The 55415-nt window shown below is 60.7% G+C and carries 59 protein-coding genes, 2 tRNA genes and 5 pseudogenes (1 of these 66 running past the window's edge); 40 read left to right on the top strand and 26 right to left on the bottom strand.

Translation table 11 applies throughout. The features are described from left to right. The 7 genes in view from C7K55_RS07420 to C7K55_RS07390 are tightly spaced (at most 10 nt apart) and all read right to left on the bottom strand, a layout consistent with a single transcriptional unit that may run on beyond the window. Window positions 1–1354: the 5' portion of an MGH1-like glycoside hydrolase domain-containing protein gene (locus tag C7K55_RS07420; RefSeq protein ID WP_117434962.1), read on the bottom strand. 1343 nt of this gene lie to the left of the window's left edge; 1354 of the gene's 2697 nt are visible here — the first part of the coding sequence; it begins with the start codon at window positions 1352–1354; its stop codon lies beyond the left edge, outside the window. Further along, on the bottom strand, window positions 1351–2868 hold the full coding sequence (locus C7K55_RS07415; protein ID WP_106502784.1) for a GMC oxidoreductase: 1518 nt from the start codon (window positions 2866–2868) through the stop codon (window positions 1351–1353). Before C7K55_RS07415 ends, C7K55_RS07420 begins: the two co-directional genes overlap by 4 nt. 10 nt (window positions 2869–2878) lie before the next feature. Continuing rightward, window positions 2879–3457, bottom strand: coding sequence for a cytochrome c oxidase subunit 3 (locus tag C7K55_RS07410; RefSeq protein ID WP_106502783.1), 579 nt, complete (start codon window positions 3455–3457; stop codon window positions 2879–2881). Beyond that, complete coding sequence (locus tag C7K55_RS07405; RefSeq protein ID WP_106502782.1) at window positions 3454–5130, bottom strand: cytochrome c oxidase subunit I; 1677 nt, start codon at window positions 5128–5130, stop codon at window positions 3454–3456. Before C7K55_RS07405 ends, C7K55_RS07410 begins: the two co-directional genes overlap by 4 nt. Before the next feature lie 5 nt (window positions 5131–5135). Continuing rightward, on the bottom strand, window positions 5136–6083 hold the full coding sequence (locus tag C7K55_RS07400; RefSeq protein ID WP_106502781.1) for a cytochrome c oxidase subunit II: 948 nt from the start codon (window positions 6081–6083) through the stop codon (window positions 5136–5138). Next, a complete protein-coding gene (locus tag C7K55_RS07395) occupies window positions 6080–6700 on the bottom strand; it encodes a DUF2231 domain-containing protein (protein WP_106502780.1) in 621 nt (206 codons plus the stop codon). Before C7K55_RS07395 ends, C7K55_RS07400 begins: the two co-directional genes overlap by 4 nt. After that, window positions 6700–7197: a DUF2231 domain-containing protein gene (locus C7K55_RS07390; protein ID WP_106502779.1), complete on the bottom strand. Its 498-nt coding sequence runs from the start codon at window positions 7195–7197 to the stop codon at window positions 6700–6702. The genes C7K55_RS07395 and C7K55_RS07390 overlap by 1 nt, the downstream gene beginning before the upstream one ends. Window positions 7198–7346: 149 nt before the next feature. Between C7K55_RS07390 and C7K55_RS07385 the strand changes: the two genes are divergently transcribed. Beyond that, window positions 7347–7871 carry an HdeD family acid-resistance protein gene (locus tag C7K55_RS07385; RefSeq protein ID WP_106502778.1) on the top strand — a complete coding sequence of 175 codons (525 nt, stop codon included), beginning with the start codon at window positions 7347–7349 and terminating at the stop codon, window positions 7869–7871. Here C7K55_RS07385 and ggt read toward each other — a convergent pair. From ggt to C7K55_RS07370, 3 genes are read right to left on the bottom strand one after another with little or no spacing between them, the layout of a single operon-like run. Continuing rightward, window positions 7840–9630: a gamma-glutamyltransferase gene (ggt, locus tag C7K55_RS07380; RefSeq protein WP_106502777.1), complete on the bottom strand. Its 1791-nt coding sequence runs from the start codon at window positions 9628–9630 to the stop codon at window positions 7840–7842. The genes C7K55_RS07385 and ggt overlap by 32 nt on opposite strands. Next, window positions 9627–13430: a hydantoinase B/oxoprolinase family protein gene (locus C7K55_RS07375; RefSeq protein ID WP_106502776.1), complete on the bottom strand. Its 3804-nt coding sequence runs from the start codon at window positions 13428–13430 to the stop codon at window positions 9627–9629. The genes ggt and C7K55_RS07375 overlap by 4 nt, the downstream gene beginning before the upstream one ends. Before the next feature lie 4 nt (window positions 13431–13434). Continuing rightward, window positions 13435–13926, bottom strand: coding sequence for a YajQ family cyclic di-GMP-binding protein (locus C7K55_RS07370; protein ID WP_106502775.1), 492 nt, complete (start codon window positions 13924–13926; stop codon window positions 13435–13437). Between the two features lie 85 nt (window positions 13927–14011). Here C7K55_RS07370 and C7K55_RS07365 point away from each other — a divergent pair, with 85 nt between their 5' ends. After that, entirely contained in the window at window positions 14012–14431 is a 420-nt protein-coding gene (locus C7K55_RS07365) for an MAPEG family protein (RefSeq protein ID WP_106502889.1), read from the top strand. 10 nt (window positions 14432–14441) lie between these two features. Here the strand turns inward: C7K55_RS07365 and C7K55_RS07360 are convergent, their stop codons facing one another. From C7K55_RS07360 to ebsA, 3 genes are read right to left on the bottom strand one after another with little or no spacing between them, the layout of a single operon-like run. Next, window positions 14442–14954 carry an LOG family protein gene (locus C7K55_RS07360; RefSeq protein ID WP_106502888.1) on the bottom strand — a complete coding sequence of 171 codons (513 nt, stop codon included), beginning with the start codon at window positions 14952–14954 and terminating at the stop codon, window positions 14442–14444. 36 nt (window positions 14955–14990) lie between these two features. Continuing rightward, window positions 14991–16088, bottom strand: a complete 1098-nt coding sequence (locus C7K55_RS07355; RefSeq protein ID WP_106502774.1) for a phosphotransacetylase family protein — start codon at window positions 16086–16088, stop codon at window positions 14991–14993. A gap of 36 nt (window positions 16089–16124) precedes the next feature. After that, window positions 16125–16514: a type IV pilus biogenesis protein EbsA gene (gene ebsA, locus C7K55_RS07350; RefSeq protein WP_241518240.1), complete on the bottom strand. Its 390-nt coding sequence runs from the start codon at window positions 16512–16514 to the stop codon at window positions 16125–16127. A 67-nt stretch (window positions 16515–16581) separates the two neighbouring features. Between ebsA and C7K55_RS07345 the strand changes: the two genes are divergently transcribed. Further along, the gene (locus tag C7K55_RS07345; RefSeq protein ID WP_106502773.1) at window positions 16582–17322 is read left to right on the top strand and encodes an NAD-dependent epimerase/dehydratase family protein; all 741 of its coding nucleotides are present in this window, start codon (window positions 16582–16584) and stop codon (window positions 17320–17322) included. On the opposite strand, the gene map is transcribed toward C7K55_RS07345, so the two are convergent. Further along, entirely contained in the window at window positions 17319–18176 is an 858-nt protein-coding gene (map, locus tag C7K55_RS07340) for a type I methionyl aminopeptidase (protein WP_106502772.1), read from the bottom strand. The two genes, C7K55_RS07345 and map, sit on opposite strands and share 4 nt — an antisense overlap. Window positions 18177–18325: 149 nt before the next feature. Between map and rplS the strand changes: the two genes are divergently transcribed. The 5 genes from rplS (at window position 18326) to gltX (ending at window position 20907) form a co-directional block, all read left to right on the top strand. Continuing rightward, window positions 18326–18808, top strand: coding sequence for a 50S ribosomal protein L19 (gene rplS / locus C7K55_RS07335; RefSeq protein ID WP_106502771.1), 483 nt, complete (start codon window positions 18326–18328; stop codon window positions 18806–18808). Window positions 18809–18900: 92 nt separating this feature from the next. Continuing rightward, window positions 18901–18973, top strand: a tRNA-Trp gene (locus C7K55_RS07330). Window positions 18974–19008: 35 nt separating this feature from the next. Further along, window positions 19009–19197, top strand: a complete 189-nt coding sequence (locus tag C7K55_RS07325; protein ID WP_006043540.1) for an SH3 domain-containing protein — start codon at window positions 19009–19011, stop codon at window positions 19195–19197. 128 nt (window positions 19198–19325) lie between these two features. Then, window positions 19326–19399, top strand: a tRNA-Asp gene (locus tag C7K55_RS07320). Window positions 19400–19473: 74 nt separating this feature from the next. After that, window positions 19474–20907, top strand: a complete 1434-nt coding sequence (gene gltX, locus C7K55_RS07315; protein ID WP_106502770.1) for a glutamate--tRNA ligase — start codon at window positions 19474–19476, stop codon at window positions 20905–20907. Here gltX and C7K55_RS07310 read toward each other — a convergent pair. From C7K55_RS07310 to C7K55_RS07300, 3 genes are read right to left on the bottom strand one after another with little or no spacing between them, the layout of a single operon-like run. After that, on the bottom strand, window positions 20839–22089 hold the full coding sequence (locus C7K55_RS07310; RefSeq protein ID WP_106502769.1) for a cation:proton antiporter domain-containing protein: 1251 nt from the start codon (window positions 22087–22089) through the stop codon (window positions 20839–20841). The genes gltX and C7K55_RS07310 overlap by 69 nt on opposite strands. Then, window positions 22086–22328 carry a hypothetical protein gene (locus tag C7K55_RS07305; RefSeq protein ID WP_106502768.1) on the bottom strand — a complete coding sequence of 81 codons (243 nt, stop codon included), beginning with the start codon at window positions 22326–22328 and terminating at the stop codon, window positions 22086–22088. Before C7K55_RS07305 ends, C7K55_RS07310 begins: the two co-directional genes overlap by 4 nt. Further along, complete coding sequence (locus tag C7K55_RS07300; RefSeq protein ID WP_106502767.1) at window positions 22286–22885, bottom strand: DUF1643 domain-containing protein; 600 nt, start codon at window positions 22883–22885, stop codon at window positions 22286–22288. The genes C7K55_RS07305 and C7K55_RS07300 overlap by 43 nt, the downstream gene beginning before the upstream one ends. Before the next feature lie 17 nt (window positions 22886–22902). Between C7K55_RS07300 and C7K55_RS07295 the strand changes: the two genes are divergently transcribed. The 8 genes from C7K55_RS07295 (at window position 22903) to C7K55_RS07260 (ending at window position 28834) form a co-directional block, all read left to right on the top strand. After that, on the top strand, window positions 22903–23241 hold the full coding sequence (locus C7K55_RS07295; RefSeq protein ID WP_106502766.1) for a nucleotidyltransferase domain-containing protein: 339 nt from the start codon (window positions 22903–22905) through the stop codon (window positions 23239–23241). Next, on the top strand, window positions 23238–23630 hold the full coding sequence (locus C7K55_RS07290; RefSeq protein ID WP_106502765.1) for a HEPN domain-containing protein: 393 nt from the start codon (window positions 23238–23240) through the stop codon (window positions 23628–23630). The genes C7K55_RS07295 and C7K55_RS07290 overlap by 4 nt, the downstream gene beginning before the upstream one ends. 41 nt (window positions 23631–23671) lie before the next feature. Next, on the top strand, window positions 23672–26746 hold the full coding sequence (polA, locus tag C7K55_RS07285) for a DNA polymerase I (RefSeq protein WP_106502764.1): 3075 nt from the start codon (window positions 23672–23674) through the stop codon (window positions 26744–26746). 65 nt (window positions 26747–26811) lie between these two features. Next, on the top strand, window positions 26812–27225 hold the full coding sequence (locus tag C7K55_RS07280) for a nucleotidyltransferase substrate binding protein (protein WP_106502763.1): 414 nt from the start codon (window positions 26812–26814) through the stop codon (window positions 27223–27225). Then, the gene (locus C7K55_RS07275) at window positions 27222–27554 is read left to right on the top strand and encodes a nucleotidyltransferase domain-containing protein (RefSeq protein ID WP_106502762.1); all 333 of its coding nucleotides are present in this window, start codon (window positions 27222–27224) and stop codon (window positions 27552–27554) included. The genes C7K55_RS07280 and C7K55_RS07275 overlap by 4 nt, the downstream gene beginning before the upstream one ends. 11 nt (window positions 27555–27565) lie before the next feature. Then, window positions 27566–28021: a nucleotidyltransferase domain-containing protein gene (locus C7K55_RS07270; RefSeq protein ID WP_161956146.1), complete on the top strand. Its 456-nt coding sequence runs from the start codon at window positions 27566–27568 to the stop codon at window positions 28019–28021. 21 nt (window positions 28022–28042) lie between these two features. Next, entirely contained in the window at window positions 28043–28408 is a 366-nt protein-coding gene (locus tag C7K55_RS07265; protein ID WP_106502761.1) for a HEPN domain-containing protein, read from the top strand. A 114-nt stretch (window positions 28409–28522) separates the two neighbouring features. Then, the gene (locus C7K55_RS07260; RefSeq protein WP_106502760.1) at window positions 28523–28834 is read left to right on the top strand and encodes a PIN domain-containing protein; all 312 of its coding nucleotides are present in this window, start codon (window positions 28523–28525) and stop codon (window positions 28832–28834) included. A 31-nt stretch (window positions 28835–28865) separates the two neighbouring features. On the opposite strand, the gene C7K55_RS14235 is transcribed toward C7K55_RS07260, so the two are convergent. From C7K55_RS14235 to C7K55_RS07235, 4 genes are all read right to left on the bottom strand, one after another. Next, entirely contained in the window at window positions 28866–28997 is a 132-nt protein-coding gene (locus C7K55_RS14235) for a HepT-like ribonuclease domain-containing protein (protein WP_396094830.1), read from the bottom strand. Between the two features lie 191 nt (window positions 28998–29188). Continuing rightward, on the bottom strand, window positions 29189–29476 hold the full coding sequence (locus C7K55_RS07245) for a nucleotidyltransferase family protein (protein WP_106502757.1): 288 nt from the start codon (window positions 29474–29476) through the stop codon (window positions 29189–29191). 204 nt (window positions 29477–29680) lie between these two features. After that, complete coding sequence (locus C7K55_RS07240; protein ID WP_106502756.1) at window positions 29681–30067, bottom strand: PIN domain-containing protein; 387 nt, start codon at window positions 30065–30067, stop codon at window positions 29681–29683. Continuing rightward, window positions 30067–30300 carry an AbrB/MazE/SpoVT family DNA-binding domain-containing protein gene (locus tag C7K55_RS07235; protein ID WP_106502755.1) on the bottom strand — a complete coding sequence of 78 codons (234 nt, stop codon included), beginning with the start codon at window positions 30298–30300 and terminating at the stop codon, window positions 30067–30069. The genes C7K55_RS07240 and C7K55_RS07235 overlap by 1 nt, the downstream gene beginning before the upstream one ends. 408 nt (window positions 30301–30708) lie before the next feature. Here C7K55_RS07235 and C7K55_RS13585 point away from each other — a divergent pair, with 408 nt between their 5' ends. The 5 genes from C7K55_RS13585 (at window position 30709) to C7K55_RS07205 (ending at window position 33781) form a co-directional block, all read left to right on the top strand. After that, window positions 30709–31485, top strand: coding sequence for a hypothetical protein (locus tag C7K55_RS13585; RefSeq protein ID WP_206603494.1), 777 nt, complete (start codon window positions 30709–30711; stop codon window positions 31483–31485). Continuing rightward, window positions 31473–31760, top strand: a complete 288-nt coding sequence (locus C7K55_RS07225) for a type II toxin-antitoxin system RelE/ParE family toxin (RefSeq protein WP_241518239.1) — start codon at window positions 31473–31475, stop codon at window positions 31758–31760. The genes C7K55_RS13585 and C7K55_RS07225 overlap by 13 nt, the downstream gene beginning before the upstream one ends. 23 nt (window positions 31761–31783) lie before the next feature. Continuing rightward, window positions 31784–32071 (top strand): HigA family addiction module antitoxin, encoded by a 288-nt coding sequence (locus C7K55_RS07220; protein ID WP_106502753.1) that lies wholly within the window; start codon window positions 31784–31786, stop codon window positions 32069–32071. A gap of 536 nt (window positions 32072–32607) precedes the next feature. Beyond that, a complete protein-coding gene (locus C7K55_RS07210; protein WP_106502752.1) occupies window positions 32608–33009 on the top strand; it encodes a hypothetical protein in 402 nt (133 codons plus the stop codon). A 394-nt stretch (window positions 33010–33403) separates the two neighbouring features. Then, window positions 33404–33781 (top strand): PIN domain-containing protein, encoded by a 378-nt coding sequence (locus C7K55_RS07205; RefSeq protein ID WP_338152867.1) that lies wholly within the window; start codon window positions 33404–33406, stop codon window positions 33779–33781. A gap of 143 nt (window positions 33782–33924) precedes the next feature. On the opposite strand, the gene C7K55_RS13875 is transcribed toward C7K55_RS07205, so the two are convergent. Further along, window positions 33925–34068, bottom strand: coding sequence for a helix-turn-helix transcriptional regulator (locus C7K55_RS13875; RefSeq protein ID WP_206603493.1), 144 nt, complete (start codon window positions 34066–34068; stop codon window positions 33925–33927). A 588-nt stretch (window positions 34069–34656) separates the two neighbouring features. Here C7K55_RS13875 and C7K55_RS07190 point away from each other — a divergent pair. The 6 genes and pseudogenes from C7K55_RS07190 to C7K55_RS07170 form a co-directional block, all read left to right on the top strand. Then, window positions 34657–35317: pseudogene (locus C7K55_RS07190) on the top strand (sugar nucleotidyltransferase); the annotation flags it as partial. Further along, window positions 35208–35486, top strand: coding sequence for a dTDP-4-dehydrorhamnose 3,5-epimerase family protein (locus tag C7K55_RS14050; RefSeq protein WP_254969643.1), 279 nt, complete (start codon window positions 35208–35210; stop codon window positions 35484–35486). The pseudogene C7K55_RS07190 and the gene C7K55_RS14050, both read left to right, overlap by 110 nt. A 757-nt stretch (window positions 35487–36243) precedes the next feature. Then, on the top strand, window positions 36244–39570 hold the full coding sequence (locus C7K55_RS07185; RefSeq protein WP_161956144.1) for a glycosyltransferase: 3327 nt from the start codon (window positions 36244–36246) through the stop codon (window positions 39568–39570). A 27-nt stretch (window positions 39571–39597) separates the two neighbouring features. Further along, a complete protein-coding gene (locus tag C7K55_RS07180) occupies window positions 39598–40836 on the top strand; it encodes a class I SAM-dependent methyltransferase (protein ID WP_106502749.1) in 1239 nt (412 codons plus the stop codon). A gap of 9 nt (window positions 40837–40845) precedes the next feature. Next, on the top strand, window positions 40846–41880 hold the full coding sequence (gene gmd, locus C7K55_RS07175) for a GDP-mannose 4,6-dehydratase (RefSeq protein WP_106502748.1): 1035 nt from the start codon (window positions 40846–40848) through the stop codon (window positions 41878–41880). Window positions 41881–41900: 20 nt separating this feature from the next. After that, entirely contained in the window at window positions 41901–42794 is an 894-nt protein-coding gene (locus tag C7K55_RS07170; RefSeq protein ID WP_206603492.1) for a GDP-mannose 4,6-dehydratase, read from the top strand. Window positions 42795–42963: 169 nt separating this feature from the next. Here C7K55_RS07170 and C7K55_RS07165 read toward each other — a convergent pair. Then, window positions 42964–43161 (bottom strand): annotated as a pseudogene (locus C7K55_RS07165) (transposase); the annotation flags it as partial. 103 nt (window positions 43162–43264) lie between these two features. Here C7K55_RS07165 and C7K55_RS07160 point away from each other — a divergent pair. The 12 genes and pseudogenes from C7K55_RS07160 to C7K55_RS14145 form a co-directional block, all read left to right on the top strand. Further along, window positions 43265–43375, top strand: a pseudogene (locus tag C7K55_RS07160) (IS481 family transposase); the annotation flags it as partial. Between the two features lie 404 nt (window positions 43376–43779). Next, the gene (locus tag C7K55_RS07155; RefSeq protein ID WP_161956143.1) at window positions 43780–45657 is read left to right on the top strand and encodes a class I SAM-dependent methyltransferase; all 1878 of its coding nucleotides are present in this window, start codon (window positions 43780–43782) and stop codon (window positions 45655–45657) included. 457 nt (window positions 45658–46114) lie between these two features. Next, window positions 46115–47644: pseudogene (locus C7K55_RS07150) on the top strand (IS5 family transposase). Between the two features lie 279 nt (window positions 47645–47923). Continuing rightward, window positions 47924–48904: an FkbM family methyltransferase gene (locus C7K55_RS07145; protein WP_106502746.1), complete on the top strand. Its 981-nt coding sequence runs from the start codon at window positions 47924–47926 to the stop codon at window positions 48902–48904. Between the two features lie 20 nt (window positions 48905–48924). After that, window positions 48925–51126 carry a glycosyltransferase gene (locus tag C7K55_RS07140; RefSeq protein WP_106502745.1) on the top strand — a complete coding sequence of 734 codons (2202 nt, stop codon included), beginning with the start codon at window positions 48925–48927 and terminating at the stop codon, window positions 51124–51126. A gap of 128 nt (window positions 51127–51254) precedes the next feature. Continuing rightward, on the top strand, window positions 51255–51842 hold the full coding sequence (locus C7K55_RS07135; RefSeq protein ID WP_106502744.1) for a DUF2887 domain-containing protein: 588 nt from the start codon (window positions 51255–51257) through the stop codon (window positions 51840–51842). Window positions 51843–51872: 30 nt separating this feature from the next. Beyond that, entirely contained in the window at window positions 51873–52142 is a 270-nt protein-coding gene (locus tag C7K55_RS07130) for a DUF4351 domain-containing protein (protein WP_206603491.1), read from the top strand. Window positions 52143–52198: 56 nt separating this feature from the next. Continuing rightward, window positions 52199–52459: a glycosyltransferase gene (locus C7K55_RS07125; RefSeq protein WP_127432003.1), complete on the top strand. Its 261-nt coding sequence runs from the start codon at window positions 52199–52201 to the stop codon at window positions 52457–52459. A 46-nt stretch (window positions 52460–52505) separates the two neighbouring features. Continuing rightward, window positions 52506–52721 (top strand): hypothetical protein, encoded by a 216-nt coding sequence (locus C7K55_RS07120; protein WP_106502742.1) that lies wholly within the window; start codon window positions 52506–52508, stop codon window positions 52719–52721. Between the two features lie 149 nt (window positions 52722–52870). Then, entirely contained in the window at window positions 52871–53026 is a 156-nt protein-coding gene (locus C7K55_RS13580; RefSeq protein WP_161956142.1) for a hypothetical protein, read from the top strand. Window positions 53027–53086: 60 nt separating this feature from the next. Next, window positions 53087–53446: pseudogene (locus C7K55_RS14045) on the top strand (DUF2887 domain-containing protein); the annotation flags it as partial. Window positions 53447–53497: 51 nt separating this feature from the next. Next, a complete protein-coding gene (locus tag C7K55_RS14145; protein WP_254969650.1) occupies window positions 53498–53791 on the top strand; it encodes a DUF4351 domain-containing protein in 294 nt (97 codons plus the stop codon). A gap of 217 nt (window positions 53792–54008) precedes the next feature. On the opposite strand, the gene C7K55_RS07110 is transcribed toward C7K55_RS14145, so the two are convergent. Next, window positions 54009–54470, bottom strand: a complete 462-nt coding sequence (locus C7K55_RS07110) for a type II toxin-antitoxin system VapC family toxin (protein WP_338152866.1) — start codon at window positions 54468–54470, stop codon at window positions 54009–54011. Next, window positions 54436–54690 (bottom strand): type II toxin-antitoxin system Phd/YefM family antitoxin, encoded by a 255-nt coding sequence (locus C7K55_RS07105; RefSeq protein WP_106502740.1) that lies wholly within the window; start codon window positions 54688–54690, stop codon window positions 54436–54438. The genes C7K55_RS07110 and C7K55_RS07105 overlap by 35 nt, the downstream gene beginning before the upstream one ends. A 194-nt stretch (window positions 54691–54884) precedes the next feature. On the opposite strand from C7K55_RS07105, the gene C7K55_RS13160 reads away from it, so the two are divergent. After that, complete coding sequence (locus C7K55_RS13160) at window positions 54885–55010, top strand: hypothetical protein (RefSeq protein WP_396094829.1); 126 nt, start codon at window positions 54885–54887, stop codon at window positions 55008–55010. Window positions 55011–55055: 45 nt separating this feature from the next. On the opposite strand, the gene C7K55_RS13575 is transcribed toward C7K55_RS13160, so the two are convergent. Next, the coding region (locus C7K55_RS13575; RefSeq protein ID WP_206603487.1) for a hypothetical protein at window positions 55056–55415 on the bottom strand (360 nt) is incomplete at its 5' end.

Raw genomic sequence — 55415 nt, 5'->3', positions numbered from 1 at the left:
CGAAGGCCACCGCGTGGAACATCAGATCCCACTGGCAGAAGTAGGGGTACTCCCAGGCATCCGGCATCGAGATCACATGGTGGGCATGGAGCCGGCTCCACAGAGCCGTATCGGTGTCCCAGCGGTTGGCCGGCGGGGTCGGTTGGGTTGGGTCCCCCTCCAGCCAGCGCAGCACACTCCAGCCGTAGTACTTCTTGCACCACAGCAGCCCCGCCAGGGCTGAGGTATGGATCAAGCGGTCCTCGGCGTTGAGGCCCGGCATGGTGTGCTCAAAGAACTGGACACACTCCGCCTCCCGCGCCTGGAATAGCGCATCAAAGGTGGGACCGAAGGGAGATTCAGCATCGGCATGGGCGTCAGGCGCGCGCCCATCCAACCGTTGCCTCAGGCGCAATTCGACAACCCACTCCTCCGCTGGCGCCAGGGTGCGCTGCAACCGGCGGGCCGCCTTGGTGCCGCACTGGGCTGGATTGATCGCCGCCGCCTCAGCGCCGATCACATAGCGGTGAAAGCCATCCTTCTGATACGGGGTGGGATTGGGCTCGCCATAGAGATGCTGATGGTTGGTCTCGTTGTCGGTGAACAACCAGCTGCCCCCATCCCGGCAGAGCAGCTCGTAAACCCCTAGGTGGGGCAGATCACCGGTAACCACAACATCACCATCCAGGGCCATCGGCTGGCGCTGCTCATCGGGATAGCCCCAACCCCAGGTGTTGCGCATCCACAGGGTGGGCAACAGGGTGAGAGGGGCCGGATCGGGCCCGCGGTTGGTAACCCGGATGCGGATCAGCAGATCGGTAGCTGAGGCCTTGGCGTATTCAATGACAACGTCGAAGTAGCGACTGGCATCAAAGATGCCCGTATCCACCAGCTCGTATTCGGGCTCGCTGCGGCTGCGGCGACCGTTTTCATCCACCAGCTGCTGGTAGGGGAATTCGGCCTGGGGATACTTGTAGAGCCCCCGCATGAAGCTGTGGGTGGGGGTGTTGGCGAGGTGGAAGTAGTAATCCTTGAGATCTTCACCGTGGTTGCCCTCGGGGTTGCCCAGGCCGAATGGCCGCTCCTTGAGGATCGGATCGACGCCATTCCACATCGCCAGGGAGAAGCAGAGCCGGCACTCTTCGTCGCAGATTCCCAATAAACCGTCTTCGCCCCAGCGATACACCCGCGAGCGGGCCTGGTCGTGGGGGAAGGAGCGCCAGGCATCGCCATCGGCGGAGTAGTCCTCCCGCACCGTGCCCCACTGGCGATCGGGCAGATAACTGCCCCACAAGGTCCAGGGCTGGAGTTCCTGGTCGCGCTCCAGGATGCGAGCGGCTTCGGGATTAGTGGGCACAGGGGGCGTTGACGTCATCGGAGGGATGCCTTGAGGCCAGCGGCGATGCGCAGGGCATTGGCGATCACGGTGAGACCGAAGCCCATGGCCGGACAGGCCGGGAAAACACTGGCATCGGCGATGGTGAGGTTGGCCACCTCGTGGCTGCGGCCCTGCAGATCAACCACCGACGTGGCCGGGTTATCGCCCATGCGACAGGTGCCGCAGCTGTAGCCCATGGCCGATAGGGGCGCCTCACCGCGGGGATGGGTGGGGGCCTCCTTCACCACATGGCAATCCGGATCGGCCTCCACCGCCTTGAGGGTGTCGATCCAGCGGTACACGAGGCGGTCATGGGCCTCGCGGTTGTTGGCCTGATAGGTGATCTGAATACGATCCCCCCGCAAACTGACGCGGTTGTGGGGATCGGGCAGCACCGGACTCATGGCCCACCAGCAGATCGAGCGGGAGGCGAGCTGCTCAAGGCCGAAGTTGGGCAGCAGCTTGGTCACCAGGGACAGCACCGGCGGCGATTCAGCAAACAGGGCATCCTGCAAAACACCGCCACCGTTCTGAATCGAGCCCAGCGGGAAGGAGACGTTCTTGTCGCCCCAGAGGTAGTCGTTGATGCCGTAACTGCGCCCATAGCGACCGCTGTTGGCTTCAGTGGCGAGCTGCAGGATGGAGGTGAGCTGCAGCTTCATGAGGTTGCGGCCCACCTGGTCGGAGCCGTTTGCTAAGCCACGCGGATGGCGGTCGGTAGCTGAACGCAGCAGGATCGCGGAGCTGTTGATGGCGCCTGCAGCTAGCACCACCTGATGACCAAAAAACAGCCAGCTCTGACCATCCAGCCGCGCTTCAACACCCCGAACCTCAGTTCCGCTGGGGTTGACGTGCAGACGTTGCACCTCAGCTCCGGTGCGCACCATCACCGTGGCGGAAGCCCGGGCCGGATCCACCCCAAACAACTCCGCGTCACCACTGGGATCGGCGCTGGACTGGGACCAGCTCAGCGGCAGGGAATAGGGATTCAGCCCCTGGCGAACCAAAGCCAGCCGCAACTCCTCAAAGAACGGCTCCACGGGCTTGGGGGCCATGCTGTAGTTCGCGGCCGCTCGGGGTTCGGTGGGATCCACACCCCGCTGACCATGCACCCGATATAGGGCCTCAGCTTGGTCGTACCAGGGTTCGAAATCTGCGTAGCTAAGACCCCAGGCTGGAGCCTGCCCGCCCTGGAAATGCAGGCCGGCAAACTCCTGCTCCCTCAGCCGCTCGAGCACCCCACCCCAGATCTTGGTGTTGCCGCCTAGGGCGTAGATCGTCTGAGGCGAAAAGGGATCCCCGTCGGTGCCAAACCATTGCTCCTTGGGGTGGTAGCGATCCTTGCGGAACAAATCCACATCGGCGACGTTCTGATCAGCGAGGGGCATCTGCTGGCCCCGCTCCAGCAACAGCACTGCCAATCCTGACGAGGCAAGCGAATTGGCAAGGGTGCCACCGGCAGCTCCACTGCCAATGACAATTACGTCGTAATGGTTGTCGTCGATGATCATGGATGGTTCCTCAGCTGCGCTGCCAGACGTAAAGGAGAACGAAGAGGATGATCCAAATCACATCCACAAAGTGCCAGAACAGGGATGTGGCCTGAACACCCTGCTCTCCACCCGCATAGTTCTGGGGGATGAAAGATTTCACCAGCATCAATCCCATCAAAAACACCCCCGTGGCCACATGCAAGCCGTGGAAGCCTGTAAGCAGATAAAAGGTGCCGCCGAATACACCACTGGTGAAGCCAAACTGCAGACCACTCCACTCAACGGCTTGGCCGTAGAGGAAATAGGCACCAAGGGCCATTGTGAGAAGCCAAAAAGCCCGAAAGCCCATCAGATTCCCCTTGCTCATGCAGCGCTCTGCCAGCCAGATCGTGCCCGAGCTAGAAATCAATACCACCGTGTTGAGCAGGGGCGTACGCCACTCGAGGCCTTCCACACCGGGGGGTAGCCAATTGAGCGCAGCGGTTTTCAGCAGGGCAAAACCACTAAAGAATGCCAAAAAGATGACACTCTCAGAACAGAGAAAGATGATGAAGCCCGTGAGATTGTGCTTCGGGTGCTCAGTGTTCAAATGAGGTGTAGCAGTCATGCGCTGGCCTCCTGAAGGGTGAGCTGCTTTTCAATCTCTGCCTGGTGCTCAACCAGTGGCGCTCCAGTGCCGTAACCATAGGGGCGTGAAATCACGGTCGGCACGTGCTCACCAAAGTTGTCTTCAGGTGGCGGTGATGGCAGCAGCCACTCAAGACCAATGGCATTCCAGGGGTTATGGGGGGCTTTCGGGCCCCGCACCCAGGCACTCACCATATTGAGGAGAAAGGGAATAATCGACACTCCCAGCAAGAAGGCGCCGAGGCTGGCAAGCACGTTCCAGAAAGCGAATTCCGGGTCGTAGCTCGAAACCCGCCGGGGCATACCCATCAAACCGAGGGGGTGCATGGGCAGAAAATTGAGGTTGGCACCGATGAAGGTGAGCAGGAAATGGAGCTTGCCAAGGCCCTCGTAAGGCATGCGCCCAATAAATTTGGGAAACCAGTGATAGATAGCGGCAAAGATTCCCATCACCGCTGCTCCATAGATCACGTAGTGGAAATGACCCACCACGAAATAGGTGTTTGATACGTGAATATCGACCGGCACCGTGGCAAGCATGATGCCGGTGATGCCAGCAAATACAAAGTTGAACAGGCCACCCAGGCAAAAAAGCATCGGTGTGGTGAGTCGAAGTTTGCCGCGCCAAATAGTTCCCAGCCAGGCAAACACCTTCACCCCCGTGGGAACGGCAATCAGCATGGTGGAAAACATAAAGAAGTTGCGCATCCACTGCGCCACCCCACTGGGGAACATGTGGTGCACCCACACAACTAAACCCAGTGCCACGATGATGAAGGAGGCTAGGCAGACGTAGACGTAGCCAAACAGTGGCTTGCGTGAGTAAACCGGGAACAGCTCCGAGAAGATACCAAATACTGGCAGAATGATTACGTACACTGCCGGGTGGGAATAAAACCAGAAAAAGTGCTGATAAAGCACTGGGTCGCCACCTCCCTCTGGCTGATAAAAGCTGGTGCCAAAGCTGAGGTCCATCAGCAACATCACCGCCCCACCGGTAAGGGCCGGCAGCCCGATCAACTGCAGGCTTTGGGCGGCAAGAGCCGTCCAGCAATACACGGGCATCATGAAGAAACCCATGCCAGGAGACCGCATCCGCAGAATCGTGGTCACGAAATTGATCGCCCCCATGATCGAGGAAACCCCCGAAAGGGCCACGGCTGTGATCCACAGGCCTTGGCCATTAATAAAGTGGCCCAGCGGGTTCTGGGTGCTAACCGGTGGATAGGACCACCAGCCGGAATAGGCCGGCCCACCAGGAACGAAAAAGCTGCCGATCAACAGAGCACCAAAAATGGGCACCAGCCAGAAGGCCACCGCATTTAGCCGCGGAAAGGCCATATCTGGAGCGCCGATCATTGTGGGGATCAGCAGGTTGTTGAGGCCATTCAGCACCGGAAAGATGAACAGGAACAGCATGATGGTTCCGTGCATCGTGTAGATGCCGTTGTACACCGTGCGATCCACCAGATCAGCAGGTGGTGTTATCAGCTCTCCCCGGATGATCATGGCCAGCAGGCCACCGATTAGAAAGAAGAAAAAGGCCGTGACTATATATTGAATGCCAATAACCTTGGCATCGGTGTTGAAGCCGAAGTAGCGGCTCCAGGAGGTGTTTTCGGGAGGACTGGGCGGGAAGGTAGCGGAGGTCATCGGGCTCAGGCGTCGTGCGGCAGGGAGTTGGATCCGGGAACGTTCACCTGGGGCGGTGGAGCTGGAGGCACGGTGGCCCAGCCTGGATTTTTCAGCTGTTTGCGCTCGCCATACTCGATTACTGCATCACTTAAACCGCTCTGCAGCGGCTGTCTAGCGGCGTTCTCCAGCCAAGCCTGGTAGACCTCGGAGCTCTCGACCACCACATCGGCCTGGTTGGCGGCAAACCAGGTGCCACTGAACTGGGAATCTCGGAGGCGATAGCGCCCCTCACGGGTGGGAGTGAGGTTGAAGTTGATCGCCCGACCCGGGATCACGTCCTGCTTGAGGCGGAAGGCCGGGATGTAAAAGCCATGCAACACGTCATCGGAAACAAGACGGAAGGTGACGGGCTGATCAACCGGCAAATGCAGCTCGGTGGTGGAAACATTGGCGCTTGGATAGCGAAACTCCCACGACCACTGGCGAGCAATTACCTCCACCTGCTCGGCCGGCAAGCGATCGACGGCGTAGCCCCCCTGGTCTTCCACCGGATTAGCCAAATGGATGTGCTCCATCGGTCCAAGAACTCCGAGTTTGGTGTTGACGCGCATGGCGTAAACCGCGATGGCCATCACCAGCAGTAAGGGAATGACCGTCCAGATCACCTCAAGCCGGGTATTTCCCTCAATCGGCTCCGCATCGCTCTCGTCGTACTTGTCGGCGCGGTGCTTAAGCAGCACCCAAGCCATCACCGAGACCACCGCCCCAAACACGAAAGTACCGATGCCCGTTTCAAAGCTGAACAGCCCATCGACCAGTGGTGCCGCGGTAGATGCCTGCACCGGCAACCAACGATATGCCTGCTGGGCCATCCACCAGCTCAAGGCCACCAGCAAACCGATCCACCCAAGCAGGGCCACCAGGCCCAGGCCGCTGATCGGCAGCCGGGAGCGGTCAGAGGAATTACTCACGGCAGGGCCTCCTTGAGATCAGCGCCAGCGGCAAGAAGTTGGTCGGCAGTGATGTGAACACCAAATTCAGCCGCAAGCTCAGCGCCGAGGGTGCCGTGCAGCCCGATCACAAGAAATAAGCCCAGGCCCACCAGCAAATAGAGCCACTGCACCTGACGCCCCATGTCACGACGCCAGACAAAGCGCTGATAGCCCCGCCACACAGTCATGGCGACGATCACCAGCAGGATCACAACCCCACCGACGCCATGCACAAGCATCGTCTCCATGCTCTGTAGACCGATGCTGCTTGTAACTCCAGGCAGGGGCACCGCCAGCAGCATCTCGTAGAAGCCAGCGGCCACAGTGAAGAAGGTAACGATGGCGCAGGCCAGCAGGTTGTACCAACCCACATCGTGGAAGCCCCCGCGGGTTACGGGCAGGGCGAGAAAGCGAAACACCCGCTTTTCTACCGGGTAGAGGGCGCCGGCAATATCGAAGGCGATGGCAATCACGAACAGACCGATCGTGAAATGCACCAGGTTGGGGTGAATTGGCAGGGCATAGGGCAGCCCATTGGGGCCAAGATCAGCTGCCAACTGCTCAATCGGTGAGCCCGCCGGAATGAAGGCAGCCATCACACCAGCCCTGAGCGCATGGCTTGCACCACCGGCACCGTGTGCAGGCCGTACACCCAGATCAACTGATTACCAAGGGTGACCTGCAATACGATCAGGGCACTGAGCAGCCCACCAGCGCCAAGAAATGCCAAGGGCAACTGGTGGGGGTCTTTACTGCGAATTACATAACGCCAGCCCGACATCAGCGACAACACCCCAGCCAAAGACCAGCCGATCGTGCTGTGCAGATTGAGGATGTCGCGGGAGGCGCCATAGGGATTGGCCAGCCCCGCCTCAATCTGGCCAAACATGATCGCCACAAAGATGGCGGCCGTGGCAAATAGGAGATTCCAAAAACTAACCTCAAATAGAGCTGGCCGGCGGGTTACAACTCCGATCAGATCAAATACAAAGGTAATCAGCCCCATAGCGATCACAAAGTGCACAACGATCGGATGGATGGTGTCCATCCAAGGGAGGTTGTGGTCGTTGAGCGGCGGTAGCAGCTCAAGCATGGCGCCTATACCAAACACGATTGATAACCACGCTGGAGCGAGCCATCTGGCAACGCCGAAAGCTGTGATGCTTTGCTACATAGCCGTGAGCATTTCCTGACAGCGGGTCCTTATGGCGCGGCGATTAAAGTTGAAAGCTAATTGCTTTTATGCCGGTGACAGTTCCTGCTTCTCCCGCCCTGCGCTGGGTCACCGCAGCCCTGCTGTTTGCTGCGGCCGGGCTGTCGGTGGTGCTGCCATTTGTCTCAGCCACCTTGCTCACTATCGCCGTTGGTGCCGTATCAGTGATTGCCGGGGTGTCCCAAATTCTGCGTCTCACTGGCGAAGCCGATATCAAAGGAAAAATCTTCCGCCTGTTCTCCGGCCTGCTTTATTTGGGCGGTGGCATTTGGGTGCTGGCATTCCCAGTTGCCAGTGAGGTGAGCTTGACGCTGTTTGTCGGTTTCCTGCTTGCTTTCGAGGGCGTGATGGAGCTAGCCGCCGCGGCCACTGGCCAGGGAGCGGCTCGTGGCTTGGTGCTGATTGACGGGATCGTCACCGCCGTACTCGGCGGCATGCTCATCGCCGAATGGCCCTCCGACAGCATCTGGGCGATCGGCATGTTGTTTGGCATTGGCATGGCGTTTTCCGCCATCAACCTGCTCACGGCCCCACCAAGCCAGCCGGCCAGTTGAGCGGCAGCTCGCCAATGGCCGCCGCATCGAGGCGGCGGGGATCAGCCACCCCCAAGCTGCCTCCATCAGGCAGCACCTCAACGCTGTTTGCCGATCCCATGGCGGCCGTAACGACTACACGGTGGCCTTTTGCTTCCAGCAATCCCACCGTGTCAGGGCTCAGTCCCTGTTCCACGCTGATCTGATCGGGCCATAGCTGGGAGTGAATGCGGGGGCTGGCCACGGCTGAGGCCAGGTTCAGGCCATGCACCATGCGGTTGAGCAGCACCTGCAGCACGGTGGTGATGATGCGACTGCCGCCAGGGCTGCCGGTAGCCAGCCAGGGCCGGCCATCGGGGCGAAATATCAAGGTGGGCGTCATCGAGCTAAGTGGTCGCTTGCCCGGGGCGATGGCGTTAGCGCTGCCCTGCACCAGCCCGTAGGCATTGGCCACGCCGGGCTGGGCAGTGAAGTCGTCCATCTCGTTGTTGAGCAGGAAACCGGCGCCGGGAACGCTGATGCCACTGCCATAGGCGAAGTTGAGGGTGGTGGTGAGGGCCACCATCCCCCCTTGGCGATCGGCCACTGAAAGATGGGTTGTGTTGGTACCACCTGCCTGGAGGCCCTGGGCCGCTAGCTCGCTGGCGGGGCGATGGCGCTGAAGCTGGATCTGGGCCCGCAACCGCTCCGCATGGGCCGCACTCAGCAAGCGCTCCAACGGCATCACCACCTGATCGGGGTCTCCTAGCCAATGGTTGCGATCTCGATAGGCAAGGTTCATCGCCTCCACCATCCGGTGCAGGCTGGCGGCGCTGTTGAGACCCAGCTCAGCGAGGGGCACGGGCTCGAGCACCTGGAGCAGTTGCAGCAAAGTGACGCCACCACCACTGGGGGGCGGCATGGTGAGCACCGGATGGTTTCGGAATCTTGCCTGCAGGGGGCGCACCAGCTGGGCCCGGTAGCCCTTGAGGTCGGCATGGCTAATCAGGCCGCCCCGTTGGCGCATCAAGGTCACCAATGCGTCAGCGATCGGGCCCTCGTAAAAGCCTGGTTCGCCCTGGGCGGCGATGCGCCGCAGGCTGGCGGCAAGCAGGGGCTGGCGCCACAGCTCTGCCGGCCGCAGAGGGCGCTTGAGAAACAGCTGGCTGGAAGTGGTATCTGACTGCAGCAGGGGTGTGGCCTGGCGCAGGGAATCGGCCAGTTCCTTGCCCACCGGAAAACCGCGACTAGCCAGGCGGATCGCCGGTGCAAGCACCGCGGCCCGCGAGAGCCGGCCATAACAGCGCTGGCTCAGCAGTAAGCCAGCGGGGCTGCCAGGCACGGCCACACTCAACAGGCTGCGGGTGGCTCGCTCACGATCCACCTCGCCTTCGGGGCCGAGGAACATCCCAGCGGTGGCTGCCAGGGGCGCCGTCTCGCGAAAGTTGACGGCCACTGCCGTGCCACGGCCAAGGCGCAGCTCCGGGGCGGTAGGGCAGCCCCGGCCCGCAGCCGGTGATGGTCCGGGCAGCCACAGCACCAAAAAACCACCGCCGCCGAGGTTGCCCGCCTGGGGCAAGGTGACCGCCAAGGCAAAGGCCGTGGCCACCGCCGCATCCACCGCATTGCCGCCGCTGGCCAGGATTTCAGCGCCCGCCAGCGATGCCCAGCGCTCCTGGCTTGCCACCATGCCGGCGGCAGACCACTGGGGGTGGAAGCGCTGGCTGCGCTCCTGCAGCACCTCTGCCTGGGCTGGTGCGGCCAGCAGCGTCGCCAGCCCAGCTAGCAGCCGTCGCTTCATGGCCTGCTGGGAGCGCCGTAGCCCCCACCGCCTGGTGTCTCAATGCGCAGGGCTTCACCCGGCTGGAGCTCCAGCTCGCAGCAGCCGTCGAGCTGCCGGCTCGTGCCATCAACCCCGATCCAGGTGTTGCGGCCGCAGGCGCCCGGCAGCCCGCCGGCCAACCCCGCGGGGGCCACCCGCCGCGCACCGGAGATCAGCTCAACGGTCATCGGGGCCAAGAAGCGCACCTGCCGCACCGCCCCATCGCCTCCCCGAAACCGCCCATCCCCGCCCGATCCGACCCGGATCCCAAAGCGCTCCAGCCGCACCGGAAAGCGCGTTTCCAAAATTTCCGGGTCGGTGATACGGGAGTTGGTCATGTGGCTCTGCACAGCGGCGGCCCCGTCAAAGCCCGCACCACCGGGGCGGATGCCAGCACCGCTGCCCCCACCGATCGTTTCGTAGTACTGGCATTGGCCATTACCAAAGCTGAGGTTATTCATCGTGCCCTGGGCGGCGGCTTGCACCCCCAGCGCCGCAAACAGAGCGTTGGCTGCCGCTTGGGAGATTTCCACATTGCCGGCAACCACCGCCGCCGGCGGATTGGGATGCAGCAGGGAGCCGGGCGGCACGATCAGCTCGATCGGCTCGAAACAGCCGGCATTGAGGGGGATCTGTTCGCCCACCAGGCAGCGAAACACGTAGAGCACCACAGCCTTGGTTACGGCTAGAGGGGCGTTGAGATTGCCGCTGTGCTGGGGCGAAGTGCCGCTGAAATCAACCTGAACCCGGCGAGCCTCAGCGTCGATGCGAACAGCTACCTGGATGAAGGCGCCGTGGTCGAGCTCCACCCGGGCAGACCCGTCGCTGAGGTGCGCAATCGCCCGAGCCACCGCCTCGGCACCGTGGACTTGCCCATGGGCCATGTAGGCCCGCACCTCGTCGAGGCCGTGGCGCTCAATCAAGCGCCCCAGCTCCTGAACACCCAGCCGATTAGCCGCCGCCTGGGCCTGCAGATCGGCAAGCAACTGGTCGGGGTTGCGTACTGGATGGCTACCTGCAGCTAGTCGCTGCCGCCACAGCGACTCATCAAAGTTGCCACTACTCAAAAACGGCACGTTGTCGAGTAGCAGGCCCTCATCGTCGATGCTGCGACTGAAGGCCGGCATCGAGCCCGGGGTGATGCCGCCCACATCGGCGTGGTGGCCGCGGCAGGCCACATAAAACAAAGGGGCCCCAGCCTGGGAGTCGCCCAAACCAGAGGCAAAAACCGGCGTAATGGCAGTGATGTCTGGTAGGTGGGTGCCGCCGTTGTAAGGATTATTTGACAAAACCACATCGCCAGAAGCCAATGGGGAACGCTCGCCCCGGGCGATGGCGGCAAGCAGGCTGATCACGCTGTCGCCCATCGAACCGAGGTGCACTGGGATATGGGGGGCATTGGCTACAAGCTGACCCGCAGCATCGAAGAGGGCGCAAGAGAAATCGAGCCGCTCACGGATGTTCACCGAGCGGGCGCTCTGCTGCAGCCGCCCCCCCATCTGCTCGGCGATGGCTGCAAAGCGGTGGTTGTAGAGCTCTAGCAGGGTGGGATCGGGCCCCTGCTCCCCATGTTCAACACAGTTATCACCAGTCTGGCCAATTGCCGCGCCGTCCCGCTCCAACAGCAGGGCTCCATCAGCTAGCACCAGGGCTTGCCAGCCAGGCTCCAGCACGGTGGTGGTGGTCGCATCGACTACCAGGGCTGGCCCCGCGAGCCTCTGCTGGTGCTGCAGCTGGGAGCGCTGCCAAAGCGGCACCGGCCGCCAGCCGGCCGCCTCGCCCAGCCACAGGGGAGTGGTTGGGGCAAACGGGGCTACAGCCACTGCCTTTCCTCGAACCACTGCCTGTCCTCCAGCCACTGCCTGTCCTGGAAGCACTGCCTGTTCTGGAACCACCGCCGGGGGAGCCAGCTCAACCAGCAGGCGCTCCACGATCCAGTCTTCGCCCACCGGGCCATAACCGAAGCGCTGCAGATGGGCGGCGCTAAAGGCTCGCTTCAGGTCTTCAACCCCTTGCTCGTCTGGCAACCACGCCACCTCCAGACCCCGCTCGCTGCCGGCGGCCCGCAGCTCCAGCTGCACCCCAATCCGGCCAGTGGCCCCCTCGGCCAAATCCCCCAGCCGGCGCAGGTCGGCGAACCCCTGCTGCTCCAGCTCGGCGCAGCGCTGACGCAGCAGGGGCAGGCTGTCGGGGCGCAGCGGCAACCGCGGCGAGCACTCCAGCAGCAACCTCTGCTCGGCCATGCCGAGGCCATAGGCGGAAAGCACCCCCGCCAAGGGGTGGAGCAACACCCGCGTCACAGCCAGCACCTCGGCCAGGCGGCAGGCATGCTGACCGCCAGCGCCGCCGTAGCTCACCAACAGGGCCTCGCGCAGGTCGTGGCCGCGTTGGATCGAGATGCGGCGCAGGGCTTCCGCCATCGTTTCAATGGCGATCTGCAGGGCACCTGCCGCCAGCCGCTCCGGACTGATCCCAGGTGCAACCGCGGCCATCTCAAGCGCCAGCTCCGCAAACCCTCGCCGCACCGCTTCCCCATCAGCGGGTTGGTCGCCCTTGGGGCCAAACACCGCTGGCAGGGCGGCAAGCGGCAGACGGCCTAGCAGCACGTTGGCATCGGTGATGGTGAGCGGTCCGCCGCGGCGGTAAGCCGCTGGACCGGGATCAGCTCCTGCAGAAACAGGCCCAACCTGCAGCCGCCTGCCGTCAAAGCGCAGCACCGAGCCGCCGCCAGCAGCCACGGTGTGAATCGGCAACATCGGAGCTTGCAATTCCAGCCCAGCGATCTCGGTGGCAGGGCTGCGCTCCCAGGCCAGATCACCGCCAGCGCCTGAGAGGCAGCGGTCATCGAAATGGAACACATCGGTGGAGGTGCCACCCATGTCGAAACCAACGATCGGCTGAGGGGGCAGCCCAGCGGCAGCAAGGGCCCTCCTGCCCACTGCCACGGCGCCCACCATGCCTCCGGCCGGCCCCGAGAGGATCGTGTCTTTGGCCAGCAGCAGTTCAGGCGCTGCCAGAGCCCCACTGGATCGCATCACCCGCAGCCGGGTTGCTGGCCCCAAGGCCCGCTGCACCTGGCGCAGGTAGCGGCCCAGCACCGGCGCCACCGCCGCCTCCACCAGGGCGGTCTGGCCGCGGGGCACGAGCCTTGGCTGGCCACTGAGCCGATGGGAGAGCACCACGGCCTCGAAGCCCAGGGGTGCGAGCCACTGCTCCAGCTGCAGCTCCTGGCTGGGATTGCGGGTGCTGTGCAGCAGGGCAACCGCGCAACTGTTGTAGCCGTCGGCCTGGGCTTGCAGCAGCAGCTGCTGCAAATCCTCTCCCCATCGCAGCGCCTCAAGCTCGAATCCCTCCGCATCCAGGCGCCCCTCCACCTCCAAAACCCTCACCCGCAGGGGGTTGGGCCGCTGAATGGCTAGGGCAAAGAGGTCGGGGCGGTGCAGGTCGCCGATGCTGAGCAAGTCGGCAAAGCCGCGGTTGATCAGCAGCACCACCCCGGCGCCGCGCTGCTCCAGCAAGGCGTTGGTGGCCACGGTGGTGCCGAGCCTCACCTCCCGCACCAATCCCAGCGGCAGGGGGCTGCCGGCCATAACGCCGGGCTCCTGGCTCAGCAGCGCAGCTATGGCACGCACGGCCGGGTCCCCCGGGCACTCCGGCTGCACCGACAGCACCTTGCGCACCAGCAGCTCGCCGGCGGGGCTGCAGCCCACCACGTCTGTGAAGGTGCCACCCCGATCAACCCAGAACCGCCAACCAGGGGCGGAACAAGCCGGCTGCACCGGCTCAGCGGTAGTTCTCAAACTGCAAAGGCACTTCCACGTCCTGGGCCTTGAGCAGGTTGATCGCCTGCTGCAGGTCGTCCTTGTTTTTGCCGGTGATCCGCAGGCTTTCGCCCTGGATCGAAACGGTCACCTTCTTGAGCTCGTCGCGCACGGTTTTGCTCAGCTGCTTGGCCAGCTCAGAGCTCAAACCTTTGCGCAGTTTCACCACCTGCTTGACCCGGTTGCCCCCCACGGGCTCGGGGCTCTGGAAGTCAAAAATCTTCAGCGAGAGGTTGCGCTTGGTTGCCTTCTGGCGCAGCACGTCCTCCACGGCCTGAAGGGTCATGTCGCTGGCGGTGGTGATGGTGAGGCTCGCCTCCTCCACCTCGATTTCGGTATTGGAATCCTTGAGGTCGTAGCGGGTGCCCACGTCGCGGCGCACCTGATCGATTGTGTTGACGAGCTCCTGGCGATCGAAATCGCTCACCACATCGAAGGAATAGGTGTCGGCCATGGGGCGCAGTTTGGAGGTCGGATGCGTTCACGGATCGTAGGGGCGGCCTGTCAGCCTGACCAAGCACTGATTGCGCCTGCAGTTCATGACCTCCACCCTCGCCCCTTTCGCCTGGTCGTTGCTGCTGGCAGCTGGCGTGGTGGTGTTCAGCATTGTGCCCCTGGGCGCCGCCCGCTCCCAGGCCAATTTCCAGATGGCCGACCTGGGCGCCCCGCGGGCGATGTTTGAGCGGCTGCCGGCCTGGGGCAAGCGGGCCGCCTGGGCCCACCAAAACTGCTTTGAAGCCTTCACCCTGCACGCGCCCGCTGCCCTGCTGTGCCTGGTGGCGGGTGTCACCAGCCCGGTAGCGATCGCCGCGGCCTGGATCCATCCCCTGCTGCGCCTGGCCTACATCGGCATGTACGTAGGCAACGTGCCACCGCTGCGAGGCCTCTGCTGGGCAGGCGCCCTCACCTGCAGCGGCTTGCTCTACGTAGAAGGCCTAAAAGCGCTGCTGGGCTCCTAAGCAAACAGATTTAGTCGAAGAACATCACGCTCACCACCTTGCCCATGTCCTCCGCGACCCGGCAGCTGGCTAGCAAGGTTTCACTGTCGTGGAAGGCGTAACAAATCAGCTGATCGCAACGACTGATGATGTCTTGGTTGCAGAGGCTGCTTGCCATCGTCAGGGGCAGCTCATCGTGCTCTGGCTTCTCCACCAGATGCAGCACTCGCTCCAATTGATCTCGAGACTCTCCGGGTTGGCGATCAAGGCTCTGGGGCAAAAGCACGGTGAGCCTGGCCGGATCAATCTCCAGCACGCTGCGGATCACCGCCGCATTAACGCCCTGGGATCCAGAGGTAATCAGATTGTGACCCTCCTGGGCCAGGGAGCGGGCCACTAATTCGACCAGATGGATCGAAACCACGGGCACATGGCGACTGCCCAAAATTGCAATCCGACGCTTGCTGCGGTCCTGGAGCATCGCCAGTTCCTGGGCCAAGGTGTCGATACGATCAATCGACGGAAGATCAAGGGACCGCGACACCAATAGCCACCTGTCAGTCCTTTGAAACTAGCAGCGTTATTTCATTAATGCGGGCAACTGCAACCGAGCAAACAGGCGCTCGAAATTGCAATGCTCTTCCACCAGCCTGAAGGCAAAGCTTGCCTTCACCACTTCGTGCAGACGCACATGACCAAAGGCCTGCTCAATCACTTCCACCGTAGTGAGGGTGTCGTGCTCCACCTTGAGCAGGGGCACCTCCAGCTCCTCGGCCCGGTTGAGCAGCTGGGGCAGCGGGTCTCCAGCGCCCGTGAGAATCAGGCACTGGGTTGAGGCCTCCAGGGCTGCCAGCTGAATATCGGTGCGATCAGCGCCAGTCACCACAGCCATGTTGCGGCGGCGCCGGAAAAACTCCATTGCCGAGTTGACGTTCATGGCGCCAATCGAGAGGGTTTCCACCAGGAGATCGAGCCTTTCCGGGCAACACAGCACCTGGGCACCTAGCCGCAGGGCCAGCTCCTCCACCGTGACACTGCGCAGCAGCGGGCTCTGGGGCATGACGCCAAGCACCGGCAAACCAAGGCGCTCCAGGGCAGGTACCACTTCGGCGCACAGCTGGGCCACAAGCCCCGGCTTGACTGCATTGAGCACCACCCCCGCCAGATGCTCACCCAACTCGGCCTGAGCCGCCAGGAGCGGGTCGATGCTGCAGCTATCGATCCAGGGATGCACCAGCAACACCGATGCCTCCAAGCCCCGGGCGAGCTGGGCCAGGCTGAGGCCGTAAAGCAAGCCCTCATGCAGGCTGCCGGCAGCTTCCAGCAGGGTGAGCCCGTCCCTGGCGGCGGCCAGCTGCTGACGCAGCTGCTCAAAACCCGAGCCGGGATCCAAGTCACCCTGCAGCAGCCGCCGCTCTGCCGTGGCCGGATCGAGCACATGCAGGGAGGGAATCAGGTTCGCTTCCGGAAGCCCCAGGGTGGCGCCGATGAAAAGCACATCGGCATCCAGCAGAGGCGCCTGGCTGGCAGCATCCACCGGGCTATCGAGGCTGGTGGCTAGGGGCTTGCCAAAACGCACCGGTACCCCTTGACGAGCCAGCTGGCGGGCCATGCCAAGCACCACCGCCGATTTGCCACTGAAGGATTCGCAGGAGCCGATCAGCAAGGTGGGGGCCATCGGTCAACCTCGCTTGGGGGTGTCTTGAAGCGAAATTTAGGCGGCGCTGCCCACTGCTTCGGTAGCAAGGGGCTGCTGACCCAGCAACAGCCACTGCCAGAAACTCGCCGGCAACTGCTCCCCCTCCCGATCCATCAACCACTGCACCAGCTGGTGGCAGGGCAGGTCAAAGCTGTACTTCACCTCTGGAAAGTCAGGAAATGTCAAATCGCAGTGGAGAATTTCCTGGGGTGCCGTTTCACCACTCCAGTTAAGCCGCAGCATGTGGCTACGCCCCCCCTGCAGCAGGCGCTTACCGGCCCAATCGCCCGCCAGCAGGATCGCCAAAGCACTCTCTAAAGGCATCAGCCGCCCCAGCCCACCGCAGTAGGGAGCAAATAGGGGCACTAAGGGGGCAACAGTCTCAGGGAACATGCCAGTGGGCATCAAGGCGGCGAATACGTCAACTATTTCCAGCCATGCTGACGCGTCGGCCGCCGTTTATGCCAGGCAGATGACCAATTTTGATGGATGCCGGATCGCGGTTACCGGTGCGAGCGGCAGCCTGGGTCGGGCCCTGCTCAAGGAGCTAGCCCAGCAGGGCGCCTCGCTGATAGCCCTCACCAGCAGCAGCGAACCCCTGCTCCTGCTCGATCCTGCTGGCACAGCGATTCCCCTAGAGCAGGTCTGCTGGCAATGCGGCCAGGAGCAGGAGCTACGTGGGCTAATGGAGCGGGTAGACATCCTGATACTGAACCACGGCATCAACCAGCAACAGCTCCGCAGCCGCTCTGCCACGGCGCTTGCCCTGGAGGTGAATGCCCTGAGCAGCTGGCGGCTGCTGGAGCTGTTTGCCGAGGTGGTGCAACAAAGCCACCGCCCAGAGCGGCCCAAGCCCGAGGTGTGGATCAACACCTCGGAGGCGGAGATCCAGCCAGCCCTCAGCCCTCTTTATGAATTGAGCAAACGGCTGCTAGGCAGTTTTGTGAGCCTGCGTGCCCTAGATCTCTCTGGTGCCAGCGGGCCCCTGCGCATCCGCAGGCTGGTGCTGGGGCCATTCCGCTCAAGCCTCAACCCAATCGGGGTAATGGGGCCGGGATTCGTGGCCAATCAGGTAATTGCCCAGGCCCGATTAGGGGTCAGCTTGATCATCGTCACCCCAAACCCCCTCACCTATGTGTTGATGCCCCTAAGCACCCTGGCGCGTTGGGGCTACTTCAAGCTGCTGACGCGGCCAAGCCCCGGCCAGCCCTAGAAATCGCGGTCGGTGAGGATTTCGCAACCGTCGCTGGTTACGGCGATGGTGTGCTCCCACTGGGCCGACCAGCTGCCATCAACGGTCACCACGGTCCAGCGATCCTTGAGGGTGCGGCAGGCCTTGCTGCCGGCGTTGAGAATCGGCTCCACCGCCAGGGTCATGCCCGGGCGCAGCTTCATGTTGGGCAGATCTCGGGTGCGGAAGTTGAACACCGAGGGCTCCTCGTGCAGATTGCGGCCCACTCCATGGCCCGTGTAGTCCTCCACCACCGCAAAACCGTGGGCCTCGACGTGGTCTTGGACCGCTCCAGCGATGTCGAGCAAGGTGTTGCCCGCCTTGATCTGGCGCAGCCCTTGCATCAGCGATTCCTGGGCCACCCGGCAGAGGGTCAGGGCCTCCTCGGTGGCGCCTTCACCTACACAAAGGCTGACGCAGCTGTCGCCGTGATAGCCGTCGAAGTAGGCACCGGTGTCGATCTTCACCAAGTCGCCGGCCTGAATGACCCGTTTGCTGTTCGGGATGCCGTGGACTACTTCGTTGTTGATTGAGGCGCAAATGCTGGCCGGGAAACCGTGATACCCCTTGAAACTGGGGGTAGCACCCATCTCGCGGATGCGCTTCTCGGCATGGCGATCGAGGTCGCCGGTGCTCATGCCGGGAGCCGCCAGCTCCAGAATTTCGCGCAGCACCGTGGCCACAATCCGGCTGGCCTTGCGCATGGTGTCGATCTCGCGGGCCGACTTGATCTCAACGCCGCGACGCCCCTTCTGGATGCGTGGACCGGTTTCAACGGTGGGGGAGGCAACCGCCGCGCCCTTGGTGCTGGCCAGTAGGTCGGCAAACAAATTCATGCAATGACCCACCGGCAGCTATCCGGCAGCGATGTAGGGCAGAACTGAAAGCTACCAATGGGACTGGACCGCTGTGGCAAAGCCGGGATAGCAATTGGGGCACCACGAGCCGGTACACTGGATCTTTGGCCAGGCGTAGCGGAGCTGAGATGGCAACGGAGTCGACAGAAAATCAAGCAGCTGATCAGGTGGTAAGTGCCACCGCGAGCACTGCAGCTCCTGCGGCCACCGCGGTGCAAGAAAAACCGGCCGCCACAAAGGCCAAAACCGGCAAACTCAGCGCCCAAGAGCTGATCCGGGCCTTTGAGGCAGAGCAACTTAAAGACGAGCTGCCCGACATTTACGTCGGCGACACCGTCAAGGTGGGTGTGCGCATCCGCGAAGGCAATAAGGAGCGTGTGCAGCCCTATGAGGGCGTGGTGATCGCTAAGCGCCATGGCGGCCTAAACGAGACCATCACGGTGCGCCGGATCTTCCAGGGCATTGGCGTGGAGCGGGTCTTCATGCTTCACAGTCCTCAAGTTGCCTCCGTGAATGTGGAGCGCCGCGGTAAGGTGCGTCGGGCGAAGCTCTTCTACTTGCGCGACCGGGTGGGTAAAGCCACGCGCGTCAAGCAACGCTTCGACCGCTGAGGTTGCCAACGCAACGTCAGCCTGCCGTCTTGGGATTCCTCTAGACAGCTGGCTGATTAGCTGCGGCCTCCTATTTACGGGGCATCGGCCATGCGCCGTTAGTTCAGTTGGTAGAACGCAGGTCTCCAAAACCTGATGCCGGGGGTTCAAGTCCTCCACGGCGCGTTCGATGCCCCAATTTGCAGTTTGCTGGTTTGAGCATGGAGTTGGATTTACAACCCGGGGATGTGGTCAAGGTGCTCGAATCAGCCGCTCTGGGCTGGGTTCGAGCTCGGGTGATCCGGGTGAAATCCGGTGGCAGGGTGGTTGTGCAGAGCGACCAAGGTCGTGAATTCACAGCCCGAGGCAATCAGGTTCGTTTGATTGAGCCAGCAGGGTTTAGGCCCTGAGATTCATGCGGCTTTTATGCCGATCCGCAATGCCGGTCTGCCCTAAACCAATTGGTTGACGAGCGGACCGGCCATCACGGATACTTTCAAAGTCGCCTCCACGACACAGTTAGCCTAAAAAGCTGCCTGGGACTGTAGTTCAACCGGTTAGAGCACCGCCCTGTCACGGCGGAAGTTGCGGGTTCGAATCCCGTCAGTCCCGTTCCATTTCAATTAGGAGTTGTCCCTGTGGATGCTGCGCAGTTCGTAGCAGGGCAACCATCTTCAGATCGCCAAGTGCGTGTTCGCCTCGCCCCGAGCCCAACGGGCACGCTGCACATAGGCACGGCCCGCACAGCAGTCTTCAACTGGCTTTACGCCCGCCGCCTGGGCGGTCAGTTTTTGCTGCGCATTGAAGACACCGATAAAGAGCGCAGCAAGCCCGAATACACCACCAACATCCTCGAAGGGCTGCAGTGGCTGGGGCTGCAATGGGATGGCGAACCCGTGATTCAGAGCGCTCGCATCAGCGAGCACAGGGCCGCCATCGAGCAACTGCTTGCCTCCGGCCACGCCTATCGCTGCTACGCCAGCGAGGCGGAACTCACTGCCATGCGGGAGCAGCAGGCGGCCAGCAAGCAGGCCCCCCGCTACGACAACCGCCACCGCGACCTAACGGCCGAGCAGCAACAGGCCTTCATCGCCGAGGGGCGCCAAGCCACCATCCGCTTCCGCATCGACGACGACGCCACGATCACCTGGAGTGACCTGGTGCGGGGCGAAATGCGCTGGGCCGGCGCCGATCTAGGTGGCGACATGGTGATAGCCCGCCGCGCCGCCGCCGACCAGATCGGCGATCCCCTCTACAACCTGGTGGTGGTGGTGGACGATGCCGCCATGGCGATCAGCCATGTGATCCGCGGCGAAGACCACATCGCCAACACCGCCAAACAACTGCTGCTTTATCAAGCCCTTGGCGCCGAGCCCCCGGTGTTTGCCCACACACCCCTGATCCTCAACCAGGAGGGCAAGAAGCTCTCCAAACGCGATGGCGTCACCTCGGTGAGCGACTTTCGGCAGATGGGCTACACGGCTGAAGCCCTGGCCAACTACATGACCTTGCTGGGCTGGTCGCCGCCGGAGGGGATGGGCGAGCGCTTCAGCCTGGCTGAGGCCGCGGCAGCGTTTTCCTTCGAGCGGGTCAACCGCGCCGGCGCTCGCTTCGACTGGGACAAGCTCAACTGGCTAAACGGCCAGGTGCTGCACGAGCTGGGCCCCGAGGCCCTGCGGCAGCAGCTGCTGCCCCTCTGGGCCGCCGCGGGCTGGCCGGCTGATTCCAGCGGCATCAGCGCAGATCCCGGCTGGCAGCTACAGCTATGTGAGCTGCTCGGCCCCTCCCTCACCCTGCTGGCCGACGGTGTCGACCAGGCCCGGCCGTTCTTTGCAACCCCGGCCCTCAACGAAGCGGCCAGCGCCCAGCTCGAACTCGAGGGTGCCCGCCCAGCCCTGGCAGCCCTGCTGGAGCAGTTGCCGCCGGGTGCCCTGGAGCCCGATCAGGCCCAGGCGCTGCTTGGCGAGGCCGCAACCGCCGCTGGCGTCAAGAAGGGCGTGATCATGAAGAGCCTGCGGGCAGCGCTGCTCGGCAGCCTCCAGGGCCCAGACCTACTTGCCACCTGGCTGCTGCTGCACCGATGCGGCGACGACCGCCCCCGCATCGCCCGCTGCCTCTGAGAGGCCAAGCCAGCGGGCCAGGGGGCCGGCGCTTAGGCCCTGCAGCCCCACGGTGAGCAGGATCGTCAAAAACACCAACCCCTGCAGACGGCCGGCCCCCACCACTCCCGCCTGCTCAAGCCGAATCGCAAACAGACTTGCCACCGCCGCGGTAACGATGCCGCGGGGTGCCAGCCAGCTCATCAGGGCCCGCTGGGGCAGGGTGAAATCGAGGCCCCAGGTGGCCAGGCCGATGGCCACGGGGCGCACCAGCAGCATCAAACTCAGCACACAGGCCACCCCTCCCCAGCCCAAGGGGCTGAGTTCGGCCCAGCTCACATCTGCGGCCAGCAGGGGAAAAAGCATCGTGATCGCCAGCTGGGCCAACTGACGAATCAACTCATCGAGCTCAGCGGCATCGATATCGGGCCGGCGACCCACCACCACACCAGCAGCCACGGCCGCTGGCAGCCCCGATTCGGGCAGCAGCAACTCACAGCCACTAAACATCAGAAACAAAGTGCCCAAGGTGAGCTGGAGCCGCAGGGCCCCGGCCTGCTGGGCGGGGATGCGGCGCAGGGCTTCGGCCAGCAGCCAGCCGCAGAGCGCGCCGATCGCCACACCGCCGCCAAGCCGTTGCAGCAGCCCCAGGGCCAGCTCCCGCCAGCCATGGAGGTCGCCAAGGGCCAGCTCCAAAAGCAGTAGCGCCAGCACGGCACCAATCGGCTCCAGGATCAGGCCCTCCCCCTCCAACACATCGCCCAGGGGCGGCGCCAGGCGGATCTGCCGCACCAGCGGGGTTACCACGGTGGGGCCAGTGGCCAGCACGATGGCGCTGAACACCGCCGCCAGGGACCAGTTCAGCCCCGCCAACCAGTGGGCGGCCAGCAGGCCAGCGGCGAGGCCGAGCACCAGGCGCACCAGCACGATGCGCAGCACCGCCTGCTTGGTGGCATCACCGGGCAGGCGCAGGTTAATGCCACCGTCAAACAGCACCAGACTCACCAGCAGGCCCACCACCGTGCCCAGACCCGCACCCAGGTCGAGGGGTTCTACAAGGCCAAAGCCGGAGCGGCCGATCACCAGACCGGCGCTGAGCAGCAGCACCACCCCAGGCAAGCCGGTGAGCCAGGCCAGGGCCTGAGCTGTGGCCCCGGCAAAAACCGTGACCCCCCAGAGCAGACCCAGCCGCTCAGGCGTCATTCATCGAGGGCGTTGAACTTGGGCTCCACATGGATGCCAATCACGCCGTTGGGTCGCACCACCAGATACTCGTCCTCCATATCGCCGATCGGCACATTCACGAAGGCGTCTGGGGCGGAGGCGGTGAGAACCCCGCCATACCACTGCTGAAACGCCTCCAGGGTGGAGAAATGGACGGTTTCGGTCTGGCCGCCGCTCATATGCAGATGCACGGCGTAGCGGCGAGGGATACGGGACATGGGGGCGCGCCAGGCAGCGAAACGGAAGTGCCCACAGGATGCCCCAGGGTCTGTTGGTTGTGCCAGGTGAGTGGCTGCAGCGCAACATCGCTGGCCACATAGAGGGGATGGCGGGGCTGGCCGGCGGCGGTGAGGCCAAGGGCCCAGAGACCACGCCCCTGCAACAACGCCAGCCCCCCCTGATCGCGCCCCCGCCAGGCACCCTGGTTGCCCCAGCCCAGCCAGAGGGTGGCCTCAGGCTGGGCTGCCAGGCGCCGCTGGATCCAGGAATCAGCCTCTGCCCCCAACGGATCAGCTACGCGGCGCAACACCGCCGGCGATGGGCTGATGCGCGCAAACAGGTTGAGCACCTCGAGGCTGCCGTAGCCCCAGCGCTGGGCAAACCCCACCAACCGCCGCAGGGTGGGATCGTCGCGCTGGCCAGCGGCCCGCGACGGATTGAGGCCGATGAAGAGCAGCCTTGGCGCCGCCGGCTGCCACAGCCGCTCCAGCCACCAGCGGTACTGGCCGCAGGGGCTGAAGGCGGCGGTGCCGCTGACGATGGCCTCCTGCACCATCGACTTAACATGAATCAATGCCTAGCTTGGCCGCTATTCGCGAACAGCGCCTAAGTGCCCGCCTAACGGTGTTGCGCGCAGGCGCCGCAGTTGTTGCTGCCAACCATCCAGGCAGCGAAGTGTGGCTGTTCGGCTCGCTGGCGCGCGGTGACTGGGACGCCTATTCCGACGTAGACCTGCTGGCCATCGCCCCCACCCAGGTGGCCGCAGATGCCTTGGCCGATGCGCTGCTGGACGCCCGCCTAGGTGACGACGTGCTGGCCCTAAGCCAGGAGCGCTGGCAGCAGCTGAAAGGGGGCGACGATCCCTACTGGCGGGCCATGGGCCGCGACGCCCTGCGCCTGGATCAGCCATGACTCCCCGGGTTGAGGCCTGGATTCGCCAGGCCCAAAACGATCTGGAGGCAGCGCGCTTAACGGCCGGCCAGGGGTTCCATGCCCAGGCCTGCTACCTGGCGGGTCAGGCCGCCGAAAAGGCGCTCAAGGCCCTGCTGCTAGCAGCCGGGATCACCCCGCCCTACAGCCACTCCCTCGAGAAACTGGTGGAACTGCTGCAACAGCAGGGCCTAGATCTGCCTGCCCTGGCTGAGCTGCATCTCAAGGCGCTCACGCGCATGAACAGCGCCAGCCGCTACCCCCAAGGAGATGAGGCCCCGGCTGATCTCTTCGATGCCAATGACAGCACCGCCGCCCTGGGCACTGCGGAGGCCGTGGTGCGGATCTCGGCAGCTCAATTGCAAGCCTGAGCTCTGGCAGGCTGACCCGACCCATCACCCCTGGCAGCACCGTGGCCCCTGGCACCAAGCCCCTGCTGCTGCTGATCGACGGCCACTCCCTGGCCTTCCGCAGCTTTTACGCCTTCGCTAAGGGGGGCGACGGGGGGCTGAGCACCAAGGCGGGGGTGCCCACCAGCGTCACCTACGGCTTCTTAAAGGCCCTGCTCGACAACTGCAAGGGCCTCAAGCCCAATGGTCTGGTGGTGGCCTTCGACACGGCCGAGCCCACCTTCCGCCACGAGGCCGATGCGGCCTATAAGGCACACCGGGATGTGGCGCCGGAGCACTTCTTCGCCGATCTGGCCAACCTGCAGCAGATCCTGGCCGAGAGCCTCGACATTCCGCTGGCGATGGCACCGGGCTTCGAGGCCGACGACGTGCTGGGCACCCTGGCCAACCGGGCCGCCAACGCCGGCTGGCGGGTGCGGATCCTCTCGGGCGACCGCGACCTGTTCCAGTTGGTCGACGACGAGCGCGACATCGCCGTGCTCTACATGGGTGGCGGCCCCTACGCCAAAAACAGCGGCCCCAGCGAGATCCGCCGGGAGGGCGTGATCGCCAAGCTCGGCGTCACCCCCGAAGAGGTGGTCGACCTCAAGGCCCTCACCGGCGACAGCTCCGACAACATCCCGGGGGTGAAGGGCGTGGGCCCCAAGACCGCCATCAGCCTCCTCAAAGAGTTTGAACATGTGGACGGCATCTACGCGGCGCTGGAGGCCCTGGAGCAGGCGGGCCCCAAGGCCAAGGACCCCAAGGGAGTACTGAAGGGCGCCCTGATCGACAAGCTGCGCGTCGACAAAGACAACGCCTACCGCTCGCGCATGCTGGCCGAGATCCTGATCGACATCCCCCTGCCGAGCGAGCCCCGGCTGGAGCTGGGGGCCGTGCAGGCCGAAGCCCTGGCCAGCAGCCTGGAGGAGCTGGAGCTGTACAGCCTGGTGAAACAGGTGCCCAACTTCGCCCAGCTGTTCTCGGCCGTGCCGCCGCAGTCCAGCGAGGGATCCAGCCCAGCCAGCGGCACGCCCAGCCCAGCCACCGCCCAAACCGCCACTAGCGGCAGCCCAGAGGCGACACCCCCTGAAGAAGCCCCAGCCCTGCCGGCCCTCCAGCCCCAGCTGATCACCAGCCCCGAGGCCCTTGCTGCCCTGGTGCAGCGCCTCAACGGCTGCACAGATCCGGGCCGCCCCGTGGCCCTAGACACCGAAACCACCAGCCTCAACCCCTTCCAGGCTGAGTTGGTGGGGGTGGGCGTGGCCTGGGGAGATGGCCCGGGGGAACTGGCCTACATCCCGATCGGCCACCATCTTCCCGAGCAGCACCCCGCGCAGCAGAGCCAAGCCAGCGGGGACATCCAGGAGCTGCTGAAGATCCCTTCTGGAACCTCAACAGAAAGCGCTCCGGGAGGTTGTACAGATGTACAACCTCCTCAACAGATTCAGCAACTGCCACTAGCTGCGGTGCTCACCGCCCTGGCCCCCTGGCTGGCCAGCGCTTCCCACCCCAAGGCCCTGCAGAACGCCAAATACGACCGGCTGATCCTGCTGCGCCACGGCCTGCCCCTGGAGGGGGTGGTGATGGACACGATGCTGGCCGATTACCTGCGCGATGCCGGCGACAAGCACGGCCTCGACGCCATGGCCGAGCGCAATTTCGGCTTCAGCCCCACCAGCTACAGCGAGCTGGTGCCGAAGGGCGCCAATTTCGCCGCCGTGGCGATCGACGCAGCCGCCCTCTACTGCGGCATGGATGTGCACCTCACCTGGCGCCTGGCCCAGCTGCTGCGCCGCGAGCTCACCGCCATGGGCGCTGCCCTACCCGAGCTGCTCGACCAGCTGGAGCTGCCCCTCGAGCCAGTGCTGGCCCTGATGGAGGCCACCGGCATCCGCATCGACACCGCCTACCTAGGTGAGCTCAGCGCCGAGCTCAAAATCACCCTGGATCGCCTCGAGGGCGAGGCCAAGGCCGCCGCCGGGGTCGATTTCAACCTGGCCTCCCCTAAGCAGCTGGGCGAGCTGTTGTTCGACACCCTTGGGCTGGATCGCAAAAAATCCCGCAAAACCAAAACCGGCTGGAGCACCGATGCCACCGTGCTCGAAAAGCTCGAAACCGACCATCCGGTGGTGCCCCTGGTGCTGGAGCACCGCACCCTCAGCAAGCTCAAGAGCACCTACGTGGATGCCCTGCCGGCCCTGATGGAGCCGGAAACCGGCCGGGTGCACACCGATTTCAACCAGGCCGTCACCGCCACCGGGCGCCTGAGCAGCAGCAACCCCAACCTGCAGAACATCCCGATCCGCACCGAGTTTTCGCGGCGAATCCGCAAGGCCTTCCTGCCGGAAGCGGGCTGGAGCCTAATCAGCGCCGACTACTCCCAGATCGAGCTGCGCATCCTGGCCCACCTCAGCGGCGAGGAGGTGCTGGTGGAGGCCTACCGCACCGGCGACGACGTGCACGCCCTCACCGCCCGGCTGCTGCTGGAGAAGGACACGGTGACGCCGGATGAACGCCGCCTGGGCAAGACGATCAACTTCGGCGTGATCTACGGCATGGGCGCCCAGCGCTTCGCCCGGGAAACGGGCGTGAGCCAGGCCGACGCCAAAGAGTTTCTGGGTAAATACAAGCAGCGCTACCCGAAGGTGTTCGCCTTCCTGGAATTGCAGGAGCGGCTGGCCCTGAGCCGGGGCTACGTGGAAACGATCCTGGGCCGCCGCCGCCCCTTCCACTTCGACCCCAATGGCCTGGGCCGGCTGCTGGGCAAGGATCCCCTCGAGATCGACCTAGAGGTAGCCCGCCGCGGCGGCATGGAGGCCCAACAGCTGCGGGCCGCTGCCAACGCACCGATCCAGGGATCCAGCGCCGACATCATCAAGCTGGCCATGGTGCAGCTGCACCGGGAGCTGCAGGCGGCCCAGGTTCCGGCAAGGCTTTTGCTGCAGGTGCACGACGAACTGGTGCTGGAAGCGGCTCCCGAAGCGCTGGATCAGGTGCTAACCCTGACGCGTGAAACCATGGAACGGGCCGTGGCCCTCACCGTGCCCCTGGTGGTGGAAACGGGCGTGGGGCCCAACTGGATGGACGCGAAATAGGGCGCGACATCACCACCGAAGCGAGCGAGGATGGGGTTGCTGGAGGCAACAAGAGGCCGGGAGTGATGGCAGAGGACATCCGCTGGCAACAGCGCTTCAACAATTACCTTCAGGCCCTGGCGCAACTGGAAACCTTCTTCCAGCCGCCGGCCTTGAATGAAAGGGAGCAGCAGGGCCTGATCAAAGCCTTCGAATACACCTTCGAACTGGCTTGGAACACCTTGCGCGACCTACTCCGCAGCCAGGGCGATGCCACGTTGCTGGGCTCGCGCGACACCCTTAGGGAGGCGTTTCGGCTGGGGCTGATCGCCGACGGCGAAGCCTGGATGTTGATGATTCAAGACCGCAACCTCACCAGCCACACCTACAACCGCTCCACAGCTGATGCGATCGGGGACAACATCAGCAGCAGCTACCTTGCCTGTTTTCAGCAGTTGCGTTCGCTGCTGGAGCAGCGCCTGCAAGCGGAATCGCGATGAGTCGACTCCCCCTACCAGTCGAGTCGATGGCCATCCCCGGCATCCCGGAGGCCCGGGTGAAGCAGCTCTTGCAGGTCTTGGCGCGGCATCCGCATGTTGAGGCTGTCTGGCTGTTTGGCTCACGGGCGATGGGCCGGCACCAACAGGGATCCGACATTGATCTCTGCCTGGAGGGCGCCGAGCTCAGTCACAGCGATCGTTTGCAGCTGATGGCAGCGGTAGACGACCTACTGATGCCCTGGCGGGTAGATCTGGTGCTGCGCCATGAGCTGCCCGCCGAGCTGGAGGCCCACCTGCAACGGGTGGGACGCTGCATCTGGATGGAATGAATGGGCTCTCCATGCAAGACAACTACGACCTGTGGCAGGCGCCTTCAGCTCGCCAGCAAGCCCTGCGAGGCATCACGCAAGAGCTCACCCCAGTCGCCTGGGGACAGGCCGCTGCAAGTGGGGCGATGATGGATGCAATGACGTCAATACCACCCCCCCTGGTTACCCGTGAGGCCCTGAGGGCTTTCACACAGCGACTTGTGGAGCATTTAGCTCCACAAAAAGTTATTTTATTTGGCTCTCAGGCTCGCGGTAGGGCTCGTTGGGATTCCGATGCCGACATCCTGGTGGTGATGCCATTTGAGGGCAGTTCCTTCGAGCAGAGGTTAACCATGCTTCAGGTGGGGGCATCGTCATTTCCAGTAGACCTTTTGCTATGCAGACCAGAAGCTGCAGCGCAGCGTTACGACTGGGGAGATCCGTTCATTCGTGAGGCCCTTGATCACGGAGAGGTCCTCCATGGCTAATCACACACCGCTGGTTGAGGCTTGGATCCGTTACGCGGAGGAAGACGGCAAGACAGCCAGATCCTTGCAAGCGCTGGGGGGAATGGGCGAAGCATTTGCTTTCACGTGCAGCAATGCATCGAGAAGCTGTTCAAGGCTGAGCTGATGCGGCTGAAGTTGCCGGTTCCTAAAACCCATAATCTGCGAGAGCTTTCGGATTTGCTGCATCAAGCTGACGACCGCTGGATTGCAGAAACTATGACTCTCAACCGGTTATCTCTGGCCGCCGTTGATTTTCGCTATCCCGATCCCAGTGAACCCGAGCTTGAGATTGACCTGGAATTCATCCTTCAGATTGCATCCGAACTGAGAAAGCTGCTGTTGGATCGGCTTGGGTCGTGCCGCTGACGGGCTTCAGGCCAGCTTACAAAGAACAGCACCTCATCGTCGATGTCTACCAACATCGCCGGCTGCAGCAAATGCCTTCCTTCTCTGCACTGATGATGACTTACGCCGCGTTGCATGGCCGCTGCCCCACGGAGCGCCTGGCGAGCTGGAGGTGGAGGGCTGGCGCGATCGATCTGCGGGCCGCGAGGTGTCGCTGGGGTGAGGGTGCTTCTTGATACCAACGTGCTGTCGGAGCCGCTGCGGGATGAGCCTGATCCTGCTGTGATGGCACAACTAGAGCATGGCACGCATGCGTTGTTCACAGCCAGGGTGGTGCTGCATGAACTCAGCTATGGCATCCATCGCGATGCAGGGTCAGCGGCGCGCTCGATGGGACATAGCCCTGAAGTCCTTGTGGCCACCACAACCCAACCAATCTTCTCCTGAAGCCAGCAGATGCTTGGCTTCAGGAGATCTGCTAAAGGATCTCAGCTACTTGGCTTCTGATCTTTGGAAATAGCTGGTACGCCATCCAGACCTCCTCCAAATCGATTTGATCGTAGGCATGAATAAGTACGTCGCGCATTCCTGCCATGGCACGCCAGGGTATTTATGCGTGCGCGATTCGAATCTCTCTGCTCAATCGCTTGGTGGCTTCTCCGAGTACTTCTAGGCAGCGAATCACCGCATCCTGTAAATAGGTCGTGTCCTCCAGCGTCTGGGCGTCCGGGATCGGGAACTCCAGGGCACGATCTAGAACACCAAGGATGTCCTCCAGCGCCTGGCGATCCCTCTGCTCCATCAGAGGCTGACTGCTTCTGCTTCCACAACCGCCTTGACGCTTGGTTTCAGGTTGCGGCGCCGGATCAGATCGACCCGAGATAACAGAAGCTCCTCGAGCGCAGACTTCAGCTCTGCTCGATCAAACAGGCTTGCTCCATCTGGCAGGTCCACCAGCAGATCAACATCACTCCCAGGATTTGCCTGGTCTCTTGCAACAGACCCGAAGACCGCGACGTTGCTTGCCCCAAAACGGCCTAGGAGCTCATTGATCTGGGGTGCTAGGTGCTGCAACTCGGCGAGACGCATGGGTTGTGCTCCTCCTGTTGTGTTCAGCAGAACCGATCTCAGATTACGCCGAAAGCCCCTACGGCTGAATTCTGCCTGCCACTGCAGACCTTCGGACACCTCGCCTTCATCGAGATCGGGCAGGGCTGGTTCAGGGTGCGAGATGGCTGTTAAGTGACTTATGGGTCAGTGCATTGACGGCTGCTGCTGTCGAACGGGCGCTGCTCACCCCAGCCACTCCTGATCGAGGCCGGCGATCGGCTGAAACTCCGGGTCCTTGTGCAACAGGGTGGCGCCGCACTGGAGAGTCGCCGCCGCAATCCAGGCATCGGCCAAGGAGAGGCGATGGCTGGCTTTGAGTTCAGCTGCGCTCAGCAGCAGGGGCTCGGTGGCCTCCAGCCAGTCGATCGGCAAGGCCTGGAGCTGCTCATAGGCCAGGCGGCCAGCTCGCTCGCCTTCATCTTTCCAGACCCGGTAGAGCACCTCCATACGGGTCATGAAACAGGCCACGCATCGCACAGGCGCTTCCAGCAGCTGGGCGACGCGATCGGCACCGGGCTCGTTATCACGGAGGGTGAGCAGGGCTGAGGTATCGAGGCAGAAACGGGACATCAGGCCTCCAGGGCGGCATCGGCTTGTCGATCGGCTAACAGCCGCCGGGAGGAGCCCCCTTGTTTCCCCTGGCCGCGAAAGGCCTGAATGGGGGAGGCCGCCACTGGGACCACGCGGATTGAACCATCAGCCTCCACCAACCACTCCAGCCGCTGGGAAGGCCCGAGGGCAAAGCGCTCGCGAATCGCGGCGGGGATCACGGTTTGGCCGCGGGAGGTGATTGTGCTTCTCACGTCAGACCATGTGAATTACTCAGCATCTTATCTGGTAATTCAGCGACTCGATCTTTCAGGGCTGACCCTGATGGAGCTCACGCCGGCATGAAGGTGCTTTTACTCGGCAAGGCTTTCGAGGTGAAAGCAATGGCGTCACGGATCTCAGCGAGAACGTCATCACGCGTGGGGCATGTGGCCACACATCCCGCCTGTCCCAGGGCTTTGATCACCTCCCGTATCTTCACGCCAATGGACTGGACTCATCACACAGCCACTGGCTGCTGACAGGGGCATGGCCTGCATCCGTGCAATCACGGAAATCTGCAATGGAGGGCAAGCCATGAAAGTTCTCCTGACCCGCGCAGCGGCCCACAGCTATTCCCCGCTGGATTGCTCGGCGACGCGCCAGGCGCTGAAGGCGGTGAGATGAACTTAAGCGCGATACAGCTCAGCCAGCTCTTGGCTGTTGAGCAGGTTCAGCAGTCGCTGGAGTCTGCGGCGCTTGTGCGTTCAGACGGCAAGTCGGCCTCGATCAAGTCGATTTCTGAGTGCATCCAGTCGAGCAACGCGAGCTCTTTCAGCCGCATCTCTCTGGCGGGATCGCGCCGCCAGTTGAGCATCCGCAAAATCAAGCGTCACTTCGAGAGCGATGAGCCAGACGCCCCATTGCTGCTGGAGCGGGAGCTGACGGTGGAGGAGGTTGACGTGGTCATAGGAAGAAAACAGAGCAATCAGGCCAACGACAGTGCCAACAAAGGCTTCCAGCAGGCATTCATCCTCGCCGGCGCCGGCCAGCTGCTGCTGCAGGGGGGGATGAGCCTGGCGCAAGAGGGTGCAGCCGTGCTGGCTGAGAGGACGCAGCAGCTTCGTCGAGGTTCATCTCCAGGGCTTCCTGCAGCACCGCCTTCAGAGAAACCACCAGCCCTTCACGCGTTCGTTCCTGGGCATTCACGCCTGGCACCTCTTCCACCCAGCCGATCCACCAGTCGCCGTCCAGCTTCACAACAGCGGTGTAAGTGCTCACGCCCGCAGCCTCGATTGGATCAAAAGCTTCCAACACACCTCAATCAGCGTATGACAAGACGGATTTCGTCGGTACTTCAGTACTTGCCACTTGGAAGGTGTTCGCGTGATGCCACGCGAAATCAATGCGGCCCGTTGCGCAACACGCTAAACTGCATGCTGGCAGCGTGGATCGGGTGATCCAGGATTTCCGGCACAAGGGGCTGCGCCAGTTTTTCGAAACCGGCAGCACCGCAGGGATTCAGGCACCTCTGGCCCGCAAGCTGCGGCTGCAGCTTGCGGCACTCCACTCTGCAACCCAGATCGAAGACATGGATCTGCCGGGTTATCGCCTCCATCTGCTCAAGGGGGCAGAGAAGGGGCGGTGGTCGATCTGGGTGAACGGCAACTGGCGGCTCACGTTTGCCTTCCGCGATGGCCACGTGTTCGATTTGGATTTTGAGGATTACCACTGATGGCGCTTAATCAAGTGACACCAATGCACAATCCACCTCACCCCGGTGAATTCATCGAAGGGGTGTATCTCGAACCCTGTGACCTCTCCATCCGGCAGGTGGCCGCGCGGTTGGGGGTTTCGGCATCCACCTTTCAGCGGCTGGTCGCCTGCAAAAGCCGGATCACGCCAGATATGGCTCTCAGGCTGTCGCGGGTGCTGGGGCGCAGTGCCGAAAGCTGGCTCTCCATGCAAGACAACTACGACCTGTGGCAGGCGCGGCAGTGCCTTGATCTTTCCGGGTTGACCCCCATGGAGCTCACGCCAGCTTGAAAGTGCTGGCGATCACGTGGTCGCCGGCGTGAGCCCAGCTTGCGGCTGATGTCCTTAAGCAGCAGCAGTTGAAAGGAATCGGTGGGTGAACACTCGAACTCAGGGATCAAGCGCTCGTAGAAGCTCCGGCAGCCGATGGCCTCGCTGAGGCCGGCTACCCGCCTATCACCAAGCGCTACGCAGTGGATCATCAACCCGCAGTTGCGGTGTGACCCGGCGGCCCTGGAGCGAATGGCGGCCAAGACGTCAGTCCCAATCCCAACGAGGGCCCTAAGGCAATGCCCTATCTCATGGTTCCTTTTCCACGTAAAACAGCACCGCCTGGTTGTGCAGGGCGGTTCCGCCGACAGGCTCCGCATCTCGATCGAGGTGCTCCGAGAGATCCCCCTTAGGATGGTACGCGGCAAGCTTCACGCTTTTATGTGGAAGGCCTCACTTCCCAGGCCGGCCCAAGGCCCCGCTGGTTGGAGACCTACACCGCCCATCTGGTGACTGGCTGGACCTCCGAGTCAGCCGTGCTGGATCTGTAAGCCCCCTTGCTGCAAGAGGCTGCCCCAGAGCAATTTGGCGGCTTACAGCAACAAGATCTGTTCGGTGAAGCCAACGAGCCGATCGGGCCTGATGGCAGCGCTATCGACCTGTTCATCAGGGTGCTCCATCAAGTGAAGGCTGGTAATGCTGCAGCCGTGCATGCTGACCGGGCTCTGCTGGAGAGTTGCTTGCGTTTGGCGCGCCTCCCCAGAGGTGAATTCCATGGAGTTGTCTTGTGCGACGTTGAAGACGATCGCCAAAGTGTTGCGCTCTCACCTGCTGATGTACCCCAGCCGGAAGCCCTGATCCAGGACACGCCACTGCCCCAGGCTGTTCGCTTCACCTGTCTGCTGGACACCATTTCTGGGAGCCGCCAAACAGTGCTCCTCAGGGCCGAGAGGGGTTAAACCGTACTGGCGCGATTAGGATCAAGCATTGGTCCTTAACAGTTGCGCAGCCTATGGCACGAGCGCGTTCTGGTTACAGGCACAGCTCACTATCGGCCTTCGGGGTCGATCCAGCAAATCGCTGTGGATGGCCTTGATCGCTCAGAACCTCGGGATGCCCTGTTTGCGCACATCCCACTTCCCGCGAGTCGACAGCCTGTCATTCGCAGCCTGCCTCATGATCAGCACAGTGGTGTGGCGTCGTTCGTCGGGGCGTGGCCTGGGAGCGAAAGTGATGCGGAGCTGATTGAGGCACTGCAGGCGATTCGATGAGCCAAGGCTCACTGGTACCGGCGAACCAGCTGTTCCTTCTCGATACCAGCGTGATCAATCACCTGGTACGGGGCACTGGGGTATGCCAACGGATTCTCCTTTCGTACGACCTTTGGTCAGCGTTGTCAGCTTGGCTGAGGTTCGCGTCCTTGCAGCGGTGAACCACTGGGGGGACCGCAAACGACAGACATTGGAGCGCACACTCCAGAGCCTGGTGGTTGTTGACATCCATCATCCGCTGGTGATCGATGCTTACGTGCGCATTGATCTCAACGCCCGAAAACACCCCAAGGGTGCACGGCATATGGGTAACAACGATCTTTGGATCGCAGCCTGCGCGGCTGCAGCCGACGCCTTTCTTCTCTCCACGGATGATGACCTCGCGCACTTAATACCCGATCAGGTTCGTGGTGATGTGATTCCGGTGATTCCGCCATCAGCTCCGGGTGAGCCTGGATGAAGGGGGGCAAATATCGGCCCTGTGATGGCAGTCATGTCATGGGCAGCCCACAAGGGGCTGAATTCTCGCAATCTCTTCGGCCAGTTCAGTGCTGGCGACCTCCGTGTCATGGGCTGCCTGGGCACGGAGCCAGTAACCAGGGCTCAATCCCAGAAAACGGCAAAGGCGCACATTCGCGATGCAGGCACATCAATGGATTTGGCCAGCCGGTACTGACTGACGCCAAGTGGTTGCAGGAACTCCTGCTCGAGCAGTTCCCCAGGGGTGATGGGTGTGAGGCGGTCCATGGAATTGGTCCCCTCAGTGCTTCCAGGCGGTTTCCTGGAGGGATGCGTAGGTCGTCGAGGCGTCCGGCAATCTCCAGTTGCCTGAGCTTGCGGCGGGCCACTCGCTCGAAAGCCTGAAATTGAGGAACTGCCCATCCCTGAGCCAGGCGTTCAGTATCGGGACATCGAAACGACCGATTCATCCCGTCAGCATAGTTCCGCCAGGCAGAATGGTCGCATCCCTCCCCGGTGGATCCCGAACTGATCGAGCGGCAGCCCGCGGATGAGTGAAGGATGGGTTGAACGCTTGCCTGCAGCCTCCTAGAGCGCGGCCTCACGGTAGTGATGCGCAACCTGCGGCATTTCTGCCTAATGGGGGTGCAGACCTTGAACCCATGGAGTGGGGAGGCCAGCGCCTAAGGCGTGAGCAGGTTCAGTAGTCGCTGGAGTGCGCGTGGGGCTGTTCCCTTGGTCGTCCGGCACCACGATGCACCTGCCACCTCAACCCTCCCATTCATTATTTGCATAATCCAGGTCCGTCATCCCGGTATTAGATAGCTGGTAGTTCCAAACACCACCACGGAGAAGACGAGCTGCTCTAATGGATGAATGTTGCCGCACACCACGTTGCAGCGAAAAGGCATCATTCTTGCTGGAGGTAGCGGCACTCGGCTGCACCCGATCACCCAGGCGGTGAGCAAACAGTTGCTGCCGGTGTACGACAAGCCGATGATCTTCGACCCGCTCAGCACCTTGATGCTGGCGGGGATCCGGGAGGTGCTGATCATCACCACACCGGTAGACCAGCCAGCCTTCCAGCGTCTGCTTGGCGATGGCAGCGCCTGGGGCATGGCGATCCAGTACGCCTTGCAGCCCAGCCCCGATGGCCTGGCCCAGGCGTTTCTGATTGGCGCCGAGTTTCTTGCCGGCGCACCGGCGGCCCTGGTGCTGGGGGACAACATGTTCCATGGCCACGACCTGATGCCCCAGCTGGCCGCCAGCAATGGCAGCAGCCAGGGCGCCACGGTGTACGCCTACCCGGTGCGGGATCCGGAGCGCTACGGCGTCATGGCCTTTGATGGCAAAGGGCGGGTGACCAGCCTGGGGGGGAAAACCCAGCCAACCCAGGAGCCGCTATGCCGTGACCGGGCTCTATTTCTATGACTCCACAGTGGTGGAGAGGGCGCGGCGGGTGGCGCCATCGGCGTGGGGCAAGCTGTGCCGAGGTGCTCTACGAGGCGAGCGGCTTCTGGAACAAAGCCTACGAGTGCTCCATCCGCTGGGACGATCCGGATCTGGCCATCGCCTGGCCGCTGGAGCAGCTGAGCATCGCTGAACCCCTACTAGCAGATAGGGATGGCGCCGCCCCAGCCTCGCCGTGGCGCTGGCCGCCGGAGCACTCAGGAGCTCCCGGTTTCAGGAAAGATGTCAGCCTTTGATCTGTACACCCGGGGGGAGATTACCAATGCGTCGTATCAGCGAGGCCGTCAAAGCTGATGTGAGAAGGCTGATGAGTCCGCCACACCGGCAGAGCGTGGCCCAGGTCTAAGCAGAACTGGGCATTCACGTGGTCACCCTCTACAACTGGAGGAAGGCCTGGCGGTTGCAGCGAGAGGTGGTGCCGGCATCCGAGAAGGAACCCGAGGGCTGGATTGCGGCTGGCAAGTTCACGGTAGATCGCCCGCATGAACACGACTGAATTGAGTGGCTATTGCCGAGCGCGGCCTGTTTCCTGAGCAGGACGAGCGTTGGCGGCAGGCCGGGCCTAGGATGCCAACGCGAAGCCAGGGTTCACCCCAAAAGAGCGACAGGGACTCGATAATATAGTATTAATTCAATGCTCATGCCAGCGTCAACCGCATGCACGCCTCAAGAATAAGAGATTTAGTGAGCAAAGGCTCATACGAAGAGGCTATTTTATGTGCTCTTCAGTACAAAGAGCGCTATCCTCAATTCTCTGGATATGCTGATCTAATTGTGCAGCTATGCGGATCGCGCACTTACAGGCAGACAACCCCTGCACGAGCCCCAAATGTAACCGGCTCAATACCTGCCCTACATCGAACGTCTAATCTTGACGTCTCCCAGCGAAATCTATATATTTATGTCGAACATACTGTCTCCTGCCCTGTTAATACAGGAATACAGAGGGTAGTTCGCCGACTCAGCGACGCTCTTCTCAAATCAGGCGAGCAAGTGAGCTTCGTCAAGTGGGATCCGTCAGCCAAGGCTTTGTGCCTGCTCAACCAAGATGAGGTTGCCTACCTAGGGAACTGGAACGGCCCTCAGCTGTCGCCGTCCGACATCGCAGAATATCCCGCACCCGACGAGGGAATCCGTCATCTACCCAGGCATACACCCGACGATGGGTGCTGGTTGATCGTGCCGGAAGTCACGCACATCACCTTCCAGCCAGAGCCAATGACCTTGCCTGTCATCGGGGCGGGGCAGCGCAGCGGCCTGCGGACCGCGTTCATCTTCTACGACGCCACGCCGCTTCGGCGGCCGGAGCTAACCGACATGGCAGACGCCCATGCGATGTATATGCAGCAGCTGATGCTGGCGGACCTGGTGCTACCCATCTCTCACTGGGTCAGCGCCGATTTAAGTGCCTATCTGCGCCTGGCCCTGTCAGCAAAGCGCGGACCTGGCCCCCACATCGAAGCGCTGCCGCTGCCTGGCGAGTCGCATCTGACGCCGAGAGTAAGGGTGTGTGAGCAGCAGCAAGAGCCGAGCGAACCGTACTTTCTGTCGGTCGGATCGATCCTGCCACACAAGAATCAGATAGCGCTAGTACAGGCGTTTGAACGCTACTGCTTAGACAATCCCTCGACGGCATGGCGCCTGCTGCTGGTTGGCAACATTCATGGCGAGCTACATGCGCAGTTGATGGAAATAATCCAGCGTAATAACCGCATCCAGTTTTTGGGCGACGTTGACGACGAGCAGTTGGTGCAGCTCTACTCCGATGCGGCGTTCACTGCCTTTCCTTCAGTGATCGAAGGCTTCGGCCTTCCGATCCTTGAGAGCCTGTGGTTCGGGAAGCCATGCCTGTGCGCGGACTTCGGTGCGATGGCGGAGGTTGCCCATGGCGGCGGATGCCTTGGTGTCGACACGAAAGACGCGAAGGCGCTATTCAGGGGAATGGTGGCCCTTATCGAAGACCGGAGCCTCCGCGAAGAGCTAGCCTCGCAGGCAAGAGCTAGGCACATCGACACTTGGCACGGGTACGCCGGCCGGTTGAAGACGATGCTCACAGAGCAGAGCAGTTCGCTCGCCCACATAGGAGTTATATATTATGTAATAGATCAGACTGCGCATCACGAAGGAAATACAGGTATCCAGCGCGTCACGCGGTCGCTTGCGCGCGCCTTGCTGGAGTTGGGCGCACACCTTGTTCCTGCATGCTGGTCCTGCGAACGCCAGACCCTTGAACCAGCTTCAGATGTAGATTTAGCACACCTCGAGAAGTGGAATGGGCCTTTACGGCGCCTGTGGGCACCTTGGAAACCCTTGGATAGTTCCGGCCCTTTTGACTGGATGGTAGTCGCAGAGGTAACGCACCTTCAGACACAGCAGATGATCGATTTTGCTCTATCTAAGGCGTTGCGATGCGCATGGATCTTTCACGATGCAATCCCATGGAAGCTTACAGATATGTACCCGCCAGAGGCGTCGGAAGCTCATCGGGACTATATGCTGGCACTGAACAGAGCCCACAAGGTCTTTGCAACCTCGTACTACACCTGCAACGACCTGACATCTTTCCTCACTCGCCAAGCAGTGCGCGTCGGCGAGATCCATAAGCGGTTGGTTTCATGCGTGCTGCCAGGCGAATTCTCAGGGATGCCGCGAGTCAGCGAACCGAAGGTTTCTCATCAAAAATCGCCGGTGCGCATCCTTTGCGTAGGTACCGTTGAGCCCCGCAAGAACCATGAGCGCCTGCTGAAGGCTATGCACCTAGCGCTACTGGAAACCAAGGTGCCATTCGAGATAACGCTCGTCGGTGGAGCCCCTTTTGCCGACCTAGCCGAAAGGGTTCAGCTGCTTGTCGACACACTGCCCGGGGCGCAATGGCTTAAGGGCATTGGCGATAGTGAACTCCAACAACTCTATCGCTCCGCAGACTTTACAGTCTATCCTTCGATCGAAGAAGGATTTGGACTTCCCATCCTTGAGAGCCTGTGGAACGCAAAACCATGCCTGTGCGGGGACTTTGGGGCGATGCGGGAGGTGGCTGAAGGTGGTGGCTGCATGATGGTGGATGTCCGGGACGTTCAGCAGATCGCAAACAGCATCTGCAAACTGGTCGACTACCCGGAGGTGCTGGCTCGTCTTGGTGACGAGGCCGTCGCGCGGCAATTCAAGACATGGAAAGAGTATGGCAAAGAGGTACTGCACCACCTAGCATCAGAGCGGCACTACGTGGCCGATATCGGCACGCCGTCCGCGATCACGACTCCGACACAGTTGTACGCACAGATGCCGAACCTATCGCGCGGACCACTGCTCTCGATCTGCATCTCCACCTTCAATCGAGAAGCTTGGCTGTCAATCAACCTCAAAAACCTAGTGCGATTGCTCCCGCAACCCTTGCCGGAGATCGAACTGCTCGTCTGCGACAACACCTCAACTGACAATACGCCCGAGATCGTGCAACCCTACCTAGGGCGCTCTGATTTTAGATACGAGCGCAACAGCGAGAATGTGGGCATGCTGGGCAACCTCAAGGTGACGGCCAACCACGCGCGTGGCCAGTACATCTGGATCCTCGGGGATGACGATCTGGTTCTCCCTGGAACGATCGAGCGCTTGTTAGATATTCTTAGTACGCACAAGGGCACCTCGCTGGTCTACTTGAACTACGCCTATACCCGCAACGACAAGGCAGAAGAGGTCCAAGATCTCGACAAGTTCCTCGGAGAAGCCTCACCGATTGGCCCGGTCGGGCCGGACAAGGCCGGTACGGTGCGCGACATGTGCGCGATGTCAGAGAACTTCTTCACCGCCATCTATTGCTTGATCTTCCGGCGCGACCACGCTTTGCGGGCATATTCCCAGAACACATCTGGGCAGCCATTCTCGACGATGCTGTCCTGTATTCCGACGACCTACCACGTCCTCCATCACATGATGGACGAGCCGGCTTACTGGATGGGGCAGCCGCAGCTGGTCGTCAACCTAAACGTATCGTGGATGAAATACGCTCCGCTCTGGATCCTAGAGCGCCTACCAGAGGCGTTCGACGTGGCAGAGCGCTATGGAGGGAATCCAAGCCAGATAGATTGCTGGCGTGTTAATCTAATCCCCTCGATACTGCACTTTCTGAACGAAATTCTAGATTCCGACCCTGAAGGGAATGCTCAACATGTTTCACTTCAACGCCTGATCAATCGATTCAAGCATCTTCCGGAGTTCCAAGCAGCCATCCCAAGTCTGAGTTCAGTGTATTTGCGAGCGCAGGAAGCCCGACATCCACTAGCCACCTTCTCGGCGGACGAGCTGTTCGCTTCATTCCAGTAATTTTCTTTCACGACAGCGGATTTCCACATGAACTCATACAAAGCCATCGACCAATGCCGCATCAGCGGCAGCGAGCATCTCGTATCGGTTCTGAACCTTGGTCATCAGGCATTGACCGGCGTTTTCCCGCGCAGAGCCAACGAGAATGTCACCAACGGGCCGCTGGAACTGGTCTGGTGCCCGGACAGTGGCCTGCTGCAACTGCGGCACTCGTACGAACCATCCGAAATGTATGGAGACAACTACGGTTATCGTTCAGGCTTGAACCAGTCGATGGTGAGCCACCTGACAGAGAAGGTAGCCTACCTTGAACGCCTGGTCCAGCCGAAGGCTGACGACGTGATCTTGGACATCGGCAGCAACGACTGCACGACGCTAAGGGCCTACCAGACAGCAGGCCTACGCCGAATCGGCATCGACCCAACCGGCAGGAAGTTCAAGGAGTATTACCCACCCGATGTTCGGCTCGTTCCAGACTTCTTCTCGGAGGCGGCCTATCGCTCAATTGAGACAGACCAGGCCCGCATAGTTACCTCCATCGCGATGTTCTACGACCTCGACGCACCCATCGAGTTCGCGCGGCAGATCGAGTCGATCCTCGCCGACGACGGCGTGTGGCACTTCGAACAGAGCTACATGCCGTCGATGCTGCGCATGAACTCGTACGACACGATCTGCCACGAGCACCTCGAGTACTACTCGCTCGGTGCCGTGAAGCGCATCCTCGAGGCTGCGGGCCTCCGGCTGGTGGACGTGGTCATGAATGCTGTCAACGGCGGCAGCTTCGCGGTGACGGCAGCCAAGGCGGCGAACAAGACGGTGCGCACCAACCAGGCGGTCGTCGACTGGCTGCTTGTGCAAGAAGACAGGATGGGGCTGAACACGCCCAAGCCGTTCCGCGACTTCGAGGAACGCGTGTTCCGCCATCGCGACGACCTGACGCGGCTCATCCGCACGCTGAATGCCGACGGCAAGCGCGTGCTGGGCTACGGCGCCAGCACGAAGGGCAACGTAGTGCTGCAGTTCTGCGGTCTCACGCGAGAAGATATCCCGGCGATCGCCGAGGTCAACATCGAGAAATTCGGCCGCGTGACACCTGGATCCCATATCCCCATCGTGTCGGAGGAGGACGCACGCGCAATGCGGCCCGACTACTTCCTTGTGCTGCCGTGGCATTTTAAGGAAGGAATCCTGCGGCGCGAAAAGGAGTACCTAGCAAGCGGCGGTCGCTTCATCATACCGTTCCCCGAGATCGAGATTATCTGAGGAGCGATCATGAAGACTGCTGTAATAACGGGCATTACCGGTCAAGACGGGGCCTACCTCACTGAATTGTTGCTCGACAAGGGCTACGAAGTCTTCGGGACTTTCCGTCGGACGAGTTCGGTCAACTTCTGGCGCTTGGATGAACTGGGCGTCACCCGGCATCCGCGCCTGCACCTAGTGGAGTTCGATCTCACCGATCTGAGCACATGTATGCGGCTGTTTGAGCGTGCTTCTCCAACTGAGGTCTATAATCTCGCCGCCCAAAGCTTCGTGGGCGTGTCGTTCGAGCAGCCGGTGACCACCGGCGAAATCACTGGCATCGGCGCGCTTAACCTTCTCGAAGCGATCCGGCTATTCGACCGGAAGATCCGCTTCTACCAGGCCAGTACATCGGAGATGTTCGGCAAAGTGCAGGCCATTCCACAGGCCGAGGACACACCGTTCTATCCGCGCAGCCCCTACGGCGTCGCCAAGCTGTACGCACATTGGATGACGATCAACTATCGGGAGAGCTACGACATATTCGGCTGCACCGGCATCCTCTTTAATCATGAGTCCCCGCTGCGGGGCTTGGAGTTCGTGACCCGCAAGATCACCGATTCGATCGCGAAGATCCGGCTGGGCAAGCTCGACGTACTCGAACTCGGCAACATGGACGCCAAGCGCGACTGGGGGTTTGCGCAAGAGTACGTCCAGGGGATGTGGAAGATGCTCCAGGTCGATCGCCCGGACACGTACGTCCTTGCAACGAACCGGACCGAGACAGTTCGTGATTTCGTTCGCATGGCCGCGACAGCGGCGGACATCCAACTCGATTTCCGCGGTGAGGGCGTCAACGAGGTCGGTGTGGACACGGCGACGGGTAAGACCATCGTCCGCGTCAATCCACGCTTCCACCGTCCTGCCGAAGTCGACCTGCTGATCGGTAATCCTGCGAAGGCACGCGAGAAACTCGGCTGGGCGCCTGAGACCACGCTGGAGCAGCTCTGCCAGATGATGGTGACGGCCGACCTGCGACGCAACGAAGCCGGCTTCTCCTTCTAGTGCCGATGCCAAGCAGAACCTTGGTCACCGGGGTCGATGGATTCACCGGTCGTTACCTCGCACCGTTGTTGAAGGACCATGGACACGAGGTCCATGGACTAGTTACGCGCACCTGCCATGAAGCCGCACCGTGGGACGCACATGTGGGGGATCTCGTCGATGCGACTCGCGTCCACCAGATCGTGCGCAGCGTCGCCCCCGACTTCGTCGTCCATCTGGCCGGTGTGTCCTTCGTGGCGCACGGGGACGCGGAGTCGGTCTACCGCACGAACCTGATCGGTACCCGGCACCTGTTAGAAGCGCTGGCTTCCTTGCCGAGGCGACCCGCAGCCGTACTGCTAGCGAGCAGCGCCAACGTATACGGCAACAGCACCAAGGGGGTCATAAGTGAAGACACCCCACCCGACCCAGCCAACGATTACGCGGTCAGCAAGCTCGCGATGGAATACTTGAGTCACCTGTACGCAAACCGCTTGCCTATAATAATTGCTCGGCCATTCAATTATACCGGCGTCGGCCAGTCAGAGACCTTTCTGCTGCCGAAGATAGTGGCCCACACCCGAAGGCGCGCGCGCTTTATTGAGCTGGGCAACATCGAGGTCGCACGCGACTTCTCCGATGTCCGGATGGTAGTCGAGGCCTACCGCCGCCTTATCAGCACACCGGCGGCGATCGGGGGCACCTACAACATCTGCAGCGGCCGAGCCTTTACATTGCATGAGGTTCTCGCAATGGTGGAGGAAGTTTCAATGCACAGGATGGAAGTACGGGTAAACAGGACCTTAGCCCGGACCAACGAGGTTCGCGTCCTGCTTGGTACCCGGGATCGATTGGAATCGGTTGTCGGTGCCCTGCCTTTGTACAAACTTAAGGACACGCTGCGCTGGATGTTCGAAGCAAGTGCGCCGAGTTAGGGAATCTCTGGACAAACGGGGTTTGAGCGGAGGCAGCGAGCAGGAAAGAGTGCCTTTGGCCGTGAATTGCCTCTGAGGCCGCTGTCTGATGTCTTTTGGGATCATGTTCAGCCACTTTGGGCTGGTTTTTTAGGCTGAATCGAGGTGTTGAGACACACCAAGCCCCTGGTCAGACTCTCGCAAGCAAATGTCGTCGGGCCTGGAGCAGGTTAGAGAGTGCCGCCATCACATTGATCTTGCAGCGATTTTTGGCGAGGCCGCGCAGGCGGGTTTTCTGAAAGCTGAACTGCTGCTTGATCACCCGGAAAGGATGCTCAACCTTGGAGCGGATGTGAGCTTTGGCCGTCTCGATCAGATCCTGCAGCTTTCCATCTGGTGTGTCCGGTAAGGCTCGGCGTTTGCCGGGTCGCATTTGTCCGACGACAATTTGGTTGAGGGCCGCCCATCAACCTGATCGTCGTTGGATTGCCTGCCGAGCCCTTGGCCTCACGCACATCACACCAGGCCTTACACGCCACGAACCAACGGCAAGGCGGAGTGGTTCATCCAGAGCCTGTGCAGGAACTGGGCCTACTCAAGGGCATTGCAGACCTCTCTGAGGAGTGCAACCGCTGGTTGCCTCGCCACCTGTCGATCTATAATCACCTCAGCCAGCACTCAGCCCTCAGCAGACGATCACCTCAGCAGCAACTCAACGTGCTTCTTCCCTGATCAACGAGGTGAGACACAACATCTAGAGATCCTTTCTGGCTCAACAGATGAGTACGCACCACCGGAGACACCTCAGCAATTGAAGGCGGCCTTGTCACCCGCCAGACCCCATAAGAAATCGACCGCCAATAGTGGCACTTCCATACAACAGTTAGACATTTGATTGGTGTTGCAAGCAATCTAGCATAGAAGAAGCCAATTCATTTTACACCTTGACACAATGCGGATATCCGCAATATTATAGACAATGGATCACAGCCAAGGCAATTCACCCATGAAGGTACTAGTTCATCTAGAGCCAATGCCTTTCCGTGGCGAAGCAACCTTTGTTATCGGCCATTTCCAGGCTCTAGTTGAGCCAATCATCAGAGCCTTGGTTGTGATATCTAAATCTAAGCCGATTTCACTGGGAATATCTAGCAACATCCTCTTATGCTTGTCTTCATTGGATATGCTACGCAGCCTGAGTCGGGACTCAGTTATTTACCCGAACTTCTTTCCCGTCCACTCCGGTCACTTTCTGCCTGATTACAAAGACTCTGTGGCCAAATATTCTCGCGACTTATACAAAAAAGATAGGCCTAGAGATGCTGAAAAATGGCCCCGTTATTTTAATGAGCTCTTCAACGTCTTCAGGCCTGATGTGGTTATAACAACATCTGACAATCGATATCTAATGCGTGAGTGCAAATTGAATTATATTCCGCTGCTTTCATCCGAGTTTGGTCCTCTGCCAAGGTCTTTATATCCGCAGACACGTTTTCTGAATGTCGGAGGTCATCTTAATACGGATATACTTTCTTCTGTACGGAGAATTAGGAATCAGTTGCACAAGCTTGGCAGCGTTGCTTATGATATAGACACTAACTTCAGTCGCTTTTTGAGTGCGTACCACGAGCAACAGAAGATAAACCCATCCTGGGAGATTGCTACAGCTTATTTCTCTCAGTTTAAAAACAAGACAATTGCTCTATTGAGTCTGCAGCCCGCTGAATGGATCACTTGGGAAGGTGCACTAGGAACAAGCCTGAATCCATCTGAAGTTCTTCAAAGGGCTTTGAGTAGAATGGAGTCCGATATTCTTGTCGTTGTTTTTCATGCTGACAGGCGTGGTGATATACCTCCACAGCTTTTTTCGGAGATATGGCTGTCTGATAGTAGACTCGAGAAACTCCCCGAGCAACTAGCTCACAATACTTCAGAAATGCTGTTGCCATTTGTCGATGAATTTATGTCTGTTTCTTCAAATACTGCTCTCACTGCTTTCTTTCTTGACAAGAAGATTACTGCGATCTCAAGCTCTTGGGTAACAGTCTTATCCCGTTTACAAACAAAATACGTGAGCGACATCGGCACTATTGATGGCTGGAGGGCCAGAATTTTTACATTGTTTAGCGAAAAATATTCGGTTGCGCCGTCGATATTTTCAAGTCCGGCAGACTTGGCTGATCTTATTATTAATCGCCTGAAAGATTGCGGCTTCCAGTATAGTGCAGTAGCACGTCAGCTTCCGATACCAGTAGTTCATCCCACCCATGAGGGCTACACGCCTCAAAGCCTATCCCAGATTCACAATGCTATCAATATAGATATCAATAACGGCCAATCTATTCAGGCTCTTTTCATCAGATATGGCAGGAATGCTTTAGGTTATTTACTCGAGCCTGGCAGCATTGGGGCAGAACTGGGTGTGGCGGAAGGGCATTTCTCTGAATCTCTTCTCCTCTCTGATAACTTTTCTACACTATATTCAATCGATAGATGGCTTGATCATCATGACGAGAATGAGTATGAAAGGGCAGTCGAGCGACTTTCTAAATTTGAAAGCCGCTCTAGGATACTGAGAAAAACATTTAATGCTGCACTGGCCGACTTGCCAGATAAGTCTCTTGACTTTATTTATATCGACGCATATGCGCACAAAGGTGATACTGCCGAGATATTCAAGCTATGGAAGCGAAAGCTCAAGATCGGCTCACTTGTTTCTGGCCATGATTATTGCCAGCGAATGTGGCCAAGCAACTATGATTCGATTAATGATCTAACAAGCTACACTGACCGCGGTGGCATAATGTCGGTGAATGGCGTCATTAGCGACAATAACGAAGATGTTATTCCAAGCTTCTATTTCTTCTTTTGTGAGGACAAATAACCCAAGGATCTGCTTGTTAATGCTCGGTTAATTCTACGGAGGTTCTGCGTAATCGGAGTTTGAGCGGCTGACGTGAGCAGCAAAGATGCTTTTGGCAGCCATTTGCATTCGAGTCCGCTATCTGATGGCTTTTGGGCTCATATTCACTCACTTTAGGCTGGTTTGAGGCTGAATCGAGCTGCTCACGGGCATTGGCCTGTGTATTCATGGGGTGTGAGGTCTCGGGTGGGCGGAGACACTTCAACAGATAGAGACATTTCACCTCATTGGCTACTGATCAACCTGCTGAGTCAGAGCATCTAGGAACCTGATGCACATAGACGCACACGCGACCACTACACAGGGCTTCCTGAATAAGGCCAGATCGACTGCACCGCAATGGATGTCAGCAGTTATTGGCGGTAAAATGTATGTGAACGGGCCGATTTGAGCCCAAAAGCGGCTCGGAGTTTTCCACATGTGCCGGCGTGAGCATCGTCATCAGCTCTCGTTTGAAGACTTCTTCCTGCCTTTTGGCGGCAAACTCTCTGCTAACAATCGCTGGATCAAGCTGGCTGAGCTCATTCCCTGGGATGAACTGGAGGACGACTATGCGGCGCAATTCTGCAAGGCCTGTGGAGCACCGGCAAAACCCTTTTGCATGGCACTGGGTGCACTGATCATCAAGGCCCGTCTCGGGCTCACGGATGAAGAACTGGTCGAACAGATCAAGGAAAATCCTTACCTCCAATTCTTCATTGGCTTGAAGGCCTTCCAGTTCACGGCGCAATTTGATCCGTCGATGATGGTGTACTTCCGCAAGCGCTTGCCGGAAGTCGTTGTGAATGACTGCAACGAACGGATTGTGCACCACGGCCTGAAGATGATTCGCTTATCCAATACCCAGGACCCTGGTGATGCCAGCGGCAGTGGTGGTGAATCGGCCAGTACTGGCGAGCAACCAATACCATCCGCCCAGAAGCAGCCGAACCAAGGCTCACTCTTGATCGATGCCACCTGTACTCCGGTTGATATCCGTCATCCAACTGATCTGTCACTGCTCAATGAAGCCAGAGAGGTGACTGAGATCCTGATTGATGCGATGCATCCTCAGATCAGGGAACGCTTTGGCCATAAGCCGCGTACACACCGCCAAAAAGCGAGGCAGCAGTTTCTTGATGTGGCCAAGAAGAAGAGGCCCCGTATCAGCAAAATCCGTAAGGCCATTAAGCAGCAGATCGGCCACTTGAAGCGAAATCTTGGGAGTATTGACGCCATGATCGCTTGTGGTGGCTGCCTTCTGTCCGCCGGACGCCATATCTACAAAAAGTTGCTGGTGTTCAGTGAGCTGGTCCGCCAGCAGACCATTCTCTATCACGCAGACAGCAGAAGTATCCCTGATCGCATCGTCAGCCTCTGCCAGGCACACATCAGACCAATTGTGCGGGGCAAGGCTCGTTGCAATGTTGAGTTCGGAGCAAAGATCTCAATTTCTGTTACCAGTGAGGGATTCACCTTCCTCGATCGGCTCAGTTACGACCCCTACAACGAAGGAGAAGACCTCAAGTTCAGGCGATGTCCTATCGGCGCCGCCATGGTCACTATCCGGAAGTGATTTGTGCTGACCAGATCTACCGGACAAGATAACCGTGCATTCTGTCAGCGCCATGGAATCCGTTTGAGCGGCCCGCGTCTGGGACGACCAAAGAATGATCCAGAGCTGATGGCTACCGAGAAGCGGCAGTTCATTGATGATCAGCGGCAGAGGAATGCCGTTGAAGGCAAGATCGGCCAAGGAAAGCGGCGTTTTGGACTGGGTCTGATTCGAGAGAAGCTCGCTGCGACCCAGAGCTCAACCATTGCGATGAATGTCATGGTGATGAACCTCCAGAAGTTACTGGAGCTTCTTTTTGTCCTTTATGCGTACTGGCTCCAGCTTCTACTCAGCAATCAACCACGGAAGGATTCACAGTTCGAGTGCCTGAGCACTCAGATCACACCCGCGTGAACGGCCAGGCTCCGGCCCATTCAAGCTCGGCTCTTTGACAGCTTGGCCTCGCGCTCACTTTCTCAGGAAGCCCAACACAGTCGCCTCTTATCTGCCCAGATCGGAGTGACTGCAATGGTTCTGCCCTGGAGAATGGGATATGAACAAGCCGAAGCCCTTCCGTCCCTGGCAAACCGATCAGCCCATTTTGCTGCCGCCATCACCCCGTGATTGGTTGACCAAGGCATTGGCAGAGGTCTCGCGCTAAAATCTTTTCAATGTATGTGAGATCACTTCTGCATGTGGACACCCCAGAGATTCTATGCGCAAAACTTTGAGGATCTCTACCTCTATCGCCTTTTTTCGGGCATAGACAAAGGTTTTTACGTTGATGTCGGGGCGTGGCATCCAAGACGCGACAATGTTACCGCAATATTTTATGATCAGGGCTGGAGAGGTATTAACATTGAGCCTGTCGCAGAAGTTTTTGATATCTTAAGCAGCGAAAGAGTCCAGGATGTCAATCTCTGTCTGGCCGTAGTTGATGATATTGGTGCCGATGCCGTCCCACTCCTTGTCTCAGGGGACGATCCCACAATGTGGGGACATCACAGACTGCTCTCAGAAGCTGTTTTTGGCTCCCAAGCTTCTTTTGATCGCCATAGTCATAGCTCATCTAAAAGGTACGTGCCTTCCAGTACCCTTCGTGAAATCATTGAAAGATATGCGTCTAATCGCCCAATAAACTTTCTAAAGCTTGACGTCGAGGGCTGGGAGTACAAAGCGCTTTTAGGGCTCGATGTCAAGAGTCTTCCGGAGCACCAAAGGCCACAAGTTATTCTTTTAGAGGCAACGGTTCCTCAGACACGATTGTCGGCCTCTCATCGTAAGCCTTGCCGCGACTATCTTCTTGATTGCTCGTATGAATACTTCTTTCATGATGGTCTAAATGATTACTATTGTGACGCCGGCCTGCGCTTGGTGTACGAGTCGATGATGCTTCCTCCTAATATCTTTGACATACCCATGATCCCTATTGGCTACAGGCTCTTTGAAGGCCTGGCGCAGCAAAAAAAGGATCTTGCTGCGTTGGCTGAAGCTCGAAAGGAAGCGGCCCAGGCATTGCGGGCCCTCGACGAGTTTAAGCAGCAACTTGCAGCGCAGGATCATGTAATTGAGCAACTGCACGCTGAGCTCGAACAGAGATCAGCAGATCCACCAAACGCAGAAGCAGTACTGCGACAGGTGTCAGGCAAGCTCAGGCAGCTATTGCAGCGTTGAAAGCGTCTGTCTCCGTGCTCATGCCCTGCTTAAGCCCAGGGCTCATCCCGAGGGAGGCGGTTGACTCGATCCTCGCCCAGCCTGATTGCCTGGAGCTTGTTATTGCAGATGGTGGCTCGCCGGATGGCAGTATCGGCTGGTTTCAGGAACTTGCCTCACGTGAGCCCCGCCTGCGTTTGGTGAGCGAACCTGACCGCGGCCCTGCTGATGCCCTTCAGAAAGCGCTTTGCCGTGCCCGAGGCAGCCTGATCGGTTGGCTCAATGTCGACGACGCATACACTCCAGGCGCACTTACCCGAGCGGTTAACGCCCTAACCGACCATCCTGAGTGGTTGATGCTCTACGGGGAGGGCGAGGAATTCAACCGCGATACAGGTCTGTCCCAGCCCTATCACACGCTGCCGGGCTCGGTGGGGCCGGGTCGCTTCCGCTCGCATTCCTTCATCTGCCAGCCCACCGTTTTGTTCCGCCGCACGATGGGCCTGTTGCTCGGTGAGTTTGATGCGCAGTGCGGATGCGCTTTCGATTTTGACTTCTGGGTCCGGGCTTTTGAGGCTTTCCCTCACCGCATTGGCTACTTGCCCCACCTGCAGTGCCGAAACCCCCTCCAAAGTGCAACGATCAGCAGGCCCCAGCAGGCTGAGGTCGCACTAGAGAACACCGAGCCGTTGGCGTGCCACTTCGGGCGCACCGGTGTCACATGCCTTCAGAACATCGCCCTAGACCTGCAACTTGGCATGGCGGAGTTGCCCGAAAGTGATGGCTGTGTGTCTTACTTGCGTGAGCTGGCTGATCAGAAACGCCACTGGTTAACTCCCGACGATTTTGTTAATCTTCAGCGCACTTTGCTCGAGCAGGAGATTCTTAGGCCAACGCAAACTCAATGCGTTCGTTGGCAACCTATGAATTTCTATCAACGAGTGGCGGAGTTGGTGCCATTTCAGCAGCGCCCTTTCGGGGTAAATCTGATCGGCCATGCCTTTGAAGTCTTCGGCATAGGTGAGGAATTGCGCATGGCAGCCCGTGCTCTGCAAGCCGCCGGTTTGCCTTGCTGCGTGATTTATCACGCAGCAGCTAACGGTTCCGCCTGCAGTGACCGAAGCCTCGAGCCCCTGCTCTGCACTGATCCCACAGGCGGCCCCTACGCCTTCAATTTGGTGTGCATGGCGGCACCGATCCAGGCCCGCTGGTTACAGGAGAGCGGCTGTGATCCGCTGCGTGAGCGCTACACCCTCACCAATTGGCCCTGGGAAACGCTGCAATGGCCTGAAGCCTGGCTGCCTTTGCTGCAGGTGGCCGATGAGCTCTGGCCCTTCAGCCGCTTCACAGGCAAAGCACTGGAAGCTCCCGCTGTCGAAGCCGGCCGGCCCCTGCAGGTGATGCCCTCTGCGGCAGAGATTCCTGATCCCGAGCGTTTTTGCAGTGCCCCAGCCCGCGCCGCCGCCCGCCTTCGTCATGGCCTGCCCGCCGAGGCGGTGCTGTTCGGTTATGGCTTCGATCTCAACTCCACCGCCATCCGCAAAAACCCGATGGCGGCCCTGGAGGCCTTCCAGCTGGCCTTCCCCCTGCCGCACCTGCCGGCCACCTTCGGGCGGGAGTGCAACGTCCACCCGCTCTCCGAGCACGTGGCCCTGCTGATCAAAACCTTCCCGCCCCAGGGCTTCAGCGCCGAATGGCACTGGCTGCAGGCTCGCGCCGCGGAGGATTCCAGGATTGTGCTGATCGCTGAGAGTCTGCCGCGGGAGGAGTTGCTGGCGCTCTACGGCTGCTGCGATGTGTTCCTATCCCTGCACCGCTCAGAAGGCTTCGGGCGCGGCATGGCAGAAGCCCTCCAGCTCGGTGTGGATGTAATCGCCACCGATTTCGGTGGCAACACCGACTTCTGCAGCGGCCCGCTTGCCCACCCCGTGCGCTACCGCCCGGCCCCCATCCCCCGCGGCGCCTATCCCTGTGCCGATGGTCACAGCTGGGCTGAACCTGATCTGGAGCATGCAGCTGAGCTTTGTCGTGCGGTGGCGGCGCGGCGGTTGGCTCTAGCGGCGGATCCTCATGCTGTCGATCCCAGCCGTAATCCCGCTGTTTTGGCCAGCTATCGAGAGCGTTTTTCCTTTGCCGTTGTGGGCGGGCGCTATCGGGCGCGGCTGGAGGAGCTGTGGGCGGATCGCGAGGGTGTTGGCGCTCGGTTGCGCTGGCGGGGGGATCGGAGCCCAGTGGGGTGGTGAGCGCAGCGGTTCAGACCGTGAAATTACGGATGCGTCGTGTCTGGTACTGGCGCACTATTGGGTTTGGTTTGGTGGGTCGTGGTCGTGTCTTGGTGCCCTTCTGGTTGCAGCAAGCCGGAGGCTGAGCCTTGAAAACGGATCACTGGTTCTACGGCCTGTTTCAGAGCGCCCCGGACCTGATCACGCTGCTGTTGCCGGCGGCAGGTGCTGTAGGGGCCTCTGCAGTGCCCTCGCTCGCGCCGGATTCTCCAGGCAATGTGCTCTACCGCTTTGACGCACCTGAACTGAAAGCGGCGAACCATCGTCTCGATGGGGCGTTCTGGCCGCGCTCGGCAGAAATGGGCACACCCGAGCAGCCGGTGGTGCTGCTGGAGGTTCAGATGCACGCCAAGCCTGGCTTCAAGCACCGGCTCTTTGCTCAGACCGCTCGCTTTCTGCAGATGCATCCCCAGGTGCTGCATCTGGCCGTGGTTGTGGTGGTGCCGCACCGGCGCCTCAAGCTCGGTCCGGCCCAGCTGCCCCAGCAGCTGCAGGCCTTTCTCGATGGCGTGATCTGGCTGAGCCTGGAGGAGCTGGGCCAGCAAGCCGATCTCGATCCTTGGCTCACCATGTTGACGCTGCCAGTGCGGCCAGAAGCGGAGCTCAAGCGCAGCACCCAGCAGGTTCTGGAGCGTCATCCGGAACTGCTCTCTGCCGTTCTAACTATGCTGCTTTAACGGCTTCCAACACTCACCACCGAGGAACTCATGGTGTTCGCCGGCATCCCCACCGACCAGTTACTCCACACCCGCGCCGCCCAGATGCTCCTTGATCTGGGCCGTGAAGAGGGTGAGGCCCTAGGCGAGGCCAAGGTGACGCTCCGTCTGCTCAACCGTCGCTGCGGCCCCCTGAGCGAAGTCACTACCGCCCGCATCCAAGCTCTGCCGCTGGATCAGCTCGAGGCCTTGGCTGAGGCGCTGCTCGATTTCAGCGGCCCAGATGATCTGGCCAATTGGTTGGCTGAGCACACCGGCTGAACAACGAGAGTCGTTAGGGCTGCAAGCCGTGAAGGCCCTGGCGGCAAACGGTGTTTTTGGCATCCGCGGCCGAGGCCATCTCGTTAGGCGCCATTCCAAACTGGCTGCAAGAAGAGCGCGCCCTTCTCTTCATCCTTCCGCCAGACAAGCTCCTCGCCCTCTACGGCTGCTGCAATGTGTTCCTCTCCCTGCACCGCTCAGAAGGCTTCGGGCGCGGCATGGCGGAAGCCCTGCAACTTGGCGTGGATGTGATCACCATGGCCTACGGCGGCAACACCGATTTCTGCACCGGCCCCCTGGCCCACCCCGTGCGCTGATGGCCACGTGTAGGGGGAGTCGGATCTGGAGCATGCCGCTGAGCTGATGCAGCAGGTGGCAGCTCGGCGGTTGGCTCTGGCCACCGATCACGAGGCGGCAGCGGCCGATCCCAGCAGGGATCCGTCGGTGTTGGCGGCGTATCGGCAGCGGTTCTCGTTTGCCGTTGTGGGCGGCCGCTACCGGGCGCGGCTGGAGGAGCTGTGGGCCCAGCGGCGGGAGTTGGCGGGGCGGTTGAAGTGGAGGGCGGAGTCGCAGGTTTGAGGGGGCGACCTGGGGTGGGTGGTGGCGGATGGGGCGCGCCCGCTGCAGGCGCTTGGCGAGAACCGGCGGGAACACAAATAACGTTTGGTACTGGCGTACTATTTGATTAGTGGCTTGGTTGCGAGGCGAGTGATGCCAGGAGGTTGGCCTTGAAAACGGATCACTGGTTCTATGGCCTGTTCCAGAGCGCGCCGGATCTGATCACGCTGCTGTTGCCTGGTTCTGGGGTAACGGCCAGCTTGGGGGCGGATGCGCCTGGGGATGCGCTTTACCGCTACTGCTTCGCAGAAGCCTTGCGGCTATGAGCGCCGGAGCTCAAAGAGGCGAACCACCGCCTCGATGGCGCCCTCTGGCCGAGCTCGGCAGAAACGGGCACACCCCAGCAGCCGGTGGTGCTGCTGGAGGTGCAGATGCAAGGCAAAGCTGGCTTTAAGCATCGGCTGGCAGCCCAGAGCTTTCGCTTCCTGCAGCTCCACCCTCAGGTGCAGCACCTGGAGGTGGTTGTGGTTGTGCCACACCATCGGCTCAGGCTGGGGCCCAATCGGCGGCCGCACCAGTTGGGGGCGTTTCTTGCAGGCGTGCACTGGCTCAGCCTGGAAGAGCTTGGCCAGCAGCCTGGGCTCGTCCCTCTGCTCAGCCTCCTCACCCTGCCGGTGCTGCCCAAGCCCGATATTCCAGGCGCCACCGAACAGATCCTGCAGCCACGCCCCGATCTACTTGAGACCGTTCTCTCTATCCTGGGAGAGCGGTTTCCCCATCTCACTCGCGAGGAAATCATGGCCTTGATCAATCTCCCCACCGATCATCTGCGCCACACCCGTTGGGCCCAGGAGTGGATCGAAGAAGGCCGGCAGGAGGGCGAAGCCCGAGGAGAAGCCCGAGGGCGCGCCGCAGAGGCCGCCGCTATGGCCATCCGCCAGCTCAACCACCGCTGCGGCCCCTTGAGTGAGGCCACCACTGCCCATATTCAAGCCTTGCCGCTGCAGCAGCTGGAGGCCCTGACCGACGCGCTGCTCGATTTCGCTGGCGCCGACGATCTGGCGAGCTGGTTGGCTGAGCACGCCGGCTGAATGCCGAGGACTCTCAGGTCGGCGGGTCGTGGATGCGCTGCAGGTCGTGGTTGTTCCTAGGATCAATGGCCAAGGCCACTCCGGTAGGTGCCATGCCCAGATGGCTGCAAGTGGAGCCTTTTGATTCCTTCATCTGTCGCAGCAGGTGGCCTTGATGATCAAACCCTTTTCGCCCCAGGGCGAGAGCACTGAGTAAAGCCCAGTTAGAGCGGAGCGATCAGGGATGGGACGCGTCTGGCGTGAACGGATTGAGCAGAGGAACCTCAAACCGGTTGAAATCAGCCACGTTTCGGGTAACCACCGTTAGGTGGTGCACCTTGGCGATGGCGGCGATCATCGCGTCTTCGTAGAGGGTGTCGGACTGGCGATGCATCAGTCGGGCCCAGCAGCGGAAGGCTAGGTCTTCCATGCTGAGGATATTGAAGGTGTCGCACACCTGATCGAGCCAGAGCTCGATCTCGCTGGCTTTGCCAGGGTCCTGTTCGCGGATCAGCTCGATACCAGCCTGGATTTCGCCGATGGTCACGCTGGTGAGATGGAGATCGACGTCATCGGTGCTCTCAAGCCAAGCGAGCACAGCGCCATGGGGGGCGTGGCCTGCGCAGTTCGGACACCACGTTGGTATCGAGCAAGAAGGCCATGCGCTAAAGCTCCTCCACAGCCCGGCGGCGGGCCTCACCACGAGGTGGCGCGAGCCCTTCTGCCCGGGCTTCAGGAGTTAATAAAAGCTGTTTGAGGCTGGGCCTAGCGGCAGCCTGCAGACGCTGCCATTGCTCGATCGGCACCAGAACCGCGGTTTCAGCGCCGCGCCGCGATACCACCTGAGGACCTTCACGCTGGCAGGCATCGAGCAGCTCGCTGAAGCGCGCCTTGGCGTGCTGCACAGGCCAGACCGTCATGACAGCCCTCCTTTTGACTAGTTAGTTGACCAGTCTAGGGGGGGGTATGCAGTGACTTCTGGTCGCGCAGGCATTGGCATGGATGTGATTGCATCGGCCTGCTGCGGCAACACCGATTTCTGCACCGGAGGTGCCCATCAAAAATCTGCTTTACGGAAGAAGGCCCACGGGGGCTGACCGCCCTACGCCGGAAGATGGCTGCTTACCAGGCCAACGGAGCCCGACTCGGCTGGCTGCTAATTCCGGACGAACAAGCCGTGGAAATATGGCCCCTTTTCCCTGGGCTGCTGATTGATCTGGAGGAGATCTGGACGGTGTGATTAGTCCCTGAATGCTTTCATCTTGACGTCGAATCCGCAAGAGATTTATACGTTTTCTACGCCTATATCACGGGATTCGGGAGCTTCAGAACGGTCTTGATCAATCAAGACGAGAATCTCATCAAGCTCGATGTTGATTCGATCGAGGCGCTCCTGTTGCTCGCGAACTTGATTCTGTAGGTCTTCACGCGCTTGCAGGAGTTGATCGCGTTCGACCCCCAATACGGCGTGCTGACCCTGCAGCTCTTCCACCCTTGCCTGCAGCACCTCTCGCTGCTGGCTTTGCTCCGCCGTCTGCGCGCTCTGCGCATTCAGTTGACCCTGCAGTTCTTCCACCCTTGCCTGCAGCACCTCTCGCTGCTGGCTTTGCTCCGCCGTCTGCGCGCTCTGCGCATTCAGTTGACC

It is taken from the genome of Cyanobium usitatum str. Tous (assembly GCF_003011885.1).
Lineage (GTDB): Bacteria > Cyanobacteriota > Cyanobacteriia > PCC-6307 > Cyanobiaceae > Cyanobium_A > Cyanobium_A usitatum.
This window is presented reverse-complemented; position numbering and strand designations above follow the sequence as displayed.

Excerpts from the sequence above, each read along its gene's own strand:
- C7K55_RS07415 (WP_106502784.1), bottom strand. The coding sequence starts at position 2,868 with ATGATCATCGACGACAACCATTACGACGTAATTGTCATTGGCAGTGGA.
- C7K55_RS07410 (WP_106502783.1), bottom strand. The coding sequence starts at position 3,457 with ATGACTGCTACACCTCATTTGAACACTGAGCACCCGAAGCACAATCTC.
- C7K55_RS07405 (WP_106502782.1), bottom strand. The coding sequence starts at position 5,130 with ATGACCTCCGCTACCTTCCCGCCCAGTCCTCCCGAAAACACCTCCTGG.
- C7K55_RS07395 (WP_106502780.1), bottom strand. The coding sequence starts at position 6,700 with ATGGCTGCCTTCATTCCGGCGGGCTCACCGATTGAGCAGTTGGCAGCT.
- C7K55_RS07390 (WP_106502779.1), bottom strand. The coding sequence starts at position 7,197 with ATGCTTGAGCTGCTACCGCCGCTCAACGACCACAACCTCCCTTGGATG.
- C7K55_RS07385 (WP_106502778.1), top strand. The coding sequence starts at position 7,347 with ATGCCGGTGACAGTTCCTGCTTCTCCCGCCCTGCGCTGGGTCACCGCA.
- ggt (WP_106502777.1), bottom strand. The coding sequence starts at position 9,630 with ATGAAGCGACGGCTGCTAGCTGGGCTGGCGACGCTGCTGGCCGCACCA.
- C7K55_RS07370 (WP_106502775.1), bottom strand. The coding sequence starts at position 13,926 with ATGGCCGACACCTATTCCTTCGATGTGGTGAGCGATTTCGATCGCCAG.
- C7K55_RS07365 (WP_106502889.1), top strand. The coding sequence starts at position 14,012 with ATGACCTCCACCCTCGCCCCTTTCGCCTGGTCGTTGCTGCTGGCAGCT.
- C7K55_RS07355 (WP_106502774.1), bottom strand. The coding sequence starts at position 16,088 with ATGGCCCCCACCTTGCTGATCGGCTCCTGCGAATCCTTCAGTGGCAAA.
- ebsA (WP_241518240.1), bottom strand. The coding sequence starts at position 16,514 with ATGCCCACTGGCATGTTCCCTGAGACTGTTGCCCCCTTAGTGCCCCTA.
- C7K55_RS07345 (WP_106502773.1), top strand. The coding sequence starts at position 16,582 with ATGACCAATTTTGATGGATGCCGGATCGCGGTTACCGGTGCGAGCGGC.
- map (WP_106502772.1), bottom strand. The coding sequence starts at position 18,176 with ATGAATTTGTTTGCCGACCTACTGGCCAGCACCAAGGGCGCGGCGGTT.
- rplS (WP_106502771.1), top strand. The coding sequence starts at position 18,326 with ATGGCAACGGAGTCGACAGAAAATCAAGCAGCTGATCAGGTGGTAAGT.
- C7K55_RS07325 (WP_006043540.1), top strand. The coding sequence starts at position 19,009 with ATGGAGTTGGATTTACAACCCGGGGATGTGGTCAAGGTGCTCGAATCA.
- C7K55_RS07310 (WP_106502769.1), bottom strand. The coding sequence starts at position 22,089 with ATGACGCCTGAGCGGCTGGGTCTGCTCTGGGGGGTCACGGTTTTTGCC.
- C7K55_RS07305 (WP_106502768.1), bottom strand. The coding sequence starts at position 22,328 with ATGTCCCGTATCCCTCGCCGCTACGCCGTGCATCTGCATATGAGCGGC.
- C7K55_RS07300 (WP_106502767.1), bottom strand. The coding sequence starts at position 22,885 with ATGGTGCAGGAGGCCATCGTCAGCGGCACCGCCGCCTTCAGCCCCTGC.
- C7K55_RS07295 (WP_106502766.1), top strand. The coding sequence starts at position 22,903 with ATGCCTAGCTTGGCCGCTATTCGCGAACAGCGCCTAAGTGCCCGCCTA.
- C7K55_RS07290 (WP_106502765.1), top strand. The coding sequence starts at position 23,238 with ATGACTCCCCGGGTTGAGGCCTGGATTCGCCAGGCCCAAAACGATCTG.
- C7K55_RS07280 (WP_106502763.1), top strand. The coding sequence starts at position 26,812 with ATGGCAGAGGACATCCGCTGGCAACAGCGCTTCAACAATTACCTTCAG.
- C7K55_RS07275 (WP_106502762.1), top strand. The coding sequence starts at position 27,222 with ATGAGTCGACTCCCCCTACCAGTCGAGTCGATGGCCATCCCCGGCATC.
- C7K55_RS07270 (WP_161956146.1), top strand. The coding sequence starts at position 27,566 with ATGCAAGACAACTACGACCTGTGGCAGGCGCCTTCAGCTCGCCAGCAA.
- C7K55_RS07260 (WP_106502760.1), top strand. The coding sequence starts at position 28,523 with ATGGCCGCTGCCCCACGGAGCGCCTGGCGAGCTGGAGGTGGAGGGCTG.
- C7K55_RS07245 (WP_106502757.1), bottom strand. The coding sequence starts at position 29,476 with ATGCGTCTCGCCGAGTTGCAGCACCTAGCACCCCAGATCAATGAGCTC.
- C7K55_RS07240 (WP_106502756.1), bottom strand. The coding sequence starts at position 30,067 with ATGTCCCGTTTCTGCCTCGATACCTCAGCCCTGCTCACCCTCCGTGAT.
- C7K55_RS13585 (WP_206603494.1), top strand. The coding sequence starts at position 30,709 with ATGAACTTAAGCGCGATACAGCTCAGCCAGCTCTTGGCTGTTGAGCAG.
- C7K55_RS07220 (WP_106502753.1), top strand. The coding sequence starts at position 31,784 with ATGCACAATCCACCTCACCCCGGTGAATTCATCGAAGGGGTGTATCTC.
- C7K55_RS07205 (WP_338152867.1), top strand. The coding sequence starts at position 33,404 with ATGCCAACGGATTCTCCTTTCGTACGACCTTTGGTCAGCGTTGTCAGC.
- C7K55_RS13875 (WP_206603493.1), bottom strand. The coding sequence starts at position 34,068 with ATGGACCGCCTCACACCCATCACCCCTGGGGAACTGCTCGAGCAGGAG.
- C7K55_RS14050 (WP_254969643.1), top strand. The coding sequence starts at position 35,208 with ATGACTCCACAGTGGTGGAGAGGGCGCGGCGGGTGGCGCCATCGGCGT.
- C7K55_RS07180 (WP_106502749.1), top strand. The coding sequence starts at position 39,598 with ATGAACTCATACAAAGCCATCGACCAATGCCGCATCAGCGGCAGCGAG.
- gmd (WP_106502748.1), top strand. The coding sequence starts at position 40,846 with ATGAAGACTGCTGTAATAACGGGCATTACCGGTCAAGACGGGGCCTAC.
- C7K55_RS07155 (WP_161956143.1), top strand. The coding sequence starts at position 43,780 with ATGAAGGTACTAGTTCATCTAGAGCCAATGCCTTTCCGTGGCGAAGCA.
- C7K55_RS07145 (WP_106502746.1), top strand. The coding sequence starts at position 47,924 with ATGTGGACACCCCAGAGATTCTATGCGCAAAACTTTGAGGATCTCTAC.
- C7K55_RS07140 (WP_106502745.1), top strand. The coding sequence starts at position 48,925 with ATGCCCTGCTTAAGCCCAGGGCTCATCCCGAGGGAGGCGGTTGACTCG.
- C7K55_RS07130 (WP_206603491.1), top strand. The coding sequence starts at position 51,873 with ATGGTGTTCGCCGGCATCCCCACCGACCAGTTACTCCACACCCGCGCC.
- C7K55_RS07120 (WP_106502742.1), top strand. The coding sequence starts at position 52,506 with ATGCAGCAGGTGGCAGCTCGGCGGTTGGCTCTGGCCACCGATCACGAG.
- C7K55_RS14145 (WP_254969650.1), top strand. The coding sequence starts at position 53,498 with ATGGCCTTGATCAATCTCCCCACCGATCATCTGCGCCACACCCGTTGG.
- C7K55_RS07105 (WP_106502740.1), bottom strand. The coding sequence starts at position 54,690 with ATGACGGTCTGGCCTGTGCAGCACGCCAAGGCGCGCTTCAGCGAGCTG.
- C7K55_RS13160 (WP_396094829.1), top strand. The coding sequence starts at position 54,885 with ATGGCTGCTTACCAGGCCAACGGAGCCCGACTCGGCTGGCTGCTAATT.